General features: G+C 35.7%; 58 protein-coding genes, 1 other RNA gene, 1 pseudogene and 1 other annotated feature (2 of these 61 only partly in view). Of the genes and pseudogenes, 11 read left to right on the plus strand and 49 right to left on the minus strand.

Annotated features, from left to right (window positions below):
• Positions 1-229, plus strand: partial view of a flavodoxin gene (locus KHA93_RS07080; RefSeq protein ID WP_213112808.1) — the 3' portion only. 212 nt of this gene lie to the left of the window's left edge; 229 of the gene's 441 nt are visible here — the last part of the coding sequence; the start codon falls outside the window, past its left edge; its stop codon occupies positions 227-229.
• Positions 230-243: 14 nt separating this feature from the next.
• Positions 244-1245 (plus strand): ribonucleotide-diphosphate reductase subunit beta, encoded by a 1002-nt coding sequence (locus KHA93_RS07085; RefSeq protein ID WP_233711421.1) that lies wholly within the window; start codon positions 244-246, stop codon positions 1243-1245.
• 48 nt (positions 1246-1293) lie between these two features.
• Here KHA93_RS07085 and KHA93_RS07090 read toward each other — a convergent pair whose 3' ends face one another.
• On the minus strand, positions 1294-1494 hold the full coding sequence (locus KHA93_RS07090; protein WP_144919921.1) for a cold-shock protein: 201 nt from the start codon (positions 1492-1494) through the stop codon (positions 1294-1296).
• 546 nt (positions 1495-2040) lie between these two features.
• Positions 2041-2865 (minus strand): non-homologous end joining protein Ku, encoded by an 825-nt coding sequence (gene ku / locus KHA93_RS07095; protein WP_213112809.1) that lies wholly within the window; start codon positions 2863-2865, stop codon positions 2041-2043.
• Positions 2866-2969: 104 nt separating this feature from the next.
• Between ku and KHA93_RS07100 the strand changes: the two genes are divergently transcribed.
• A complete protein-coding gene (locus KHA93_RS07100; protein ID WP_213110101.1) occupies positions 2970-4811 on the plus strand; it encodes a DNA ligase D in 1842 nt (613 codons plus the stop codon).
• Here the strand turns inward: KHA93_RS07100 and KHA93_RS07105 are convergent, their stop codons facing one another.
• Both KHA93_RS07105 and KHA93_RS07110 read right to left on the minus strand, forming a co-directional pair.
• Entirely contained in the window at positions 4812-5525 is a 714-nt protein-coding gene (locus tag KHA93_RS07105; protein ID WP_213110102.1) for a hypothetical protein, read from the minus strand. It lies immediately after the preceding gene.
• A 64-nt stretch (positions 5526-5589) separates the two neighbouring features.
• The gene (locus tag KHA93_RS07110) at positions 5590-5952 is read right to left on the minus strand and encodes a DUF4870 domain-containing protein (RefSeq protein WP_233711076.1); all 363 of its coding nucleotides are present in this window, start codon (positions 5950-5952) and stop codon (positions 5590-5592) included.
• Positions 5953-6277: 325 nt separating this feature from the next.
• On the opposite strand from KHA93_RS07110, the gene KHA93_RS07115 reads away from it, so the two are divergent.
• Together KHA93_RS07115 and KHA93_RS07120 are read left to right on the plus strand one after the other, a co-directional pair.
• Positions 6278-6841 (plus strand): GNAT family N-acetyltransferase, encoded by a 564-nt coding sequence (locus KHA93_RS07115; protein ID WP_213110103.1) that lies wholly within the window; start codon positions 6278-6280, stop codon positions 6839-6841.
• 75 nt (positions 6842-6916) lie between these two features.
• Positions 6917-8284 (plus strand): MATE family efflux transporter, encoded by a 1368-nt coding sequence (locus KHA93_RS07120; protein ID WP_213110104.1) that lies wholly within the window; start codon positions 6917-6919, stop codon positions 8282-8284.
• Positions 8285-8323: 39 nt separating this feature from the next.
• On the opposite strand, the gene KHA93_RS07125 is transcribed toward KHA93_RS07120, so the two are convergent.
• The gene (locus KHA93_RS07125; RefSeq protein ID WP_213110105.1) at positions 8324-9034 is read right to left on the minus strand and encodes a CAP domain-containing protein; all 711 of its coding nucleotides are present in this window, start codon (positions 9032-9034) and stop codon (positions 8324-8326) included.
• A gap of 485 nt (positions 9035-9519) precedes the next feature.
• Between KHA93_RS07125 and KHA93_RS07130 the strand changes: the two genes are divergently transcribed.
• On the plus strand, positions 9520-9762 hold the full coding sequence (locus KHA93_RS07130; RefSeq protein ID WP_213110106.1) for a DNA alkylation repair protein: 243 nt from the start codon (positions 9520-9522) through the stop codon (positions 9760-9762).
• A gap of 230 nt (positions 9763-9992) precedes the next feature.
• Here KHA93_RS07130 and KHA93_RS07135 read toward each other — a convergent pair whose 3' ends face one another.
• The 11 genes and pseudogenes from KHA93_RS07135 to KHA93_RS07185 all read right to left on the minus strand — a co-directional run bounded on the left by KHA93_RS07135 (position 9993) and on the right by KHA93_RS07185 (position 17824).
• A complete protein-coding gene (locus KHA93_RS07135) occupies positions 9993-11450 on the minus strand; it encodes a lmo1851 family serine protease (protein ID WP_213110107.1) in 1458 nt (485 codons plus the stop codon).
• Between the two features lie 186 nt (positions 11451-11636).
• Positions 11637-12458 carry a D-alanyl-D-alanine carboxypeptidase family protein gene (locus tag KHA93_RS07140; protein ID WP_213110108.1) on the minus strand — a complete coding sequence of 274 codons (822 nt, stop codon included), beginning with the start codon at positions 12456-12458 and terminating at the stop codon, positions 11637-11639.
• Between the two features lie 29 nt (positions 12459-12487).
• Complete coding sequence (deoD, locus tag KHA93_RS07145; protein WP_213110109.1) at positions 12488-13195, minus strand: purine-nucleoside phosphorylase; 708 nt, start codon at positions 13193-13195, stop codon at positions 12488-12490.
• Positions 13196-13569: 374 nt separating this feature from the next.
• Positions 13570-13737 (minus strand): YozD family protein, encoded by a 168-nt coding sequence (locus KHA93_RS07150; protein WP_213110110.1) that lies wholly within the window; start codon positions 13735-13737, stop codon positions 13570-13572.
• A gap of 34 nt (positions 13738-13771) precedes the next feature.
• Entirely contained in the window at positions 13772-13996 is a 225-nt protein-coding gene (locus KHA93_RS07155; protein ID WP_213110111.1) for a YozE family protein, read from the minus strand.
• A 168-nt stretch (positions 13997-14164) separates the two neighbouring features.
• Positions 14165-14245: pseudogene (locus KHA93_RS23170) on the minus strand (YjcZ family sporulation protein); the annotation flags it as partial.
• A gap of 234 nt (positions 14246-14479) precedes the next feature.
• Positions 14480-14869 (minus strand): peptide-methionine (R)-S-oxide reductase MsrB, encoded by a 390-nt coding sequence (gene msrB, locus KHA93_RS07165; RefSeq protein ID WP_213112811.1) that lies wholly within the window; start codon positions 14867-14869, stop codon positions 14480-14482.
• A 32-nt stretch (positions 14870-14901) separates the two neighbouring features.
• Complete coding sequence (msrA, locus tag KHA93_RS07170; protein ID WP_213110113.1) at positions 14902-15444, minus strand: peptide-methionine (S)-S-oxide reductase MsrA; 543 nt, start codon at positions 15442-15444, stop codon at positions 14902-14904.
• Between the two features lie 21 nt (positions 15445-15465).
• Positions 15466-16050 (minus strand): YpmS family protein, encoded by a 585-nt coding sequence (locus KHA93_RS07175; protein ID WP_213110114.1) that lies wholly within the window; start codon positions 16048-16050, stop codon positions 15466-15468.
• 26 nt (positions 16051-16076) lie between these two features.
• Positions 16077-16871 (minus strand): SGNH/GDSL hydrolase family protein, encoded by a 795-nt coding sequence (locus tag KHA93_RS07180; RefSeq protein WP_213110115.1) that lies wholly within the window; start codon positions 16869-16871, stop codon positions 16077-16079.
• A gap of 110 nt (positions 16872-16981) precedes the next feature.
• Positions 16982-17824 carry a DegV family protein gene (locus tag KHA93_RS07185; RefSeq protein ID WP_213110116.1) on the minus strand — a complete coding sequence of 281 codons (843 nt, stop codon included), beginning with the start codon at positions 17822-17824 and terminating at the stop codon, positions 16982-16984.
• A 163-nt stretch (positions 17825-17987) separates the two neighbouring features.
• On the opposite strand from KHA93_RS07185, the gene trhA reads away from it, so the two are divergent.
• Positions 17988-18638: a PAQR family membrane homeostasis protein TrhA gene (trhA, locus tag KHA93_RS07190; RefSeq protein WP_213110117.1), complete on the plus strand. Its 651-nt coding sequence runs from the start codon at positions 17988-17990 to the stop codon at positions 18636-18638.
• Positions 18639-19147: 509 nt separating this feature from the next.
• On the opposite strand, the gene KHA93_RS07195 is transcribed toward trhA, so the two are convergent.
• The 9 genes from KHA93_RS07195 to mntR all read right to left on the minus strand — a co-directional run bounded on the left by KHA93_RS07195 (position 19148) and on the right by mntR (position 28343).
• Positions 19148-19633 (minus strand): dihydrofolate reductase, encoded by a 486-nt coding sequence (locus tag KHA93_RS07195; protein ID WP_213110118.1) that lies wholly within the window; start codon positions 19631-19633, stop codon positions 19148-19150.
• Complete coding sequence (locus KHA93_RS07200) at positions 19630-20424, minus strand: thymidylate synthase (protein WP_213110119.1); 795 nt, start codon at positions 20422-20424, stop codon at positions 19630-19632. The genes KHA93_RS07195 and KHA93_RS07200 overlap by 4 nt, the downstream gene beginning before the upstream one ends.
• A 21-nt stretch (positions 20425-20445) precedes the next feature.
• A complete protein-coding gene (locus KHA93_RS07205) occupies positions 20446-21132 on the minus strand; it encodes an anthrax toxin lethal factor-related metalloendopeptidase (RefSeq protein WP_213110120.1) in 687 nt (228 codons plus the stop codon).
• Between the two features lie 131 nt (positions 21133-21263).
• Entirely contained in the window at positions 21264-21863 is a 600-nt protein-coding gene (locus tag KHA93_RS07210) for a YpjP family protein (protein ID WP_213110121.1), read from the minus strand.
• A gap of 316 nt (positions 21864-22179) precedes the next feature.
• A complete protein-coding gene (locus KHA93_RS07215) occupies positions 22180-22617 on the minus strand; it encodes a BrxA/BrxB family bacilliredoxin (protein ID WP_213110122.1) in 438 nt (145 codons plus the stop codon).
• 26 nt (positions 22618-22643) lie between these two features.
• The gene (locus KHA93_RS07220) at positions 22644-23768 is read right to left on the minus strand and encodes a conserved virulence factor C family protein (RefSeq protein WP_213110123.1); all 1125 of its coding nucleotides are present in this window, start codon (positions 23766-23768) and stop codon (positions 22644-22646) included.
• 75 nt (positions 23769-23843) lie between these two features.
• Positions 23844-25730, minus strand: coding sequence for an ABC-F family ATP-binding cassette domain-containing protein (locus KHA93_RS07225; protein WP_233711423.1), 1887 nt, complete (start codon positions 25728-25730; stop codon positions 23844-23846).
• A gap of 69 nt (positions 25731-25799) precedes the next feature.
• The gene (locus tag KHA93_RS07230; protein WP_213110125.1) at positions 25800-27482 is read right to left on the minus strand and encodes a formate--tetrahydrofolate ligase; all 1683 of its coding nucleotides are present in this window, start codon (positions 27480-27482) and stop codon (positions 25800-25802) included.
• 420 nt (positions 27483-27902) lie between these two features.
• Positions 27903-28343, minus strand: a complete 441-nt coding sequence (gene mntR, locus KHA93_RS07235) for a transcriptional regulator MntR (RefSeq protein WP_213110126.1) — start codon at positions 28341-28343, stop codon at positions 27903-27905.
• 263 nt (positions 28344-28606) lie between these two features.
• On the opposite strand from mntR, the gene cspD reads away from it, so the two are divergent.
• A complete protein-coding gene (gene cspD, locus KHA93_RS07240; RefSeq protein ID WP_213110127.1) occupies positions 28607-28807 on the plus strand; it encodes a cold-shock protein CspD in 201 nt (66 codons plus the stop codon).
• 40 nt (positions 28808-28847) lie between these two features.
• Here the strand turns inward: cspD and KHA93_RS07245 are convergent, their stop codons facing one another.
• Together KHA93_RS07245 and KHA93_RS07250 are read right to left on the minus strand one after the other, a co-directional pair.
• Positions 28848-29036: a zinc-finger domain-containing protein gene (locus tag KHA93_RS07245; protein WP_213110128.1), complete on the minus strand. Its 189-nt coding sequence runs from the start codon at positions 29034-29036 to the stop codon at positions 28848-28850.
• 14 nt (positions 29037-29050) lie between these two features.
• A complete protein-coding gene (locus KHA93_RS07250; RefSeq protein ID WP_213110129.1) occupies positions 29051-29716 on the minus strand; it encodes a reverse transcriptase-like protein in 666 nt (221 codons plus the stop codon).
• A gap of 106 nt (positions 29717-29822) precedes the next feature.
• On the opposite strand from KHA93_RS07250, the gene KHA93_RS07255 reads away from it, so the two are divergent.
• On the plus strand, positions 29823-30212 hold the full coding sequence (locus KHA93_RS07255; protein WP_213110130.1) for a reverse transcriptase-like protein: 390 nt from the start codon (positions 29823-29825) through the stop codon (positions 30210-30212).
• A 250-nt stretch (positions 30213-30462) separates the two neighbouring features.
• Here the strand turns inward: KHA93_RS07255 and KHA93_RS07260 are convergent, their stop codons facing one another.
• From KHA93_RS07260 to aroC, 10 genes are all read right to left on the minus strand, one after another.
• The gene (locus KHA93_RS07260; protein ID WP_233711077.1) at positions 30463-30747 is read right to left on the minus strand and encodes a DUF6123 family protein; all 285 of its coding nucleotides are present in this window, start codon (positions 30745-30747) and stop codon (positions 30463-30465) included.
• Positions 30748-30761: 14 nt separating this feature from the next.
• Positions 30762-31670 (minus strand): 5'-3' exonuclease, encoded by a 909-nt coding sequence (locus KHA93_RS07265; RefSeq protein WP_213112813.1) that lies wholly within the window; start codon positions 31668-31670, stop codon positions 30762-30764.
• Positions 31671-31708: 38 nt separating this feature from the next.
• A complete protein-coding gene (locus tag KHA93_RS07270; protein WP_213110131.1) occupies positions 31709-32539 on the minus strand; it encodes a sulfurtransferase in 831 nt (276 codons plus the stop codon).
• Between the two features lie 2 nt (positions 32540-32541).
• Complete coding sequence (locus tag KHA93_RS07275) at positions 32542-36144, minus strand: dynamin family protein (protein WP_213110132.1); 3603 nt, start codon at positions 36142-36144, stop codon at positions 32542-32544.
• 128 nt (positions 36145-36272) lie between these two features.
• Entirely contained in the window at positions 36273-36797 is a 525-nt protein-coding gene (locus tag KHA93_RS07280) for an isoprenylcysteine carboxyl methyltransferase family protein (RefSeq protein WP_213110133.1), read from the minus strand.
• Complete coding sequence (locus tag KHA93_RS07285) at positions 36797-37879, minus strand: type III polyketide synthase (RefSeq protein WP_213110134.1); 1083 nt, start codon at positions 37877-37879, stop codon at positions 36797-36799. Before KHA93_RS07285 ends, KHA93_RS07280 begins: the two co-directional genes overlap by 1 nt.
• A gap of 34 nt (positions 37880-37913) precedes the next feature.
• Positions 37914-39179 carry a 3-phosphoshikimate 1-carboxyvinyltransferase gene (gene aroA / locus KHA93_RS07290; protein WP_267917167.1) on the minus strand — a complete coding sequence of 422 codons (1266 nt, stop codon included), beginning with the start codon at positions 39177-39179 and terminating at the stop codon, positions 37914-37916.
• 12 nt (positions 39180-39191) lie between these two features.
• Positions 39192-40298, minus strand: a complete 1107-nt coding sequence (locus KHA93_RS07295; RefSeq protein WP_213110135.1) for a prephenate dehydrogenase — start codon at positions 40296-40298, stop codon at positions 39192-39194.
• A 21-nt stretch (positions 40299-40319) separates the two neighbouring features.
• A complete protein-coding gene (gene hisC, locus KHA93_RS07300) occupies positions 40320-41399 on the minus strand; it encodes a histidinol-phosphate transaminase (RefSeq protein WP_213110136.1) in 1080 nt (359 codons plus the stop codon).
• Between the two features lie 15 nt (positions 41400-41414).
• Positions 41415-42587, minus strand: coding sequence for a chorismate synthase (aroC, locus tag KHA93_RS07305; protein ID WP_213110137.1), 1173 nt, complete (start codon positions 42585-42587; stop codon positions 41415-41417).
• 242 nt (positions 42588-42829) lie between these two features.
• Positions 42830-43057 (minus strand) — a binding site (T-box leader).
• A 695-nt stretch (positions 43058-43752) separates the two neighbouring features.
• On the opposite strand from aroC, the gene KHA93_RS07310 reads away from it, so the two are divergent.
• Both KHA93_RS07310 and KHA93_RS07315 read left to right on the plus strand, forming a co-directional pair.
• Positions 43753-44838: a bifunctional 3-deoxy-7-phosphoheptulonate synthase/chorismate mutase gene (locus KHA93_RS07310; RefSeq protein ID WP_432806307.1), complete on the plus strand. Its 1086-nt coding sequence runs from the start codon at positions 43753-43755 to the stop codon at positions 44836-44838.
• 146 nt (positions 44839-44984) lie between these two features.
• Positions 44985-45524 carry a cysteine hydrolase family protein gene (locus tag KHA93_RS07315; RefSeq protein WP_213110138.1) on the plus strand — a complete coding sequence of 180 codons (540 nt, stop codon included), beginning with the start codon at positions 44985-44987 and terminating at the stop codon, positions 45522-45524.
• Between the two features lie 20 nt (positions 45525-45544).
• On the opposite strand, the gene KHA93_RS23175 is transcribed toward KHA93_RS07315, so the two are convergent.
• The 12 genes from KHA93_RS23175 to KHA93_RS07370 form a co-directional block, all read right to left on the minus strand.
• Positions 45545-45868 (minus strand): DMT family transporter, encoded by a 324-nt coding sequence (locus tag KHA93_RS23175; RefSeq protein WP_349772267.1) that lies wholly within the window; start codon positions 45866-45868, stop codon positions 45545-45547.
• Between the two features lie 40 nt (positions 45869-45908).
• Positions 45909-46475 (minus strand): DMT family transporter, encoded by a 567-nt coding sequence (locus tag KHA93_RS23180; protein ID WP_349772268.1) that lies wholly within the window; start codon positions 46473-46475, stop codon positions 45909-45911.
• 3 nt (positions 46476-46478) lie between these two features.
• Positions 46479-47990, minus strand: coding sequence for a carboxypeptidase M32 (locus tag KHA93_RS07325; RefSeq protein ID WP_213110139.1), 1512 nt, complete (start codon positions 47988-47990; stop codon positions 46479-46481).
• A gap of 110 nt (positions 47991-48100) precedes the next feature.
• Positions 48101-48283 carry a hypothetical protein gene (locus KHA93_RS07330; protein WP_213110140.1) on the minus strand — a complete coding sequence of 61 codons (183 nt, stop codon included), beginning with the start codon at positions 48281-48283 and terminating at the stop codon, positions 48101-48103.
• A 70-nt stretch (positions 48284-48353) separates the two neighbouring features.
• The gene (locus KHA93_RS07335; protein WP_213110141.1) at positions 48354-49490 is read right to left on the minus strand and encodes a THUMP domain-containing class I SAM-dependent RNA methyltransferase; all 1137 of its coding nucleotides are present in this window, start codon (positions 49488-49490) and stop codon (positions 48354-48356) included.
• Between the two features lie 11 nt (positions 49491-49501).
• Positions 49502-51229, minus strand: a complete 1728-nt coding sequence (locus tag KHA93_RS07340) for a putative bifunctional diguanylate cyclase/phosphodiesterase (protein ID WP_213110142.1) — start codon at positions 51227-51229, stop codon at positions 49502-49504.
• 173 nt (positions 51230-51402) lie between these two features.
• An RNA gene (rnpB, locus tag KHA93_RS07345) (RNase P RNA component class B) lies at positions 51403-51794 on the minus strand.
• Positions 51795-51895: 101 nt separating this feature from the next.
• Entirely contained in the window at positions 51896-52195 is a 300-nt protein-coding gene (gene gpsB, locus KHA93_RS07350; protein ID WP_213110143.1) for a cell division regulator GpsB, read from the minus strand.
• A gap of 1012 nt (positions 52196-53207) precedes the next feature.
• Positions 53208-54125, minus strand: coding sequence for a nuclease-related domain-containing protein (locus KHA93_RS07355; RefSeq protein ID WP_213110144.1), 918 nt, complete (start codon positions 54123-54125; stop codon positions 53208-53210).
• A gap of 108 nt (positions 54126-54233) precedes the next feature.
• Positions 54234-54605 carry a CotD family spore coat protein gene (locus KHA93_RS07360; RefSeq protein WP_213110145.1) on the minus strand — a complete coding sequence of 124 codons (372 nt, stop codon included), beginning with the start codon at positions 54603-54605 and terminating at the stop codon, positions 54234-54236.
• Positions 54606-54839: 234 nt separating this feature from the next.
• Positions 54840-56069 (minus strand): ribonuclease H-like domain-containing protein, encoded by a 1230-nt coding sequence (locus tag KHA93_RS07365; protein WP_213110146.1) that lies wholly within the window; start codon positions 56067-56069, stop codon positions 54840-54842.
• Between the two features lie 15 nt (positions 56070-56084).
• Positions 56085-57671, minus strand: partial view of a DEAD/DEAH box helicase gene (locus KHA93_RS07370; RefSeq protein ID WP_285891551.1) — the 3' portion only. It continues 696 nt past the right edge of the window; 1587 of the gene's 2283 nt are visible here — the last part of the coding sequence; the start codon falls outside the window, past its right edge — the gene reads right to left on this strand; its stop codon occupies positions 56085-56087.

Raw genomic sequence — 57671 nt, forward strand, 5'->3', positions numbered from 1 at the left:
ATATGAGATTGGCTATAAGCCTCCCCACGTTTATGTTTTTGGAACGGGAGATACACAATTTGGCGGTGATTATTTATTTTGCAATGCAGTTGAAAAACTAGCAAAATTTTACAATTCATCGTACGAACCATTAAAAATTGAACAAAGTCCAAGAGGATCTCAAGAATCAAAAGTGATAGCTTGGACGAAAGGAGTTATTAAACATTGTCAACTGTACTTGATAAAGTAGTTATTTTAGAACCAATGAATCCAAACAAATCAACAGCACTTTTTGGTGGAAAAGCGAGTGGGATACTTAATTGGAATGATCTTGCTTACCCTCATTTTTACAATCATCGTGAACAAATTCGGGCACTTTTCTGGCGTGCGAGTGAAGTCGATATGTCTGCGGATATAAAACAGTTTCCGAACCTATCCAATGAGGAAAGAAACGCATTTTTAAAAATTATTGGTCTGCTTGCAACTTTAGACGGACCACAAACAGATATAGCAGCTAGAATATCCCACTACTCAACTGATCCATCTGTAAAATCGATCATGGCTACTATAGCAGATCAGGAAAGTGAACATAATCATAGCTATGCGTATGTACTCTCTTCTGTAACAAATTTGATTGAACAAAATGAATCATTTGAAACTGGACGTAAAGACGAGATTCTATTAAAACGAAACGAACGCATCATGGAAGTTTACAATGAATTCGCGGCAAATCCAAGCATTTTAAATGTATTAAAAGCGACGGTTTATACTTCCCTTCTCGAAGGACTATTCTTTTATTCTGGATTTGCTTTCTTTTATAACCTTGCACGAAATCAAAAAATGGTTGGTACTTCGACGATGATCTCTTATATTAATCGAGATGAACTACAGCACGGTCGATTTATTAGTGACTTGTTCCGAGCCACGCTTGCTGAAAACCCAGAGTACAACACAAAAGAGTTTACGGATTGGGTATATGATCAGTTTAGACATTCAGTTGAACAAGAAACAATTTGGAGCAGGTATGTACTCGGTGAAATTGACGGCATCGATTTAGTAGAGATGGAAGGATATATTAAATATCGTGCCAATAAAATGCTTAGACTTCTGGGGTTAAGTGATATATACGAAGACTATACAGATAATCCAATGAAATGGATTCGTGCTTATGTAGATAATTTCGATGATACTAAAACAGATTTCTTCGAACAAAAATCACGTCAATATACAAAAACGAGTGACTTGAATGGATTCGATGAGTTGTAATAAAAACTAAAAAACTGCCCCTAGAGGCAGTTTTTGTTTGTGAACTTATTATAGTTTAACAACGTTTTCTGCTTGTGGTCCACGTTGTCCTTCAACGATTTCAAATTCAACTTGTTGACCTTCGTCAAGAGTTTTGTAACCTTCTCCTTGAATAGCGCTGAAGTGAACGAATACGTCGTTTCCGCCTTCAACTTCGATGAAGCCGAATCCTTTTTCACTGTTAAACCATTTTACTGTACCTGTTGCCATGCGTAAAAACCTCCAAAAATTTTTTAATATGTTACTCATATTTACGGTGTAAATAAAAATTCACATATTATAAGCAATACCCACAATAAGGAGTAGATATTCATTATAACATGTGAATTTAACTCCATACATATTCATTACTATTAAATAACTAGGTAATACAGGATAAAACGAAATGATCTTACATAATTCAAAACAACGAAAGCCCTTCCTCTCTCCCGTCCTTACGGTTCCAAGACCGTGCCAGTGAGATTTGTATTAATCAAACAATGGTTAGATCTATTCAACCATTGGAGAAAAAGGATTCCATATCTATTACTAGATATTATAACTAATAAGTTAACCTAATCATACATGAGATATATATAAAAAGCAAGAAAATGGGCAAAATCTTTTTTCGTCTTTTTTCGTCAAAAAGTCCGATGCCTCAAGGCTTTAATCGACCTCTTAAACTAATGCTGCTACCAAAAGCATAAATTAACTTTATCTATTTTACCCATTTAATTTAGCTTTAAACATATATAAATTTTTTAATTTTTATATAAATTATGCTTCTTTCTTTGTAGCTCTTTTTCGTTTTGCAGGCTGTTTAGAAACTGGCTTTGTTCTATCAATAGAAGCTTGTAGAGCCGCCATTAAATCAGTCATTGGTGCAGCAGTTTCTTTCTCTTTTACCGTTACAAGTTCCTTTCCATTGCGTTTTGCTTCTATTAATTGTAACACTTTATTTCTATATTCATCCTCGTAATTTTCGGGTTGAAAAGTAGTCGTTAATTGATCAATTAATAAGATAGCCGTATCTATTTCTTTCTTTGTAACTTGATCCTCCACTGGTACATTAGGTACATCCGAAGCTTTTCGAACTTCATCCGGATAATGAATCGTTTCCATTACTAGTGTATCTTTATATACTCGGATAACGGCCAATTGCTCTTTTGAGCGAATCATTATTTTAGCGATTCCTACTTTTTCTGATAATGTCAATGCTTTTCGTAGTAGTCCGTATGCTTTGACTCCTCCCCCATCCGGAGACATATAATAGCTGCGGTTGAAATAAATTGGATCAATTTCATTCAATTTAATAAAATCAATCATTTCCACTGCCTTTTCCCCTGTTGCATTGCTAAGCTCCTGCAATTCGTCTTCTTCGACAATGACAAATTGTCCTTTTGATATTTCATATCCTTTTACAATTTCCTTTATGTCTAATTCTCGTTCACATGAAGGGCAGATTTTTTCATATTTTATCGGAGTGTGGCATTTTTCATGAAGTGAACGAAACTTAACATCTTTATCTTCTATTGCAGCATGAAGCTTTATAGGAATATTTACAAGGCCGAAACTAATACTACCTTTCCACATCGTATGCATATTCTCACCTCTATCATGATTTTCCATAGTTTATACTAATGAAAAAAATACATTCGCATAGAATACATGATGTGGATATTTACTTATATGAGGTGTAACTTGATATGAAACCAATGCTTCCTACTTTAAGTTTTCTTCCTCCAAAACATGGAGATTGGCTTTATGAAATTAAATACGATGGTTTTCGTGGCATGCTGGAATGGACAAAAGATAATAGCTTTTTATGGAGTCGAAACGGGAACGATTTATTGCCTCAATTTCCTGAATTGAAAAGATTTTTGAATGATAAACAAGATGAAGTTTCTGATATACTACCTCTAATTTTAGATGGAGAAATAACATTACTGGAAAATGAGCATAAGGCTAATTTTGGACAACTCCAGATTAGAGGAAGAATGAAAACTAAACAAAAAATAGAAGAAGCTTCACTAATAAGACCAGCAAAATACTTAGTTTTTGATCTTTTATCTAAAAATGGAGTTACAACAAAAAATATTCCCTATACGAAAAGAAAAGAAATGCTTTTATCTATATGCAAGCAATTTGGTTTTTCATTAAATCCTGCTGTGGGTGTTGAATCAACTATTCAATACATACCGCCTATCCAACATTATCAATCCATTTATGAAACGATGAAAAGTTCGATGAGTGAAGGAATTGTTGCTAAAAAGGCAAATAGTTTATGGGAAGCAGGAAAACGAACAACTTCTTGGATTAAGATTAAAAATTGGAAAACGGTCAGTTGTTTTCTTACAGCATATGATCAAAGCAACGGTTTTTTTTATGTTGGCGTGTACAAAGATCATGACATTTTCTCATTAGGTAATTTTATTAATGGGATAGATGCGGAAACGAAGTCAGCTTTGAGGAACACAATTATTGGAAATTCTCAAAATAAAAAGGGTGATATATTTTATATTCACCCCAGCATTTGTATTGATCTCTATTATATTGAATGGAATGGTGAACAGCAGTTAAGAGAACCTTATTTCAACGTAATCCGTTTTGACCTACATCCAAGTGATTGTACGTATGAACAATTTTTAATCACTGATGCAGCTTTTCCGAAAGAAATAACCATTACTCATCCTGAAAAAATTCTGTGGCAGCAAGATTCCGTTACTAAATTAGATTTCCTACGTTATTTACGAAAATGCTCCCCCATGATGTTGCCATTTTTAAAAAATCGTCCGTTAACGTTAATTCGTTCCCCACATGGTGAATTTGGCGAGTCTTTTTATCAAAAAAATCGACCTGAATCCGCTCCAGAATATGTGGATTCCTATTTTCATGAATCTAACGAGATGATTGTTTGTAATGATTTGAATACACTAATGTGGCTAGGAAACCAGCTTGCCATCGAATTTCATATTCCTTTCCGAACATTCAATAGTCAATATGTAAGTGAAATTGTCTTTGATTTAGATCCTCCGTCTCGTGAGGAATTTCATTTAGCAATCAAAGCATCATTAATATTAAAAAAGGTTCTTGATTCTTTTTCATTGACATCATTTGTAAAGTTATCAGGAAATAAAGGGATGCAAGTATATATACCTCTTCCAAATGACACATTCACTTGGGAAGAGACACGCATGTTCACAGAATTTGTTGCACAGTTTATGATCACTTATGATCCAACTTCTTTTACGATTGAGAGATTAAAGAAGAACCGAAACGGCAAGCTCTATTTCGATTATATTCAACATGCAGAAGGAAAAACAATTGTTGCCCCTTATTCTGTTCGAAACCATTCGAAAGGTCTCATAGCTGCACCGATATTTTGGCATGAAATCAATGATCATCTTAATCCAGCTAATTTTACGATTAAAAATGTCACTGAAAGAATGAACAAATTGGGCGATCCTTTTTCAGCTTTTTTTTCTTCTAAGGAAAACCAGCCATTTTCGGAAACCTTGCAAATGATAAAAGAAGGAAGACTTTTGTGATCATAGTAAAAAAATTGCTAAACATATAGTTCGCTCGTACTCTTTTATGTTCGAATCCAAAATAACCATAGGGGTACTAGAAGAAAATAGTTTTTGTAGTCTCAATGGCATAATCCCTTGAGAAACAGACATGATTTTTCTTCCATTTTTTTTGACAACACAATGATATGCAATTTTATTAATTTGATAACGATCTCTCCCATTATTAGCCCAAAATTCTTTTTTATCTATTTTCGCAGCGTTAAAAACTAGGCTTTGATCGTTGGAAAATACTTTTATAGCTTGCTTATCTATATGAATAGTCCATAAAACATTTTTTTCATGGTCCATTACCCTAAATATTTTACCAGGCTGTTTGTTTATTTTCTTTTCTTTACCTTTTACTTCCATAGCGGAATACCTGCAAAGCCCATTTCCAGTATATAATTTCCAATTATACGTAGAAACAGGAGTTGGCATAATCATAAATAGTGTGGAGCTCTGCTGATTTAATATTTTAGGACTAGGTAAAGAATTGCTTTTAAAAGAAAAATATAAATATTTCAGGAAAAAATTCATCATTAATATCAACACAAAAATCCCCGCACCAATCGCAGGGAAAAATTGTGTAACTTTGATGCTAGGTAATATTACGATAATAAACACAATCGTAGACAATATGGTTTGATGACTATATAAACGGGACATGCCTGTATAATAATCTTTAATATTCATGTGGCTCCCCCTGATCTGCCGTGTGACATCATTATATGACACGGCGGACAGGGATATGCTTGTCTCACACGTTCTTTAAAAACTGAATCGTGAAAGGAATTTTATAAGCTTGCCCATCGAAAGCTTTGATGGCACCAATGATTGTAAAAATGGTCATCAGTAGCCCAATAATAGGCAAAAGAAGAAATCCAATTAGCACTATGCACAGTATTCCTGCACCGATTAAATATAAGGTATAAGATATTAAAAAGTTCAAATATTCCCTTCCGTGGAAATCGACAAGAGATGATTCATCCTTCTTCAACAGCCAAATAATTAAGGGGCCAATGAACGTTGAAAAAAAACTAGTTATATATATGGCTGCGGCAAATATTCTTTCGTTTTGATCTCCCATTCTTCTCTCTCCTTCTTCTTCATTCGTTTTCATAAAATATACGCTTTAAGAGAAAAAAAGTTTCATATTGTTTTTACTATTTTTTATATTAACAGAATGCTGTCAAATTACATAGAAAAAAGTCACTAAAAAGATGAAATTTACTATTTTCAAATAGTGTTTTTTTATTGTATGATGTCATTAGAAAAACAAAAATAAAATACAGCTCATAATTGAGGGAAGGCAAATGGTGCGCCACCTGTCCGAAGTACGGAAGGTTCTAGTGGGTTCGATTCCCACCCCGAAATTTTTTATGCAATTTTAAAAAATTTCGAGGGTAGGAACGATAATACGGGACTGCCCAAATGGAGGGGTTAAAATGCTCAAAAAGCGTGAATTGAATGGGCATGAATGTCATGTTTTATTCGAACTAATGACGCACCCGGATGTCTTCCCTTTCGTACGGCAAAAAGCTTATTCATTCGAAGAATTTATGTTTATGACGAAACAAACGATCGAAGCAGAAGAACGCGGTGAATTGATTTCAAGAACAATTCTTGACGAATGGGAAAATCCAATCGGGACCATAAGTTTATTCGATATTAAAGACCAAGCAGGATTTCTGGGAACGTGGATTGGAAAGCCATACCACGGTAAAGGCTTTAATAGTTTGGCAAAGGAAGCTTTTTTTCAAGAAGTATTTTTTGAAAAAGACATAGCGACGATATTTATGAGAATACGTCAAATAAATATCCGTTCACGAAAAGCTGCAGAAAAGCTACCTTATACAGTAAGAGCTAATGATACACGTCCATTAATTTTTCAACAACTAAATAAAGATGAGTATATTTATGATTTATATGAGATTCCAAAAGACTTATTTACGATGAATTATATGAGGCAGGTTTCTGAACAAGCAGAACTACAACCCCTTGAAGCATAACAGTCGGTTAGGATAACCGACTGTTTTTTTATATGCTATAATGATTTATATTACATTGATCATTGAGGTTTATACATGAAACAAACATTTACAATAAAAGAAAAAATACAGCAACTGTGGATTATTTTTATTCCAATTTTAATCACTCAACTAGCGATGTTTTCAATGAGTTTTTTCGATATTATGATGACTGGAAAATATTCTGCTAACCATTTAGCCGGAGTTGCGGTAGGGTCATCATTCTGGGTACCTATTAACACGGGGCTTAGCGGCATTCTATTATCAGTTACACCAATTGTTGCTCATTTAGTTGGTTCCAATAAAAAAGATAAAGTGCCTTTTTCTGTTATGCAAGGGGTATATGCCGGAATTACCTTAGCTATTTTCATTATTATCATTGGATTCTTTATTTTGAATCCATTGTTAAATGGAATGAATTTAGAAAATGATGTTCGAAAAGTCGCAAAATATTACTTAATTTCACTAAGCTTTGGTATTATTCCTCTCTTTGTGTACAACGTTTTACGCTCTTATATTGACGCATTAGGCAAAACGAGAGTTACGATGATCGTTACATTGTTATCTCTGCCAATCAATGTGACACTAAACTATATTTTGATTTTTGGAAAACTTGGATTCCCTGCACTGGGTGGAGTAGGAGCGGGTATAGCGTCAGCTGCTACTTATTGGATCATTACATTTATTGCAATATGGATCATTCATAAAAAGAAACCGTTTATTGATTATAAAATATTTCATTCATTCCCTAAGATTTCATTTAGTAAATGGAAAGAAATATTTTCCCTAGGAGTACCAATTGGGTTATCCATTTTTATTGAAACGAGTATTTTTTCTGCAGTTACTTTGTTCATGAGTGGTTTCGGAACGAAAGTAATTGCGGCTCACCAAGCTGCATTGAATTTTTCCTCGTTCATTTATATGATCCCTCTTAGTATTTCAATGGCACTAACAATATTAGTTGGTTTTGAATCCGGAGCGAAAAGATTTAAAGATGCAAGACTTTATAGCTTTCTCGGTATTGCTGGCGGAATTACGATTTCTTTGTTAACAGGTACACTCCTATTTATTTTTAGAAGTAATGTTGCGTATTTCTATAGTAATAATGTTGATGTTGTCGTTTTAACATCGCAGTTTTTGCTCTATGGAGTGTTTTTTCAGTTATCTGATGCGATCCTTGCTCCAATTCAAGGGGCACTTCGCGGATATAAAGACGTTAATGTAACGTTTATTATGGCATTAATATCTTTTTGGGTCATTGGACTCCCGCTAGGTTATATGTTGGCAACAAAAACGGAATTAGGTCCTTTTGGATATTGGCTCGGCTTAATAGCTGGCCTGGCGATTGGTGCTATTACACTTTCTTCTCGATTAATGTATGTGCAGAGAAAGCATTTGAGAATACAAAAAAGCGAACTTGCGTAACCTAGTAGTTAAGTTACGAGTTCGCTTTTTCCTTTATTATTATTTTCCAATGAATTGTTGTGTCCAGTAGTTACCGTTAGCAACATATCCCACACCAATATGAGTGTAGCTGCTATTTAAGATGTTTGCACGGTGACCTTCACTGTTCATCCAAGCTCTTACTACTTCTTGAGGAGTTTGTTGTCCCATTGCAATGTTTTCACCAGCAGAACGATATGTGATGCCAAATTTCTTCATCATATCAAATGGTGATCCGTATGTTGGGCTCGTATGGTCGAAATAGTGATTTACAGACATATCTCTTGATTTCTCTCTTGCAACTTTACTTAATTCAATATCCACTTTAAGTGGGGAAAGACCATATTTAGCTCTTTCTTGGTTTGTCAAATCAACGACTTGCTGCTCAAAAGCATTTAATTGAGAGTTTGCTTGTGCTGCAGGTTTTGATTGTTGTGCAGGTTTTTGAGCTGGTTTTTGCTGAACTGGCTTTTGTGCAGGTTGAGCTGGAGCCGGTTTTTTTACAGGTTGTTGCTTACTTGGTGGTGCTGGTTGATAGTTAAAAAATTGGTTCAAATCTATATTATATTGGCTCAATAATTTGTTCAAATCTTGGTAATCTGATAGATTAGCTTGATAGTAAACTACTTTTGTATTTACAGGTTGAAAGCCTGCTGCATCGGCTTTTCCAGTTGTAAAAGGTGCTGCGATAAGTGCTGCTGCTGCAACAGTGGAAATGACTAGTTTTTTCATTTCTTTTTCCTCCCTTAATCTCTCATTTCGTTTGCAAGTTAATATTAACATACGTTTCTGTGTAATATTTTAGGGAGGAATTGCCAAAGAGCATTTTCAAATATATATAAAAATTATTTTCATTCATTTTTTCTATCAATCTAATATTCTAGCACCTTTTCTTATTTATCTTCTTCATGGCTTACATTAGGACTTTTACCAATCATTATCTTTATTTACCATTAACTTCAAGAAAGTTCATATTGACAACTTTTTAAAAACCTTCATTTATTACTAATGTTACAATTATGTTTCAGTTATTTCTTATCGTCTTACATAAAAAGCATTATAAAACTGGATGTAGATTATTTCAATCAAGAGGTTTACTTTCTCACGAGTCTCTAGCATTGCGCTCCTATCAACATGAAATCAAGAAACAAAAAAATAATAATAAATTGAACGATGTTGGTTAATCCTAATAATAAAAATTACAGTAGGAGGACTTTATGAGTACTAGATATTGCTGTCCTAATTGTAAAACCAATCGTTCTCGCTTCAATATTATTGAACAAAATGCGTACCCTGTAAAATTGGATCCTTCGACGGGAGAAACGATAGAAAGATATGAAAATGCTACAGAAGCTGGACCATTTCATACCGCTTATAACGGTCCAGAAAGAAGAATCCAATGCGGCTCCTGCGGTTTAATTGAGGATGAAAGAACATTTATTAAATTTGCTGAACGATAAGAAAAAAACACTGATGGAAATATATTCATAAATGATACCCCTCCAGATGCTGACTTTGGTGGCGATTCAGAAAACCTCTTCGACGCTTGGACACGCCTGGTAGAACTCCCATAACCCATTTTTCTGACTTACCTTCCACTCAATCAGCATGTGCAGCAAAATTTATTATGAACTTTTACCACATCCAAAAAAAGAAGGACTCCATTTTGACGGAGTCCTTCTACTATTTTTTATTGGTTTTTTGTTAACTCTTCAATCGCTTTTTTTACTTGTGGATCGTTCTTTTGAATATGTTCACTAAGTTTATTCATTAATTTCACAGTGGTTTCTCCAGTTAAAATTCCATTAACTTTCAGCTTTTCAGCTTTTTGAAATTTTTTCACGGCTTTTTCTGTATCTGAATCATAGAAACCATCAATTTTACCAGGTTTGTATCCTAATACTTTTAGCATTTCTTCAGCAGATTTCACGTCATTTGACGCTGATGATACTTTATACTTTTTATCAGGATCAATATATGATACATTCGCATATTCAGGCAAGGAAACTTTAACATCAGGCTCGATTCCTTTTTTGTGAATCCAGTTACCATTTGGTGTTAACCATTTTGCCATTGTGTATTTTACATTCGATCCATCTTTAAAGTTATTAGCCGTTTGAACGGTTCCTTTACCGAAAGATTTATCCCCAACTAATTGTATGCCAGCGGATTCACTGACAGCACCTGCGAGAATTTCTGACGCACTGGCACTCCCCTTATCAATCAATACTACAGTTGGGATGTCTACTTTCTTACCTGCTTGTGCCGCTGTTTTTTCAATTGTACCATCACGATATTCAACTTGTACTATGTTCTTACCTTCTGGAACGAAAAGGTTTGCGATTTGGATAGCTTGATCTAAAAGTCCTCCAGGGTTTCTTCTCAAATCAATAATGAGCGATTTCATTCCTTTGTCTTCCATTTCTTTCATCGCTGTAGCTAAATCGTCATACGTATGCTTAGAGAATGTTGTAATTTGTATTTTAGCTACACCATTATCCAACATTTCCGCATAAACCGTATTGATAGGAATTTCGTCTCTTGTGATCGTCATCTTAATGGTTTCTGAATTTTCTGGTCGTTGGATACTTAGGGTTACCTTTGTTCCCTTTTCTCCCCTAATAAGAAGCACTGCTTCATTTGCAGACATACCTTGAATATTTTTATCATCAACAGTGATAATCTTATCGTTTGGTTTTATACCTGCTTTTTCCGCTGGGGATCCTTTTATTGGAGAAACTACTACAATATCCCCATTCATTTCTTGAATTTCCGCACCAATTCCTTGAAAAGATGCAGAAATACTTTCTTGGAACTTATCATTTTCCTCTTTCGTCATATAATCGGAATAAGGGTCATCGAGAGCTTTTACCATTCCGGCAATTGCTCCATCAATTAATTTTTTATGATCTACTTTTTCAAAATACTTTTCGTCCAGCATATCATACGCTTCATATAATTTACTAAACTCTTTCCTTTCTGGTATTGCAACGCTGACAGCTTTTTCGTCACCAAATGAAAGTGCTACTAATGTTATCCCAGCAGTTGAAAAAATTAAAAGAAAAATAAGCATAATAAATTTAAATTTCTTAATACGGATAAAACTATTTTCCTCAGAATGATCTTCTATCTTTTTTTCTTCTTCCATTTAAATCACCACTTTCATTTCAGCAGCTCAGAATAGTAGAAACTTATCTTTTAATAAATTGTATAGTAATTTTTATATTTTATCAGCTTTTTTTACAATAATAAAGCTAACATGAGTAAAATGCCTAAAAAAGCCAAGCATTCTCTATGCCAGTGCATACTAAGAGAAGCTTGGCCTTCTAATGTTTTATATTTTTCGGACTTCCTTAAAAAATTCTTCAAGTGTCCAATTGTTTTTATACATTATTTCTGCATTTTTCTCACCGACATACCTAAAATGCCAAGGTTCGAACTGATACCCAGTTATTTCTACCTTTTCTTTTGGATATCGAAGGATATAACCAAAACGGTAAGCATTTTCTTTTAGCCATTTTCCTTCGTCTGTTTCACCAAAATCTTCGGATAATAAATATTGTACATTTTCGCTAGAGATATCCATAGCTAGTCCAGTTTGATGCTCACTTTTTCCTGGAATAGCGACTGCTTGCATGGCTTTATCTTTACCTACTCTGTCAATTTCATTATTTAATATTGATACTTGCCTAACATACGAGCGGTAACCAGAGACGGCAAAGAGATGGATGTTAGCTTTCTCTGCAGCAGAAAACATTTTCTCTAGTGCATCAGCAGCTTCTTTGCGTAAGTAGCTTTTTTCAATATCTTGATCACCAAAAGAAAATGGAACGTTAGGTCGAACTAAATCCGCTGGTATGTAAGTCCCAGGCAGAGCAAAGTCTTTGTTGACTAACGCTAAAACATTATCTGAGTTGACGATTTCTTTTACGCCTTTGACCTCTTTAATTGTATTAAAATAAGCAGCTTCAAGGGCATATAAAGAATCGTCACTCGTTTGGTTGCTTCCATAATGTTCTTTCGTTTGTTCTTTCCGTTCTGCAAGTTGTGGATTTTTTTCAGCTTTTTCTTCAGGCTTTTCATTAATAAACGGAATTTTGACTGAACAGCCTGAAAGGAGAACAGCAGCAGTTAGTGTTATGATTAATTTTTTCATCGTTACCCACATTTCTTTCTAGAATCATTTTATGATTCTTTAATTGCTGCTTCCAATGCTACTTCAATCATTTCATTAAAGGTCGTTTGTCTTTCTTCAGCAGACGTAACTTCTCCTGTTAATATATGATCGCTGACAGTAAGTACAGATAAAGCCTTTCTACCAAATTTAGCAGCTAGAGTATAGAGAGCGGATGTTTCCATTTCTAATGCAAGTATACCGTATTGTGCCCATTTTTCATGGTCGGCATTGTCGTTATAGAACATATCTGCTGTAAATACGTTACCTACTTTTACTTGAAGACCTTTTTCTACCGCTCCATCATAAGCATTTTTAAGTAATTGGAATGAAGCAGTAGGAGCATAATCGATACCGTCAAAAATGATTCGATTCATTTGTGAGTCAGTAGATGATGTCATAGCAAGAATAACATCACGAACTTTGACGTCCTTTTGAATAGCGCCACATGTACCTACTCTGATTAAATTTTGAACATTATAGCTTTGCATTAACTCGTTAATGTAAATGGATATAGAAGGAACTCCCATACCTGTACCTTGTACTGATATTCTTTTACCCTTATATTCACCAGTGTAACCAAACATATTTCTGACTTCATTATAGCAGACTGCATTTTCAAGAAATGTTTCAGCTATGTATTTTGCACGTAATGGGTCTCCAGGTAATAATACTGTTTCAGCAATTTCACCTTGACCTGCAGCGATATGAATACTCAAGAAAATCACTCCTAATTTTTATTGTATCGGGTAAGCAGCTATCGACTAACAAACTCTCTACCCTTTTCCTTGCAATAAATCAACATTGCTTCCAATTGTAGCACTATATTCCAACAACTTCATGTTAACTTTATCGAAAGTAAAAGGTCAAAAGAGGGGCGTCGACTAAAACTTTCCACATCCTGTGAAACATCGATAGACCATGATTCTGAGGGCCAGAATGACGATGACAGGGCGTTAAAGCTTTTCTCTATACCATTCTAATTCTTTCAATCCCTCGTTGCAAATTTTGTTGAAAGAAAATCGTTATATGTAGAAATTTTGACAATAAAAAATACGCCAATATGAATTGGCGTAAAAACCAAGTATTATCTTCATTCATCCCATTCTTCGATAATGCATTTGGAAACTAAATAGTCAAAGGTGATATCAGCTAATTCTTCCGATTCAAACTCAGTTGGGGCGTAGCCTCTTTTTATTAGCTCATGATAGAAAAATTCAGCTATTTCCTCTGTGTCAATGAACACTTCCGTTTCACGCATTCCCTTCTCTCCCTTTCTGAATTTTCTACCTAGGTTATTTTTTTTCAGCTTCTAAATATAGGTCCCAAACATGATCAAAAAGAGCTAACGAGGGCAAATACTCGCCATTCAGCTCCAAATAAGCACTCAATTCATGGTAATCATCCGAATGTTTTGGGAAGCTGTGGTCTTGATAAGCATCGTTCGCAAATTTGCTAATATCATCTTTTAAATGTGGCTGTCTGAATTTCATAAGAAAATGATAAAAAGATTTATTCATTAAAGATTAATCCGCCTTTCAATTTCCATCCTTTTCTAACAAATATAGCGGATTGAATTTCATACGTAAATGAATTTTATTATCTCGTTTTTACAATGTATGCAATCAGGCGACATTCATTCGGATATATTTAATAATTTTGCCCCCTAATTGGAAGGGGGCATTTAATCAATTAGGAAAACACCAGCAGGCGCCAATGATGATTAATAAAATAAACAATACAACGATTAGCGCAAAACCACCTGCGAAACCGCCATACCCAAAACCACATCCACCATATCCACCATACGCCGGATAGGTAGGGCAGCAGCCATCGTAACCGTAGCCTCCGTAATACATATCATTCACTCCTCAATTCTTTAATATCTTCGTTCCTATATTATGTATGAGTGTTATGGGCTGTTTGTGCGTTTGCCCATAGACATAATAAAAGCATCCAAGTTAATGGATGCTATATTCGTTACATTTTTTAATATGAATACTTTATATAAATAATCCCTCATACTTCTCATATCCCTCTTTTTTCAAATCCTCTCTAGGGATAAAGCGAAGGGCTGCGGAGTTAATACAATACCGAAGCTGTAAAGGTCCTGGTCCATCTGGAAAAACATGGCCTAAATGCGAATTCCCTTCTTTGCTTCTTACTTCCGTTCGAATCATACCATGGCTTAGATCCTCTTTCTCCACCACTTCATTTTCGGCAATTGGTTTTGTAAAGCTTGGCCAACCACATCCTGCATCGTATTGATCTCTTGAACTAAATAGAGGTTTTCCTGATACAATGTCAACATAAATCCCTTCCGCTTCGTTATTCCAATACTCATTATCGAAAGGTGGTTCTGTTCCATTATTTTGTGTTACGTGAAATTGCATGGGTGTTAGTTTTTTTCTAAGTTCATCCTTATTCACTTCAAATCCCCCCAATGCTTATTGATAAAATGTTTTCTTCCAGACCCTAACTGATAAGCTTCATAACGTTCCGGATTTTTCCGATAAAAATGTTGATGGTACTCTTCCGCTGGATAAAAAGCCTTAGCAGGCTCAATTGGAACAACTATTGGATGAGAAAATATACCACTTTTTCCCAACTCATATTTTGACTGTTCTGCAAGTTGTTTTTGCTCATCGGAATGATAAAATATGGCTGTTCGATAGGAATCGCCACGATCAAAAAATTGTCCTCCTTGGTCTGTCGGGTCAATTTGCATCCAAAATATGTCCAGCAAACGCTTATATGGAAATAGATCTGGACTAAATGTAATTTGTACTGCTTCCGTATGTCCTGTTGTGCCTGAACATACTTCCTCATAAGTAGGATGCTCTGTCCATCCAGCCGTATAACCCGACACCACTTTTTCAATACCTGGCAGTTCATCAAATGGCTTCACCATACACCAAAAACAACCTCCAGCGAAAGTTGCTAATTCACTTCTTGTAGATTTTTCCATAACAAACATCCTCCCTTCATTTTAATGAACAGGTACAAACATTTTCATAGAAATTTTATTATCCACTAAGTTAAATTCTTCAGCCCTAACTTGGATACCACTTTTTAATTTCATCTGTTGAAGTGAAACATATATTTGTTTGTCGTTTGGTTGTATAATGACCCAATTAGGCAGCTTATAAGCATCACGAATAAACTTAAGGATATACGAAACAGGCAGTTTTACATCCCCTAAAGATAAAGACTTTTGTTTTAGTATAAGATCACCGTTATCTAATGCAACAGGTTCAAAGGTCATTTTCAAATACATACTTTGTGAAAAAACTTGTACTTCTCCATAAAGTTCTACTTCATCGGTCAACAATACACTGTAATGAATAGGACCGTCTAACCCTTCCTTCTCAATATAATGATTGATAAGTTTATTGAGGTCCTGCTTTTCCGTTCGTATTAAAAATTCTGACATGTTCGAAGTGGACACCTTTTTTTCAGGGACAGGCTCTTGATCTACCGCAAGAAAAATCAGTATCCCTATTCCTAGTAGAAAAAGTATATTTAATGATAATAATGTCATGAAAAGTAGCTTCCAAATGTTTTTATTCTTCATTCTATACCTTCCCCTGTAACCCTTTGTTATTTCAATTGCTTTTCTAATTTCCCTTTATTACCAAGATAATCGTATATGCGCTCTGCTATTAGTTTATAACCTTCGTTATTAGGATGAAAATAATCGGTATAAAGTAAGCTTTCCTCTTGGTTATGAAATATATCATCAATTGGAACAAAGGTTGTTTGATAATATTCAGAAATCACACTAGAACTAGATTGATTCCAGCTTTTTACGATTTCGTCCATTTCTTTTAAATCAGAAAACCATCTTATGAATGGATTGTATATTCCTACAAGAAATATCTCTGTATCCGTGTTATATGAAATTACTTTATCAATTATATCTGTTAATCTTTCATCATACCCTTTTTCTGCATCTAAAAACATTTTAACATGAAGACCCATTATATTTTCTTTAAATACTTGCATTACATCATTTCCACCAATTGTAATAATGACAATGTCAGCATCTTTTATAGAGTTTTTTATTTCATCCTGACTCAGACGTTTCATTAATTGATCAGTTCGATTACCCTTCACACCAAAATTACTAAATTGAGCATCTTTTATACTACGATTGCTCTCTAGTTTACTTTTTAAATAAGGAATATATCCTCCTTTACCTTCTATATCACCTATACCTTGTGTGAGCGAATCACCAATGGATACAATTTTTATAGATAAAGGCATAAAGTCAGCAGGAGGCAATTGTTTTTCTTCGCGATTTATATTATGAATCCCTTGTGTCGTGTAAGGGGCAGAACAACCTGTTAAAAATAATATACAGCCAATCGCAATACTGAAGTATTTTCTTATCATTATGCTCACCCTCAACTGTAAAGTCACATTATTATAACATGGTTAGGAAGTAAGGAGACAGTAGAAACACAAAAAAGCGATCTTGGCTAGATCACTTTTTCGAGCTTTCTTTATTCTGTATAATACATAAATCCAATTGCCCCAGGGCCTGTGTGAGTACTGATAACTGGCGTTGTATCATCAATTTCGATATCTAGAAAACCGGTAAGTTCTTCAACTTTTTCTTTACATAAATGAGCGAGTTCAAGGCCATCAGCATGACAGATACATACGCTTTTAAGAGCCTTTCCATGAATATCTTCCATAAAATGCTTCATAACGTATTTTACTGCCTGAGCTTTACTCCTCACTTTAGCAACGGGTGAATACTCTCCTTCTTCCAAAAGAGCAATAGGCTTGATATTGAGCAGCGACCCTATCATCGCCTTGCCCTTTCCAATTCTTCCACCCTTCATCAAGTTTTCGAGGGTGTCGACTACGACATATAATTTTGTCCCTAAACGCACTTTCTCAATAGAAGCAAGTATATCTTCTAACGATTTACCTTCTTCTGACATTTTTGCCGCTTCCCTTACTTGGAAGCCAAGAGCTTTTGAAATGAATGATGAATCGATGATCGTTACTTTGGAAGCAGTCATTTTTGATGCAGCTCTGGCTGACTCTATTGTTCCACTCATTTTACCAGTTAAATGGATTGATAGAATCTCACTTCCATCTTCTCCTAGTTCATCATATAATTTCAGAAATTCGCCTACAGCAGGTTGAGAGCTTTTCGGTAGTTCCTCTGAAACCTTCATTTTTTCCATAAATGTTTCAGGTGTAATATCTATTCTATCTAGATAAGTTTCTCCTTGAATTGTAATGGATAATGGTATTACATGTATATTTAATTTTCGCGCTTCCTTTGTTGATAAGTCACAAGTTGAATCGGTTACAATTTTAATTTTGCTCATATGGCCACATCCTTTAGAAGTTCAAAGTCCATTATACAGGTTCTGGATAGGGTTGAATAGGTTATAATGTAGAATAATATGTAGAATAATATAATTTGCTATTATTACTTCTTAGTCCTATGATTAAAAGAGTTTGAAGAATCTTTAAGGATGGTGAATGATAATGGAGACAACATATTATACGGATGGGCAAACGTATAATTGGAAAGAAGAATTGGCTAATGCCATTACACATGGAATTGGTTTTTTATTAAGTATTCCGGCACTTGTTATTCTGATTGTATCAGCCGCAAAAAATGGTGGAGCGCTTCAAGTTGTTAGCTTTACTATTTTTGGCGTGACGATGCTCCTTCTTTATTTGTTTTCAACAATGCTTCATAGCTTCAAACCATCTAAAGTTAAGAATGTATTTGCTATATTAGATCACTCAGCAATTTATCTTTTGATTGCAGGTACTTATACTCCTCTTGTTCTTGTCACTTTAAACGGTGCACTTGGATGGACATTATTTGGTATTGTGTGGGGTCTTGCAGTAGCTGGCATAACGTTTAAATGTTTCCTTATCAATAAATTCCGAGTTATTTCCACCATCTTTTATTTAGCTATGGGCTGGCTTGTCATAATTGCCATAAAACCTCTTTATGCGAACTTAACCGGTACTGGTTTTGCACTATTACTGACTGGCGGGCTCCTTTATTCAGTTGGAGCGGTTTTTTACATTTGGCGTAACCTTCCGTATTCTCATGCCATTTGGCATTTGTTCGTCATTGGTGGGAGTGCGTGTATGTATTTTTGTATACTTTTTTATGTATAATTGAAAGCGCAAGCCCCTTGCACTTAGACGTTCCTCATTCTGTCATCTACTGAGTTAAATGAAACAAAGAACTCAGAAAAGTGAAAGGCGCCTGCAGCTGCACTTGAATGGCAAATTGATATTTACTAAAGTAGGTTGAAGTTTCCTAAAACTCTAGAACTGAGACAGCAAAAGTTAAAGGTTCAAACATATTTATTTATAAAAACTTGAACTTTCTTTAAATTGGACAAAAGAGGCTGTCCGATAAGTCCCTAATATAAAGCAGGTGGAGAAAATTCATTCGTTTTCTCCACCTGCTTTTGGATTTTTATGATCATTTTCTGAAAGTATAATGTGGGCCAATGTCACAATTCCATTTAACTAGATAAGACAATTTTTTGTTGTGTTTTTTAAAAAATAAGCCATGCTGGAGAGCAAATCAACAGATTCAATTTAACCCAACTCCAAAAAATAAAAAAAAGAGGGGGGCTACCAAAGGTCAGTTACCTGACATTTTGGACAGCCCCTTCTTATTTCCTCTCGTATATCCTAAATTCATAATCGTATGGATTTTTGTCGTCTTTTGGTCCTTTTTGAGTTGATTTAACAACCCAATTATCCCAGTCTAATTTCGGAAAATATGTATTGCCTTCAAAGGAGTGGAATATTTTTGTGACATATAAACGATCAACTTCTTCAAGAAAAAGCTGAAATATCTCCGAACCACCTGTGACAAATACGTTAGAATCGTTGTTTTCTATCCATTGAAGAAGATCTCGTTTGGAATGAAATACAAGACAATTTTCTACTTGGTAGTTTATATCACGAGTAAGAATAACATTTGTTCGGCCTGGAAGAGGTCTTCCTATTGATTCATATGTTTTTCTACCCATAATAATGGGATGACCAATCGTTGTTTCTTTAAAATATTTCAAATCCGCCGGTAGTCGCCAAGGTAAATCATTATCTTTTCCGATTAGTCCATTCTTATCCTCTGCCCATAAAAAAGAAATCATACACTAACTACTCCTTTAATGGCTGGATGTGGGTCGTAACCTTCAAGTGTAAAATCTTCAAACTTAAAAGCAAATAAATCAGTAACTTCAGGGTTTATTTTCATCGTTGGTAAAGGACGTGGTTCCCTTTGCAACTGAAGCTCAATTTGTTCAATATGATTTGAATAAATATGAGCGTCACCAAGCGTATGAATAAATTCTCCAGGTTCAAGATTAGTAACCTGCGCTATCATCATCGTCAATAAGGCATATGAAGCAATATTAAAAGGCACGCCTAAAAAGATATCAGCGGATCGTTGATAAAGTTGACAAGAGAGCTTCCCGTTTGCTACATAAAATTGGAAAAGACAATGGCAAGGAGGCAGAGCCATATTTTCTATTTCTCCTACATTCCATGCATTAACAATCATCCTGCGGGAATCTGGATTATGTTTAATTTGGTTGAGAACATCTTTGATTTGATCAAATGTTCTTCCATCTGCAGATGTCCAAGATCTCCACTGTTTACCGTATACAGGCCCTAATTCGCCATTCTCATCAGCCCACTCATTCCAAATTCGAACACCATTTTCTTGTAGATACTTTATGTTAGTGTCACCCGCTAAAAACCATAGTAGTTCATGAATGATCGATTTCGTATGCAGTTTTTTGGTTGTAAGTAATGGAAAACCTTTCTGCAAGTCAAATCTCATTTGATAACCAAATGTACTGATTGTTCCAGTACCTGTTCGATCTTCTTTTTTTGTACCATTTTCTAAAACGCTTTTACACAAATTTAAATATTGTTCCATCTAAACACATCCCTTTAAATATCATTGTAATCTTTTAAAAAACTGAAATGTTTCAGGTGCTTGTTTCTTCATTATAGTTCTTGTATCATCAGAAAAAAAATAATAGGCGAAGCCTTCAGCAAAATATTCTTCTTCATAATTAATAAAATAAGGATTTTTAGGGAACAATTGATTTGCTTCATTTGACCAAACTCGTTTAAATTCACTCTTTTTATCGTTAAAAACAAAGTGATAAAGCGTGTGAGCCAATTCGTGGTATTCAAGATTTACAGAGCCATGTCCCATCCCTTTATTACTACAGCCAATTTTCACTAAAACGAGCTTAGAACCTCCAATTCCTGGTACATCATCCCATGTAGCATTGTTCGGATAACCTCTTGGAGTTTTCCCTTTTAAATAAGCAGCACTTGCATTATCTGTTAACTTACCATTAAATAAAATAACCTTAATCTTTTCTTTGGCAGCCTCAGCTAATATTGAAGAAGGAAGTTGATCAAGTCTTTGTATGATTTCGGAAGCATCTGCCTTATTATATGAAACTTCTGGAAGCACTACAATGTCCTTTAAATAGTTGCCAGACTGTAAATCCAACTTATCATATATACTCGTATCACTCAAAGGAATGCCCTCATAAGTAGCTTTAGTTGTTGCAGAAAGCGCAATAAATATCAATAACAAAATTGGTGGTATGATCAACCATTTTCGCATAAGCCCCTACTCCCTAGAATCTATGAAAATATATTTCATTATAGCATTTTTCATAGATTAGGAGTATGACCTTCATGCTTCCAAAAATGGAAAATAATAAAGAAAGCAAGGCCGCTGAAGCGAACTTGCTTTCAAACTGTTCTCCAATTAGGAGGTGTATTTTTGTTCCAATCTATTGTACCAATCGTATAGTGAGTCTGAAATTGATCATGGTAAGTGTGATAATGAAAATTAAATTTATAACCTTCTAGAGGCGGTTTATCCCTTCTTACATGAAAACGAATCACATCTTGTTTTGTTCCGACATTGTATATGTTAAAAATCTTCTCACTGACTCCGCCACCAGGTGTTTCTGTTATAGCAAGATTGTCAAGTTCTTCATCAGAAAATTGAGCAGCCGTCATTTCAATTGCCGCTTCGATATGAGGTAAAATGATTTCTTGAAACTCATCTATGATTACATCTGAAATTTTTGGTCCAAATTTAATCAGTGCCTGGCGTTCAGCTTCATCTGTCATCATTTCAATAAATTGTTCTTTATGAGACTTAACCGCAACGTTGATTTGTGTTTGGATATTAGGTTTTTGTACAGAATCATTTGGTGGATTTCCGCGATGCTGCGCTTTAGGAAGTTCATCATTTTCAGACCATAAAGCATGCGAAGGAGTAACAGCTCCGAATGTTAGTATCGAAACTAATATGATTAATGATTTTCTTATCCATAATTTCATCGCAGCTACTCCTTTCATTGAAAAATATATATGTACTTATCTTATACTATTTTTAATGGAACATCGATAGAAAAGAATCATTTTTGATAAAAAAATGGCAAATATATGAATTTCAGTTATAATAAAATTACTGTAATGATAAGGAGGGCTTTCTACATGAGTATTCTTATAAATATTGGCGCATTTATTATGATAGGTTATTTCGTTTATTGTGCAATAGCTGACTAAAGCTGCGGGAAAGTATGACCGCAGCTTTAGTTTTTTATGCACTAAATTTGTAATTGAATCGATGTGATATTTTTTGAGCTTTGTTCTTTTAGCTAAAATTTTTGCTGAAAGCATCTATTAAATGTTTAACTATTGTATCAACATCGTTATCTTCAATATCTTCTCTAGGGATAAAATGTACTAAGTCTTTTCCTTTAAACAACGCCATAGAAGGTGAAGAAGGTTCCTGTCCATTTATAAAACTTCTCATTTTTTCTGTCGCCTCTCTATCTTGTCCAGCAAAAACAGTAACGAGATGATCAGGCTTGTTTTCACTTAACGATACAGAATGAATGGCAGCAGGCCTAGCTAGTCCAGCAGCACATCCACATACCGAGTTAATGACAACAAGTGTTGTACCTGTAACATTTTCCATAAAATCCTCTACAGCTTCTTCTGTTCTTAGTTCTTGAAAATTGGCGTTCGTCAATTCTTCTCTCATTGGTTTTACAATTTGTTTCATGTATTCTTCATATGCCATTGACATATTTATCACTCCTTCTATTGACTTTCTTATTTGCTTCTAGCTTCAGTCATTTGCTTCCAAACAGACCCTTTCGCTTCTTCTCCACCTTCAATGCGCTCAATGGCCATCTTAATTTGCAGTTGAACTTCAAATTCCTGATCATTTTCAGCTTCTTTTAACGCTGGCAAGGATCTTTCATCCCCTACCTCATATAAAAACATAGCCGCTCTCCAGCGTACAATTCTACTTTTATCTTTTAACGCTTCACACATTTCATCCATTGCATCAGGAAAGCCAAGGTCTGATAAACAATCACCTGCAGTCCTTCTAACAGTAACGGTCTTATCTCGTAATCCTTTATAAAGCAATGGCAAAACGCGTTTATCTTCAATCATTCCTAAATAAACGACCGCTAAGCGGCGAATCGATAGTTTTTCATCAGATAAAGCTTTTTCTAATACGGGTAAATCTTCCAATGTAGGATTTTGCATTTGTTCCAGTAATTGATATCGCTTTTTCCAATCAGGATCGTCGAGCATATTGGGTGTTAGCTTTATTAACTTTTTAATATGTTTTAATTCTGCTGTTGGATTAAGGGCTCTTTCCAATATAGCCCGCAATCTTTCTTCCGGATATGATGCACCTAATTCATCGACCACTTCTTTTCCTACTTGATCAAGATCTCCATAACGTACCCCTACATCCTTCCACTTGCGGAGTAGGATATAATTATCTTCCGGAAGTTGTGCTTTGCTCATCGCCTCTTGGAATCGGTTTGGAAGCCCGAATCTTTTTTCTTCATTACTACTAGTGAGTTTTACTTGAAGAGGAATATCTTTAAATAGTTGAATCTGAACATTTACTTCTCCAAAATGCTCATCTGGCTTTTGATTTCCTTTATTTGAAGCAATACTTTCTTCTCCAAATGCTTCCCTCACTAGAGGTAGAATTACTTCCCAACTATATTTACCATTTCGTTCCACAGCTAAAAAATCCGCAACGTGATAGACGCCATTTACACCTTCAATATTAAGGATATTCTTTATGACAGGCGGTGCTCCTTCAGCATTTTCTTTTTTATAATTATTATTTTTTCCGGCAACCAATGCTTCATCTAGAACAATTTTCATCGTATTTGGACTTGGAGTAGGTTCAATCGTAATTATTTTCATACTTTTTATGTTCCCCCTCTAAGTTTTTTATTTGCCTATTGTATCATAAGACTCGTTTTCGTTTGAAAATTCGAGTTATACTAGCTCAGATAAATAGGACCATCTAGAAATTAAATGCTCTAATTGATTATTCAATTGTTCGATTTCATTCATTATTAGTTGTGCTCTTTCAAAATCACTTCCGATACCCTCAAGATCTTCAGTTAATTGGGTAATCTTCGTTTCGGTTTCTGATATCTCATCCTCAATCGTTTCCCATTCTTTTTTCTCATTAAATGTCATTCTTTTCTTTTTTTCTTGCTCGTTTTTTAGTTTTGGTGCTTGTAATGTTTTTTGTTCAGTCTCTCTATTTTTCTTTTCTTCCTCGGCCTCAGCATCCAAATATTCGCTATATGTTCCGTAATATTGATCTATTTCACCATTCCCTTGAAATACAAGTAATTGATTCGCTGTTTTATCAAGAAAATAACGATCATGTGAGACGGAAATGACGACACCCGGAAATTCATCAATATATTGTTCAAAAATCGTGAGTGTAGCTGTATCCAAATCATTCGTCGGTTCATCCAGCAAAAGAACATTCGGTTTACTCATTAATAATTTTAACAAATATAATCTTCGCTTTTCTCCCCCAGAAAGCTTTTTAATGGTCGTTCCATGAGTACTCATTGGAAACAAAAATCTTTCTAACATTTGCGCAGCAGAAATCGTTTCACCTTTACTTGTTTCTACCACTTCTCCTGCTTCACGAATATAGGCAATCATTCGCTTATTTCCATCCATTTCCTCATTTTCCTGAGTATAGTAAGCGATTTTTACCGTTTGCCCTGTTAGTAACTCTCCCTTATCCAATGTGAGTTTACCGGATAACAAATTTAAGAATGTAGACTTTCCGCTACCATTCTTACCGACAATTCCTAATCGATCCCCTGGTTTGATCAGTAAGTTAAAATCCTTTAACATTATTTGATCCTGGAAAGATTTTGATGCATCAATAAATTCAAACACTTGCTTGCCTAAGCGACTACCTTGAAGGGATATATCAACATCAGCTTTAGAAGGAACTTTCCCTAGCTCACCTTCCAATTTTTCGAATCTTTGGATTCTCGCTTTTTGCTTTGTTGATCTTGCCTTTGCTCCGCGTTTAATCCAAGCAAGTTCATTCCGATATAAATTTTTTCTTTTATCTTCTGCTTGTAATTCTTGCTCTTCTCTCAGTGCTTTCGCTTCAATAAAAGCACCATAATTTCCATCGTAAGAAAATAAACGACCATGATCCAGTTCCAAAATTCGGGTTGTTGTCTGGTCTAGGAAATATCTATCATGGGTTACAAGCATTACCGCTTTCGGATATTTACTTAAAAATCCCTCTAACCATTTTATCGTTTCATAATCTAAATGATTCGTAGGTTCGTCCAGTATTAGTAAGTCAGGGGTTTCAATCAAAGCTTGAGCTAAAGCTACTCGTTTTTTTTGTCCACCTGATAACAACCCTATCTTTTTGCTTACGTCTGTTATACCAAGCTTAGACAAGATAACTTTTGCATTTGTACTCGCTTCCCAACCATTCTTCGCGTCCATTTCCTTTTGCAATTCAAATAAAGTATGTTGAAAATGTTCATTTTCCGGATTCTTTTCTAATTGAGCAATTGCTTGTTCGTATGATTTTACTAATTGAATAATGGCTATATCACTATTAAACACTTGGTCAAGGATTGTTAATGTTTCGTCCATTTCTGGCGACTGAGATAAATAATAAATCGTATAATCTTTAGGATGACTAAATGCACCAGTATCCGGCTCATCGATTTGAGCAACTAGCTTTAAGAGACTAGACTTTCCTGTTCCATTAACCCCAATGATACCAATTCTATCTCTTTCATTTACATGAAAGGAAATATCCTCAAATAAACGCTTATCTCCATAGGCTTTCGTAATATTTTCTGCTGAAAAAATCTTCAATCCAACCATTCCAATCTATATCATCATAAGCTGACCGAGTTTAATCCTGCCAGCTTCCTTAACATCTCTCTAAAATAATCCGATAGCTACACCGTTTTCGTCTACATCCATACGGTAGGCTGCGGGTTGTTTCGGAAGACCTGGCATCGTCATCATTTCACCAGTCAAAGCAACGATAAAGCCGGCACCAAGTTTCGGTTTTAATTCACGGACATGTATTGTGAAATCAGTTGGCTTTCCAAGTTGGTTTGGATCATCCGAGAGAGAATATTGTGTTTTTGCCATACAAACAGGCAAATTCCCCCACCCTAGTTCTTCAAACTCCTGTAATTGCTTTAATGCTTTTACTGAAAACTCAACGTCACTACCACCATATACCTTTTGTACGATAGTCTTAATCTTTTCTTCGAGTGACGCATGTAAATCGTAAAGATATGTAAATGTATTTTGATTATATTCAATTTCACGAAGAACTTTTTCAGCCAAATTAACGGCTCCAGCTCCACCTTTTTCCCATACTTCCGTCAAAGAGACTGGTATATCATTTTCGCTACACCACTTCTCCAATACGGAAATTTCCGCCTCTGTATCTGTAGAAAAACGGTTGATTGCGACAACATACGGAAGTCCAAAGTGGGTAACGGTCTCAATATGTTTCATTAGATTTTCTAAGCCTTTTTCAAGAGCAAAGATATTTTCATGTGTTAATTCATGTTTGGATAGTCCACCATGCATTTTCAATGCTCTAATTGTTGCAACTATCACAACAGCTTCAGGTTTAAATCCTGCACTTCTCGATTTTATATGAAGAAACTTTTCCGCTCCAAGATCTGCGCCAAATCCAGCTTCTGTTACTACATAGTCTGCCAGTTTTGCAGCTGTTCTTGTAGCCATTACACTATTGCACCCATGGGCTATATTTGCAAATGGACCTCCGTGGACAATTGCCGGTGTATGTTCAATCGTTTGAACAAGATTCGGCTTTAGAGCATCTTTTAAAAGCAGTGTGATGGCCCCTTCTACACCCAAATCCTTGACGGTTACTGGTTGCTTATCAAAAGTATAGGCGATAACAATCCTTGATATTCGATGCTTTAAGTCTGATAAATCGGTTGCTAGGCAGAGCACTGCCATTATTTCAGAAGCCACAGTAATTTCAAATCCATCTTGACGCGGTATTCCCTGCACGGGTCCTCCTAAGCCAACTACTACTTCTCTTAATGCGCGATCATTCAAGTCAACCGCCCTTTTCCAAAGGATTCTTCTTTGGTCAATATTTAACGTATTACCTTGGTGGATATGATTATCAATGAGTGCAGATAGGGCATTATTAGCCGTCGTGATGGCATGAAGATCTCCTGTAAAGTGTAAATTAATATCTTCCATTGGAAGCACTTGGGCATAGCCGCCTCCTGTAGCTCCTCCTTTAATCCCCATCGTAGGACCGAGTGACGGTTCACGAAGTGCGATAATTGTTTTCTTCCCGATCTTAGATAAAGCATCACCGAGTCCAACAGTTACAGTAGATTTGCCCTCACCAGCTGCTGTAGGATTAATAGAAGTAACTAGAATAATTTTACCGTCTTTGTTTTTTTGCAGATCACGAATCTTTTCAAACGAAATTTTTGCTTTGTATTTACCGAAATATTCAATGTCATCCATAGTAAGCCCAATACGATCGGCGATGCTTTGAATTGGCAGCAATTCAGTCTCCTGTGCAATCTCTATGTCCGATTTCCATTCGCTCATCATCAACAACCCCTCCGGCAATTTATTCACTTTAATTGTATCATGGCATGTATGAAATGCCACTTGCGGGAATAAAAAAAGAACCTCATATTGGTTCTTTCAGTATGTAGAATTACATACGGATTAGTTAAAAAAATATTCGTCTTTCAAGGGGAAAAGCACAGAGAAACATGGTTGCTATAGTAGGCAATGAATGCTTCATACGACATGAGTAATCAATAAACAATTGCTAGACCATAGAGATACACTTACTCATAGCAGGACATCAAGCCTCACGGTAAACGAAACTCAATTGGCCTTTTACTATTGAATCAAAAAGCAATTGAGAAAGACAGGAGCTACCTCTAAAGATACCCACAACTTTCTCAGTCTATTTCTGATAACCCACAATTAAAATGACCGTTTAACAAAAGTCTGAATAAATCAAATTGGTTCTTTATCAATGGCTTCCTCATTTTTCATTTGCAATAGCTTTAATTCAGCTAGATGATCCTCATTTTCTTGAAAAAATTGAACGAGATCGCCAATCCTATCTATAGAATTCCAGCTTAAATGATGTTCGATTCCTTCTACATCTTCATAAATATTTTCTTCCTTAACTCCAATTAATCTTAAAAAGTCCTCAAGTAAATCATGTCGTTCTACTAAACGTTTACCGATTTTTTCCCCTTTTTTCGTTAAAATGAGTCCCCTATATTTTTCATAAACGAGATAACTATCCCGATCTAATTTTTGAACCATTTTTGTCACAGAGGAGGGGTGAACAGCTAAAGCATCTGCTATATCTGAAACACGCGCATATCCTTTATTCTCAATTAATAAATATATTTGTTCTATATAATCTTCCATACTCGGAGTTGGCATTATTATCCCCCTTAGTACATCATTAGCACATAAAAGTTTACTATAATCCTAACTGTTAAACAAGTTTTGGAAACTTCACACTTACAGAAAATAATGAATTGATTGAATTTAAAAATTTTATTAATTTATTCTGCAAGTTTTCTTGACGCTATTGTGGTAGTAGTGTATAGTTTACTTATCATTGAACAAATCAAATGTCAATTGTTTAGTGAGAATATTTTTTTAGGAGCACTTAGTGCTTAAGTCTAGGAGGAAAAAGATACATGCAAAACGGTAAAGTTAAATGGTTTAACAATGAAAAAGGCTACGGTTTCATTGAAGTAGAAGGCGGAGAAGATATTTTCGTTCACTTCACAGCTATTCAAGGTGATGGTTTTAAAACTTTAGAAGAAGGTCAAGAAGTTTCTTTTGAAGTTGTTGAAGGAAACCGCGGACCACAAGCTGCAAACGTAACTAAACTATAATAACATACAATGATAAGGCTGGCCGAAGTTGGCAAGCCTTTTATTTTTGATCATTTATTAGTGTTTTTCCTTTTTCTTGTAGTTTTTGACCTATAGTACATTCTCCGATACAAAACTTATGTGCATATGATTTACTAAACTCTTTCTTAAAATGCAGATGTAAAAAGCAGCCATCACAATAAGATGTAATTAATTCATCTATTTCCTTGAAAACCTTTGTCCGTTTCATTAGACCAACCTTTCTTATAACCTACCATCTACTTTCATATGACCTTCAATTAGGTTATTTGTGAGTGCTTGTGTCGCAAGTTTGTCTGCTTCTTTATTATCACGCCTTGAAATGATTTCATAATTAGGCTTTAAACCCAATTCTTTAATTTTTGCTTCTATTCTGTCAAGCCAAGTATTCAGTACTCTTTCATAGCAAGGCCATTCGCCTTGCAGCTGTTTTATAACACCTTGAGAATCTCCCTTAATGACTATAGGAAGATTTTTCATACCAAGATCTTCTAAATAAATAAGAGCATTGTACAAAGCTGCATATTCAGCTTCATTATTATTCTCCAATTGCTCAAGCTTTGCATTCGCACGAAATCTAAAGCTTTCTTTCCCTTTTTTATAATATATTACGATCCCAATTCCTGCAGTCCTTGTTTGGATATCGTATCCTCCATCAAAATACATAATAGGATCAGCAGGTTCGAACTCTAATTTTGACCTTAGCTTAGAATATTCCTTTTGACTCCATTCTCTTTCCATTTCATCGATTATGATTATTTTAATAATGCGGCCAGTTCGCTGTAAATCTTCAAGAAGATTATCAATAGATGACTCATCGAGCCATTCAGTTTCCATTGAGACTTTTATTGTTTTGACTCCTTTGTATTCAAATTTCACTTTATATTTCATGATCCCAACACCTTTACAAGGTAATATGATTCACATTTTATCTCATTTTAAGTAAAATATTTCCCATAGATATGATTTCTACACTACTTAAAGGGGAAAAATCAAAATGATTGAAGTTTACATAGATGGCGCTAGTGCTGGAGATCCAGGTCCTAGCGGCGCAGGAATATATATTAAGAATAACGGAAAAGCTGAATCCTTTTCCATTGCCCTCGGTATGATGAATAACCATGAGGCTGAATTTCATGCTTTAATAAAAAGCTTAGAAATATGTATAGAAGATGGGTTTTCAATTGTTTCTGTTAGATCTGATTCAACCACTGTAGTAGATGCTGTTGAAAAAGAATATGCACGTAATGAGAAGCATCGCATCCTTTTAACAAAAGCTTTATCATTAGCATCTCAATTAGACCTATTTTTTATAAAATGGATTCCTTCAAAAGAAAATAAACATGCTGATCAGTTAGCGAGACAAGCTATTCGATTAAATATATAAAGCTTTTAGATACCTGGCGATGATTCTGATTAATTGACCAATGTTGTCGGGTTACTGGTAGTCTTTTCGACTTTACTGACCATGACTTCGGAGTTACTGGCCACTGTTCTCGGATTTCGAGACCCCTTCTCGATTTACTTGCCATAGCTTCTGGATTACTGGCCGCTAACCGATTTTACTTGTATTTGTCCAGGATTACTGGCAAATGTACATCCCATTACAACTTCATTCCATGGAAAAAAGCACATAGTCAATTATGTGCTTTTAATCCCATCTTTTCCATCAATTTATATGCTTCTGTTTTCGTTTTTATTTTATGTTCCTTAAATCTTTCCAATAGGGACAAATAAAAACTACCATCGAACCGTTTTTGAGTTTTTAATGTTAATTCAATTGCAAGTGAAACGACATAATCATCTGTTCCGGTTGATTGTTTTCCAAAGTAAATAAAAGAAATAGCATCGTCTTTAAACTTGAAGCCTTTTGCTTCGAGATTCATGAGGTAATTTTCCAAATCAATAAGCTCCGTGATCAATGATCTTTTCTCCTTTATAACCTACTTGCAAATATATCATCTTCTTCAAACCATTTCGTTTTTAATAAATGATTGCGAACTGTTTTTAATTCAAACTCTTCACAAATATCCATTGATGATGGTGAAACACTCCATGCTGTCTTGTTAAAATCAAACGAGAGTGGCACATTACATTCGATTGCCGCAAGTTGGCGAGATAAATGTAACATCTCTAGATCGCTATTAAGCTTTTTTTGTAGTGAAGGTGAGAGCGATTGGATGTTCGCAATTAGTCCTTCAATATCTTTATGATCTTGTATAAGTTTAAAAGCTGTTTTTTCTCCAATTCCTTTTACACCAGGATAACCATCACTCGTATCCCCCATTAACGCTTTTACGTCAATTAACTGCTTCGGAAGCAACTGAAACTCTTCCATAAAGCTAGGCTTTGTATGATGCTGATAATTACCAATTCCCTTTTGCATGATTAAGACAGATACTCGATCATCAATAATTTGCAAAAGGTCACGATCACCCGTTAAAACGGTTATATTTGCATGCTCTTTATATTGATTACTAATAGTACCTATACAATCATCCGCTTCATATCCAGCTAGTCCAATACTCATTATTCCAAACGAATTTGTAACTTTTTGTGCCAAATCAAATTGCGGAATCATTTCGACAGGTGGTGCTGGTCGATTGGCCTTATAACCATCAAACATTTCATTCCGAAACGTCTTACTCCCCATATCCCAGCATACGGCAACATGAGTTGGATCGAACTTCTCTACAGCAGTCAATAAATGTTTAATATACCCTTGAACTGCATTTGTGGGGACTCCTTTACTGTCAAACATATAATTATTTCGTACGGCTGTTGAGTAAAAAGATCGAAACAATAGAGCCATTCCATCTATTAATAACAAATGTGAATTTGAAATTGTAAACACCTCTTATTCCACTTAATAAATTCATTATATCAAATTTTTGGATTTTCGCCTGTTTCTACAGGATTTTCATCATAGGAAACCCAGTCAGAGTAACTGCCTGCATATAACTTTACATTTTTAAATCCAGATGCTTTTAAAGCTAATATGTTTGGAGTAGCTGTCACGCCAGATCCGCAATAAACAATGATCTCTTCTGTCTTGTCCAAGTTTGAAAATCGTTCCTTTTGTGCTTCCAAGTCCTTCCAAAGGCCATTTTCAAATCCATCCGTCCATTCAATGTTGATTGCTCCAGGAATATGGCCGGCTCTCGCATCAAGTGGTTCTATAAGCCCTAAATATCGTTCTCTCGCTCTGGAATCAACTAGAAGTCCTTCACCTTTTTTTACGTGTTCATATGAAGCAAGCATCTCATCTTTAATGAAAGGTACAAACTCGGAATAGTCATAAGTAGGGATTGTATCTGTTACTTCATAATCTGCTTCCTTCCATGCCTTGTAGCCTCCATCTAAAACATACACATCTTTATGCCCTAAATAAGATAGCAGCCACCAAAAACGGCCTGCAAATGCACCTTCCCCATCATCATAAGCTACAACCGTAGTTTCTTGTGTAATCCCTGCTTCCCCTAATTTTTTAATAAATATACTTACTGAGGGTAAAGGGTGCCGTCCTCCGTGTTTTGAAACATGCGACGATAAATCCTTTTCCAAATCGAAAAACACAGCACCGGGAATATGATTTTCATAATAAGCGGATTTCCCATGAGTTGGATCAGTAAGAGCAAATCTACAATCGACTATCCTGACATTTTCAACTTTTAGCTGGTCATGCAACGAAGAAACAGATTTGATAAACCTCATGCTCATCCCTCCAAAATCGATCGAATTCTTTTCCATTCCACTAATTTTGCATGATCGGAAAGAGCTTCCAACCACCCTGCAAACTGATCTTGTACATCTGAAGTAACATGTGCAATGAATTTTCTGAACTCATTCTCAATCAAGTTATGATAAAAATTCTCCAACTCCACGAGTTCATTCTGTAAATACTTATCTGTAAGAGGAGAAAGAAGATTTTCTAACGCTTCTTCCATTTTCTTCTTCTCATTTTGTTCAAAAAATGCTTTCGGATTTCTAAAAAACTTGAAGCTTCCTTCCAATGGAATTTTGTCAATATGTTTAAATGCTGATTGAAAATCTGGTGTTTCCACTGTTCCAACTTCCCACGCAGAAACAGTCATTTCACGCTTGATTAATTGCATTTCTTTTTCCATATTTTCGATCCTATTTAACAGTAGTCTTTGTACAAATCGTTCCAGTCTTAATGAGGTCGCTCTTAATTCTTGGGCAAAATCGTATCCGGTTGCTTCTAATAATTCATCTAAAGATTTTGTAAGGAGCTTTCGACTATTATTTTGAAGAACAGCAGGATTAAAAGCTTCTTTGAAAAAGTCTGGGAAACGGTAAAAAACTCTTTGTTTGACGTAAAACAATAGTTCTTTCGCTTCTTGCGACAATTGTTTCTTTAGTAAACTCGGTTCAGCTTCTTGTATAAAAGCAGTTATTTTCACTTTAGCAAGCTGCAATTCTTCTATTCTTTTAATTTTTATTGCTTCATCCTCACTTGCCGTATGAATGAGTTGGTCAAGCATAAATAAAATACGGCTATAATCTGTTTCAGCAGACTGAAGAGCTAGCTTTGATAAATCATTGTTTAAAAAGTGATTAAATTCTTTCGTAAACGAATCAATATTAGATTCACTTCTTGAATCCATATTTAATGCAAGTTTACTTGAAATGCCGAATATTTTAGGAAAACGAATTCCGTTTGAGACGAGTTCGTGATTAACATATTCTAATACTTCTTTTATTTCTTCATCAGAGCTCGCTAGGTCAATGGCATTTACGATAAAAAACATTTTATCAAGTTCAAATGCATCTTTTACCCTACCTAATTGTATTAGGAATTCACGATCCGCTTTAGAAAAGGCATGGTTGTAATACGTAACGAACAGAATTGCATCCGCGTTTTTAATATAATCAAATGCAACACCTGTATGTCTTGCATTGATGGAATCAGCTCCCGGTGTATCGACAAGGGTAATCCCTTGTTTTGTAAACTCGCAATCATAATACAGGTCAATCGACTCGACAAAGCACGACTGTGTTTCATTTCCTACAAAGCGATGGAATCCGTCTAAATCAGTCGTTAATACAGTACCTAATTGGTTTTGATGCTCTTTAAATCCATGTTGGAACGCTTTTAAAAAGGATAAATGAATTTTTTCTTTTCCACTATAATCCGAATCTTTTAGGACGTTCGGAATTTTAGTGTAGGCATCTGTAAGGGATGTACATTCATATCCAAATAATGATAATGAATAGGCAATATCCGCTAGCATTTGTTCCTCATTTTTAAAATGAACATCTGCCGTGGCATGTGCATGCTCGTTTGTCACTGGGCAAATCCGATTGATGGCCGCAGTAGTTGGATTTGGAGAAACAGGTAAAACACTATTTCCTAATAACGCATTAGCGAATGACGATTTTCCGGCACTGAAAGCACCGAACAGTGCAATCGTATATTCACGATTTTGTAATCGAGCCATTTTTTCCTTTAATTGAGAAATAACCCTTTTAAAACTTGCCTCGTTTTCCAAACAGACAATCGCCTTATCAATTTTTGCTATAACTTTTTGAATATCTGTTTCTTCATTATTTTTAACATAAGAGTCAGTTATTTCATCCCTAACGTCTAATACTTCATTTTCAAAGACAGTTTCACCGGTAAAAATTCGAATATCTTCCTGTTCTGTTTTCCAATTAACAAGAAGTGTTTGTAATAATGAATGTTCATTTCCAGTTGGGATGGAACACTGTTTCATTTTTTCTTCATATACAAGTTCTAATTGACGAAGTGATTGTATTGTCGACGTCAAACTACTTATTTTGTTTAATTGTTTGTCGATTTCAGATAATTCTTTATCCATTTTCTTTTTATAAATAGAAAAAACGGATTTTTGGAAGTCGCTGGTAGCTTCTCTCGCCTTTTTCTTAATTAGACTCGCCACATCTTCACAGTATTGCAGTATATATTCACCTGTTAATCCTGCACCTTTTTTAATCGCATCGATAAATAAGGAATCTTCAAAATGGACGGCTAGATTTTGAGCTTCTACTTGTAAATCTTCTTGTAATATATCTGATTCAGAAAGTTTTTTTGCTGCCCATTGTCTTAAATGCCAATCAATTTGTGATTCCACTTGTTTTCGTACACTTTCTGAAAACTGCTCTAAAGACGTTTTTCTTTCTAATTCTGTCTTTTTCTTGCTGAAAAAAAGTCCCGTTTTAAAGTTAGGCTGATGCGTCTTTAATAATTGCGACGCGAGCTCACGCGTTTCATAAGGCATTAAATACGCACTCTGAAGCAAGCCTTCTCGTTCAGAAATAAAAGCATTTTCCCATTTATCTACTGATGAAAAAAGCGTTTCTTTTTGAGTTAAAAGAGCTTTTTCTTCATCAAATATATGGGATAGTTCTTCATCATTCACATCCGTTAATAATTGCTCCAATGGTTCCGCAGCAGCTTTTCTTTCATCGGACAACCAATTTGTATGCTCCGCCACCAATTGAGTAGTTGCTTTCGTAATCGTTGTTTCCAGCCATTCTTCATGATGATTAAAAGCTTCATTTATTAACATTTTAACTGTTACAAATTCATTTTCAGGATGATTTGCTTTTTTTAATGATGTGAAAAATATACCCGAAGGCTCTACATTCCATGCCGCAAACGAGTCAATGACAGTTTGCTTATATTGTTGGAAAGAGAGCTCTGCATCATCATGCTTATCAATTTGGTTAATGATTAAATATAATTTAACTCCGTGATCAAGTAAATTTCGTGTATACGTGAAATTCAACTCGGATTGAACATGGTTATAATCCATTACGTAAAAAACGACATCCGCAAGATGCAAAGATGATTCCGTCGAAAGTCGATGTGCATCGTCAGTTGAGTCGACCCCTGGTGTATCCATAACAGTCACACCATATGGAAGGTTTGAATCTTTTCTTCCAATTTCGATTTCCGTTACATCGCCACTTTTGCAAAATTCCTTTACAGTTGCAAAATCGTAAGGAGCATTAAATAATAAAGGCTTTTCCGAACGATAAAATACTTTTGCATAATCTTCATCTGCCCGATGGATTTTCACAAGATTAGCGCTTGTTGGTATTGGACTAGAAGGGAGAATATTTTCTCCGACTAGGGAATTAATCATCGTTGATTTACCAGCAGAAAAATGACCACTAAATGCGACAATAAATTCACTGTCCACGATTTTTTTAATTAGCTTTTGAGCTTTTTCAGCTCTTTTCTGATCTCCATGCTCCTGAAATCGTTCCGTTAATATAAGTATTCTATTTAACTGTGCATCTTCCACAGATGATTGCAAAACTTTAGACATGTGTAATAACAAACCCCTCGTTATAATCATTACATCCTATTTTACATGACAATTCAGGATTTTCATATAGAATTAAGAAACACTAAAAAAGTCCAGTTCCTAAATATTGTAATGGAACTAGACAAATCTTAATCAAATTGCTTTGTGTAATCTGTATTTTCACGTAATGCCTTTTCTTCAATTGGTATTCTAATTCTAAGGATGATCTGATTTAATATAAAAAACAAAACCGCTGTTATGTATAAGTTAAATATCATTGGAATCACAAATAATTCAATCGTTACGATAATATAGTTCGGATGCTTTACATATTGGAATGGACCTTTTTTTACTACATGAATGCCAGGGAGTACAATTATTTTTGTATTCCAGTACTTGCCAAGCGATTTAATAACCCATATACGCGCGATTTGAGCAACTACAAAAATAAAAAGAAATACTGGCCAAAACTTATTTAATACAGGTTTACGGAATAAATATTCCAAGATTAAACATATAAAAAATCCAATATGCATGAGGACCATTAAATGGTAGTGATTTTGACCATATTCTTTAGCCCCAGACTTCAGCATCCAATGTTCATTTCTTTTTGCTATTCTTAATTCTACAAGCCTTTGACCAATTACAATCAACAATAATATAAGGAAAAACATTACTCCCACCTGACAAGCAACAATTCAGAACTAAAACCAGGTCCTAAAGCAGCAATGATTCCATAGTCCCCGTTTTTCATCTCTTGCTTTAAAAATCGTTCAAGCACAAATAACACAGTCACAGAAGACATATTTCCATATTCCCTTAAAACCTCGAGTGACGTCGCCGTTCTCTCTGGAGGCAATCCGAGTGCTTCTTCATATGCTTTTAACACTTTTTTTCCGCCTGGATGAGCAATAAAATGCTTTATCTGAGAAATCGTTAATTGATGATGTATAATCAGTTGCTCGACTTCAGGTTTTAGCCAATCCTTAATAATGGATGGAATGTCTTTAGAAAATACGACATATAAGCCTTCATCTTTTATATTCCACCCCATTACATCTAATGAATCCTTCATTAATGTTGATTGTGTATTAATAATAGAAGGAACTTTACGTCCTATGATCTCATTTAAGTTTACTTCATCCCCACAAATAAGTGCTGCTGCGGATCCATCTGCAAATAAAGAAGTTCCGATTATGTTGCTCTTACTCAAATCGTCTTTTTGAAAAGTAAGACTGCATAACTCGACTGCTACAACTAAAACTTTTGCATCTGGAAAAGCCTTACAATATTCATAGGCTCGTGAAAGACCCGCGGCACCACCCGCACAGCCAAGTCCCCAAATTGGAATTCTTTTCGTATTTTTGGAAAATGGCAATCGGTTCATAATTCGCGCTTCCAAACTTGGTGTTGCAATTCCAGTTGTATTAATCATTATAATTGCTTCGATTTCTTCATAAGAAACTTGTCTTTGTAAAGTTGGTGATTCTAGGCAATTTTTTATTGCTTTAATACTTAAGTCTACAGCTAAATCAATAAATTCATCGTTTTTACTAGAGAAAGAGTGGTTGTGTCGGTACCATTCTATATTTTTTACAAAATGGCGTTTTTCAATTTCTCCATTATGAAAGACTTTCAACAGCCGATCTATGTCTTTTACTGATTCGGAGAAAAGTTGTTTAGCGAATTCCATCGTCTCATCTTGAGAAATAGCATGTTCTGGGACTCCTGTTCCAACAGAAATAATTCGCGGCACACCGACATCTCCCTTCCTCTATTAAAAATGAAAATTATTGTTTTAGTTCTTCTATTTGCTCGAAAAATCCAGGATACGAAATAGTAATAGCCTCGCTATTTTGTATATGTGTTTCACCAGAAGCTAAGCAACTAGCAATTGCGAGCATCATACCGATCCTATGGTCTCCATGACTGCTCACTTCGGCGCCATGTAAACTAGACTTTCCATAAATTTTCATTCCATCTTCCGTGGCTTCAATATTAGCTCCAAGCTTTTTTAATTCCTCAACAACGGTATCAATTCTGTTCGTTTCTTTTACTTTAAGTTCCGCAGCATCTTTAATAACGGTTACTCCTTCAGCTTGTGTAGCTGCAAGGGCAAGGATTGGAATCTCATCAATCAGCCTTGGAATAATATCACCGCTAATTTCGACGCCTTTTAAATTGGAATAACGAACTGTAATATCTGCATACGGCTCCATCACTTCATCATGTACATTATGAATCGTGATATCGGCTCCCATATTCGTTAGTATATCCAAAATTCCCGTTCTAGTAGGATTAATTCCAACATTTTTAATCGTTATTTCACTTTCGGGAATAATCGAGCCCGCTATAAGAAAGAAGGCAGCTGAAGAAATATCACCAGGAACATTAATAGATGCTCCTTTAAGTGTTTGTTTTCCTTGAATCGTTTTTTTCAAACCATCCGTTTGTACGGAACCGCCAAATTCTTGAAGCATACGTTCTGTATGGTCGCGAGAAGCTTCAGGTTCTGTGACAGATGTATTTCCATCAGTAAATAAACCTGCCAATAGAATGGCGGATTTTACTTGTGCGCTAGCAACAGGTGAAGTGTAATCCATCCCTTCCAGTCCACCGCCACGGACTGATAAAGGTGTAAATTTTCCTTCTTCACGTCCATCGATTTTTGCACCCATATTCTTTAATGGAATCGTTACTCGACCCATTGGTCTTTTTGCAATCGATTCATCACCAATTACAGTAGTATGGAATGGAAGACTCGATAAAATTCCTAACATTAGACGAATGGTCGTCCCCGAATTCCCAACATCCAATACTTGATTAGGTTCTTTTAATCCTTCTAAGCCCTTGCCATCAATTTCAACATGATCCCCTTCAAGATGAATCTTTACTCCGAGCTTCCTAAAACAATCAATCGTACTAAGACAATCGTCACCTGTTAAAAGTCCGTCAATCACGGTCTTTCCATGAGCGATTGAGCCTAGCATTACCGCTCGATGGGAAATCGATTTATCTCCCGGGACCTTCATAGTCCCTTTTAACCTTATGCTCAATGTGTTCACTCCTTACATACTTATATATGTTTCATACCCTCTGTTTTCTAAACTAGTTTTAGCCCTTTCAAGATCTTTTTCCGTTTGAAAACTAATTCTAAGAACGCCGTAAACATCTTCACGAGCCTCAATAATTCTAATATTCGTAATGCTAATATTTTCTTGAGCTAATAGCGTCGTAACATCTGAGATAACACCTGGTTTATCAAGTACATCAACGTATAAATCATAGAATGCGGTAATCGCGCCTTTCGCTCGAACTGGTAACGAATCACGGTATTTTTTTGCCCCATCAAAATAGTTGTACAGTTCTTCACTGTCTCCATTTTCAACCAAGTGCCTTACGTCATTCATTTCAGTCATCCACTGATCTATAAGTCCGAGTAGTATAGGTTGATTATGCTTGACGATGTCACGCCACATTTCAGGACTAGAAGAAGCAATTCGAGTAATATCACGGAATCCGCCTGCTGCAAGATATTTCACGTGTTCATTTTTGGACGAATGATTTTCCACTTGTCGCACCAAGCTTGCTGCAACTATATGTGGGAAATGACTGACGACTCCTGTAACTAAATCATGTTCTTTCGGATCCATAATAATAAAATGTGCATTTGTTCCTTTTAACCAAGTTTTAAGAATGTCAATTTTTCCATTAGTGGCATTTTTGGATGGGGTTAATACGTAGAACGCATTTTCAAATAAATGTGCTCGTGCACTCCCTGGTCCTACTTTATGAGATCCCGCCATAGGGTGCCCACCAATAAAGGGGATGCCATTATTAAAGTACTTTTCCGCTTTTTCCATAATCCGACTCTTAGTGCTGCCTACGTCTGTAATTATGACGTCTTCTTTTAATGAAAGATGAGCAAGTTGTTCAAGAAATAGCTCTGCTTTTTCTACAGGGCAGGCTAAAATAATTAGGTCAGCTCTAACAGCTTCTTCCTCGAAATGTTCCGTACAGTCATCAATAATATTTAATTTTTTTGCAAGGTGGCAATTATCTAGTTTTACATCATAGCCAACGATATGGACAGGATGTTCTTTTTTTATTGCTAGGGCGACTGATCCCCCAATCAGTCCGACCCCAACCAATAATATACGTTTTAAATCTTCCATTTTTACACAGCCTATTCTTTCCTAAAGTTTAACTGTTACAATTTCTGCAAGGATCTTCATTAATTCTTCGTTTTCATCTTCTTTCCCTACCGTAATGCGTACACCATTTGGAAACGCGCGAACAATCCAGCCTTTTTCCAACAAGCTTTGAAATATTTCGTCACTTGATAGTCCTGGAATGTTGATAAAAACAAAATTTCCTTGGGATGGGTAATAAGAAATTTGATGTTTATCGAAAAATTGGTAATATTTTTCTAATTCTTTTGCGTTTGCAGCGATTGTTTTTTCAACGAATTCTATGTCTTCTAATGCAGTAATGGCAGCAGTTTGTGCGAGAGCCGAAGTATTAAATGGCAGTCTTGCTACTTCCAATTGTTTAATTAGAGTAGGTGCACCTATTCCATAACCAATCCGGAATCCTGCAAGTCCGAATGCTTTTGAAAAAGTGCGCATGATTAAAAGATTTTCATATTTATTTAAAAGTGGAATTGTTTTTGGATAGTCCTCAATCGTCGCATATTCGAAATATGCTTCGTCCAAAACGACAAGTACATGACTTGGAACTTTGCTAAGAAATTCTTCTAACTCTGATTGATTAACATAAGTACCTGTTGGATTGTTTGGGTTGCAAATCCAGACGATATTCGTTTTGTCATCTATTTGTCTCGCCATTTCTTCTAAATCATGACGGCCATCTTTTAATGGAACTTCTCGTAATTCAGCATTTTCAATAATCGCATGATGGCGATATTGTGGGAATGTTTCTTTTGCCATCACAGTGTTTGTATCGGGTGATAACATAGCTCTAATTAACATTTGAATTAGTTCATCAAGACCACTGGAAAAGATAAGCTGGTCACCATTAACCCCAAGGTGGGTTGCAACTTTTTCCCTTAATTCTGTTGTTCCTCCATCAGGGTAAATTGCAAAACTTGGAATTTTTGTCGAAATGGCCTCCAGAACATTTGGTGAACATCCGTATGGATTTTCGTTGGAAGCAAGCTTTACAATTTTATCCAATTGGTACTCTCTTTTTACTTCTTCTGTCGTTTTCCCAGGGATGTACGGTTTTAATGATAAAAGCTGTTGTTTCACTTGCATGGCCTTCCCACCCTTTTAAAAGTTATTTGAATATTGTTTATATCTTTCGATATTTTCTTTAATAGCAGAGATGCGATCTTGCCCAAACTCCTCTAATAGTGCTACTGCAAGCTCCCAGGCAACGACGGACTCTGCAACAACACTAGCTGCAGGAACTGCACAACTATCGGAGCGCTCAATGCTAGCTTTGAAAGGCTCCTTCGTATCAATGTCTACACTTTCTAATGGTTTATACAATGTAGGAATTGGCTTCATCACACCTCTTATGACTATCGGCATTCCAGTCGTCATTCCACCCTCAAAACCACCAGCATTATTCGTTCTTCTCGTATATCCATTTTCCTCATCCCATTGAATTTCATCATGCACCTGACTTCCTGGACGATGTGCAGCTTCAAAACCGATTCCGATTTCAACACCTTTAAATGCGTTGATGCTCATAACCGCTGCCGCAAGTTTTGCTTCAAGCTTACGATCATATTGGACATAACTACCGACTCCAATTGGCATCCCTTCCACGATGACTTCTACAATTCCTCCGATGGAATCACCATTCGTTTTCGCATCATCAATCGCTCTCATCATTTTTTCGCTTGCTTCTGGATCAAGGCATCGAACTGGTGACTCTTCTGTAATTTTTTGCAATTCCTCGATTGAGCTATATTGAATATTTTGGGCTTTCACGCCACCGATTTCCATAACATGTCCGCCGACTTTTACCCCAAGTTCGGACAGAATCGTTTTAGCTACTGCACCAGCTGCAACACGGACCGTCGTTTCTCTCGCAGATGAACGTTCAAGAACATTCCTCATGTCTCGATGTCCATATTTGATCGCACCGTTTAAATCTGCGTGACCTGGTCTTGGTCTCGTAATTTTTCTTTTTACTTCTTCCTGTTCTTCTGCACTGATTGGAGCAGCACCCATTATTTTTTGCCAATGTTTAAAATCATTATTTTGTACAACTAACGCAATCGGAGCACCAATCGAAACACCATGGCGAACTCCACTTAAAATTTGAACTTCATCCTTTTCGATCTGCATCCTCCTGCCGCGGCCATATCCTTTCTGTCTTCTTTGCAATTCATAATTGATCATCTCCGCTGTCAATTCTAATCCAGCTGGCACACCTTCTAATATAGTAGTTAGCTGTGGGCCATGTGACTCCCCTGCTGTTAAGTATCTCATTTTTATTTCCTCCCATTTTTTTGATATTGGCTTTATTAAAATCATTGTTGTGCTTGCCACTAAGTTGATTGAAGCGGAATGCGCGAGACTCCTGCGAGAAAAACGGTTAACGAGAGACCTCACAAGGAGCCTTAAGCGCCGAGGAGGCTCACGATCCGCCCGCGGAAAGCGAGCGCGTGGAGCGCAAATCAACATAGAAGTTTTAACAGAGCCTTGATAAATACAAAAACGCCCCTGCAAAATGCAGGGACGTTATTAATCGCGGTACCACCCTAATTGCGGATTAAAATCCGCCTCTCTTGATTGATAACGGTTATAACCGTCTTTTTTTACTAATTTGGAAACCCAAATATTCAAAAAAGAAGCTCGAGGGAGTAATTCATCTTCACGATTGTACTGATTCGCACCATCCATCAGTTCTCTGACACTACAGATTCATGAACACTACTGTGCCCTGTCTTTGCTTTTTGTTTCGTATTATTTAAATTCAATTTTTATCACATGAATGGGTTCTTGTAAAGTCATATTTTGTTTTTTTCGAAAAGAAAAATGGAAAAGTCTTGCTTAACTAGATACAGGCCTATACGAAATGGCGGTTTTAAGTATTGTTCTTTTTTGATTCATTACTTGTGATAAAAGGAAACATGCAGTGCGAAGAAAAACGCTTGAATCAGTACAGAAAAACAAATGGTTTTATGACAAATAAATCGCTCTTTGACTTTTTGGCAGCTCGTTTTTAACTTCAAGGGGCTTTCGCTTACATCCTGCAAGGCTAATCGAAGTTGACTTATCGCAGAAAAAAAACAAGAAGTAAACAAGTTGACTGCTGTTTGTGTTCGGCAGTAAAAATCATTATTAATAAAAAAATGTAAAAAACTTATTGCATAATAAAACTTACCTATAACATTTTTCCCATCCAAATCATAGAGTGTAATATATCAATTGTATGCTAATATTAAATTAAATGTGACAGGATGACGAAAAGTTTTGCTAAATAAATAAAAAGCACAAAAACTTTTCAATAGCCTATTGACAATTATAATATATGCGTCTATCGTATTGAGTTATCAACCAAAATATTTTCATACACGCTTTACAGCGTTGAAGTCTTAAAGTGAAGATGTTACTATCTCTTTGGACAGAAAAACATAAGGAGGGCTTATCGTTGTCAGAACTAGAAGTGTTACGTTCGAAAATTGAAAAAACAACCTTGCAAATTTTAGAATTGTTAAATGAGCGAGGCAAAATTGCACAAGAAATCGGTAAATTAAAAGAAATGCAGGGCGTAAAACGATACGATCCAGTACAGGAGCGTAAATTGTTTGATCTCATTGCTGAGCATAACGAAGGCCCATTTGAAACTTCAACCGTTCAGCATATTTTCAAACAAATATTTAAAGCAAGTCTTGAGCTTCAAGAAGATGATAATAGTAAAGCGTTACTTGTTTCTAGAAAGAAAAAACCTGAAGATACGGTTGTGTCGGTATTAGGCACTGAAATCGGTAATGGTACTCAACATTTCATTATGGGACCATGTGCTGTAGAAAGCTATGATCAAGTAAAACTTGTCGCACAAGCAATGAAGAAACAAGGCTTAAAATTAATGCGTGGTGGTGCATATAAGCCAAGAACATCCCCATACGACTTCCAAGGTCTTGGATTAGAAGGATTAAAAATTTTAAGACAGGTTGCGGATGAAGAAGGATTGGCTATCATTAGTGAAATTTTAAATCCAAATGACATGGAAACGGCTTTAGATTACGTAGATGTCATTCAAATTGGTGCCCGCAACATGCAAAACTTTGAACTTTTGAAAGTTGCAGGTTCTGTTAGAAAGCCAATCTTATTAAAGCGTGGCTTATCCGCTACAATTGATGAATTTAAATATGCAGCTGAATACATTCTTGCACAAGGAAACGATCAAATTATCCTTTGTGAACGCGGAATTAGAACATATGAAAAAGCTACAAGAAACACGCTAGATATCTCTGCTGTTCCAATTTTGAAGAAAGAAACTCACCTTCCGGTTGTAGTTGACGTAACTCATTCTACTGGACGTAAAGACTTGCTTCTCCCAACGGCTAAAGCAGCATTGGCGATTGGAGCAGATGCCGTAATGGCGGAAGTTCATCCAGATCCAGCAGTTGCTCTTTCTGATTCAGCGCAACAAATGAATATCCCTGAATTCAACAAATTCATGGAAGAAGCAAGAGCATTCGCAAATCTTGTACAGAAAACTCCTATTAGTTAATTAAAATAAGCAGACCATTTTTCAATAATTTTGTGGAAAATGGTCTGCTTTTTATTATTATGTAGGAGCTTCTTATTAAATCATGGAGGAAGGTTTTTGGAAAAGAATGTCGAATATATTAATATTCTTTATTTAGGAGAGGGAAAATGAAAAATACTGCTTTGTTAATTATAGATGTTCAAAATGCCATGTTTGACGAATCTAATCCAATACACGAAGGTGAACAACTGCTTAATAATCTTAAGGAGTTAATAATACATGCCCGTACTTCTAACGTTCCTGTCCTTTTTGTTCAACATAATGATGAAGAATTTGTAACAGGAACTCATCCATGGGAAATTCATTCTTCCATTGCGCCACAAATAGGAGAAGTTGTAGTCCAAAAAAATACTCCAGATTCTTTTCATAAAACCGAACTCCATGAAATACTGAAGGCAAGACATATCCAAAATCTTATCATTGCTGGAAATCAGACCGAGTATTGTATAGATACAACCACACGCCGTGCAAGGAGTCTAGGCTATAAAGTCACTCTTGTAAGTGATGCACACCGTACATGGAATACCGATGACTTAAGCGCCAAACAGATCATCGATCATCATAATAAAGTGTTAGCTAATGCATTTGCCTCTCTCAAGGAAACAAAGGAGATTCAATTTTCTGAGACTAGTAAAAATCATGCCTAACTGTTTAGCATTCTCCTGTTTTAATTAGCTTTATTTCTAATTCTATTATTTCGTTTTGACCATTCTGAAATAATGATAATGGATGAAACGATAAAAACCGCTCCAATCATTTGTCCTGTGAATAATTTTTCTTGGTAGATTGTCATTCCGATAATTAGAGCTGAAAGAGGTTCAACCGTTGCTAAAATGGACGCGATACTGCTCTCAATCTTCTTAAGGCCATATGTGTAAAGCAAATAAGCAATAACAGTGGGAACTAGTCCAAGTCCTGCCATAAAAAACCAAGCTTCCGGTGGCAGAGACTTTGCCTTTTTCCAAAAAGGAAAAAATGGCAATAGCGTCAATGAAGATACAAAAAACGTATAAAACGTAATGATGAAAGTATCATTTTCTTAATGCTATTTTCCCAAAAATAGTATAAAGCGCATAGCCCAAACCTGAAAAAAGTCCAATGATAAAACCTATAGTCGTCCAGTTCCCATCAAAGCCCTTTCCTGCAAGTGCAATAATTGCACATCCAACAATCGTTGTAAAAACAGCAATCACTTTTTTTGTCGTTAATCTTTCCTTTAAAAATATTATAGAAAGTATAACTACAAACGCTGGTGCAGTATAGAGGAGCATGACAGCTAGAGAAATTGACATCATATTCATTGCTTTAAAATAAGCCCAGTTAAAAAAGACAATGCTGCATAGCCCCGTACCGATAAAATACCATATATGTCTGAATTGGATGGCTAGCTGCCGATTATTTCCCATAAAAATTACAATAGGAACTAGCCATAAACATGCAAAGACTACACGAATCGTAACGATTTCCATTTCTGTAAAGCCGTAAAAGGATAATTTTTTGACAAAAATGGCAATTGATCCCCATAAAAAGGCTGCGATAATAACCATTAATTGTGACAACAAGATCACCCTATTTAAAAGAGATGGCAAAAATGCCACCTCTTAAGATAGTTGATAAACTTTAGAGAATTTTTCTTCTAAGTATTTCGCTAAATATTTTGCACTTAGCCCTTCACCTGTAGCTTTTTTAATAATCTCTAATGGTTCCTTCGTTTTTCCATATTGATGTACATGTTCTGTGAGCCAGTTTTTAATAGGCAGAAGGTTTCCTTCTCTTAGTAACTCGTCATAATTTGGCAAATCCTTCAACATCGCATTTTTCAACTGTGCTGCATACATATAGCCTAATGCATAAGATGGAAAATACCCGAAGCTGCCTCCAGACCAATGAACGTCTTGCAATACTCCTTCTGCATCATTTGATGGTATGATGCCTAAATATTCTTCGTATTTATCGTTCCATACTTTTGGAAGCTCCTCCACTTTAATTTCATCGTTAAATAATCCTTTTTCAATTTCATAACGGATGATAATATGCAGAGCATAAGTTAAATCATCGGATTCGATACGAATCAATGATGGCTTTGCCTCATTGATTGCACGGTAAAACTCGTCTATGGAAACTTGATTGAATTGACCATTCGCATATTCTTTTAATAATTCATAATTGCATTCCCAAAATGCACGATCACGAGCTAAAATGTTTTCGTAAAATAATGACTGTGATTCATGGATTCCCATTGACGTACCTTTACAAAGAGGTGTGCCAATTAATTCTTTAGAAATATTTTGTTCATACAATGCATGTCCGCCTTCATGAATCGTTCCAAATATCGCCATCCGGAAATCTTGTTCATCATATCGTGTAGTGACACGGACGTCCCCAGGATTTAATCCGGTTGCAAACGGGTGGACGGTTTCATCTATTCTACCGGAGTTAAAATCATATCCCATTTGTTCCAATATTTTCACACTAAACTCTTTTTGCTTTTCTTTAGGAAACTTATGAAAAAGAAAGTCAGTTTTCGGTTTATTATCAGAATTCGTAATTTTCTTTACTAATGGAACAATGACATCTCGTAATTCTCCAAACACTTTGTCAATGATATCTACTGTTACACCAGGTTCATACATATCTAGTAAAGTATTATATTTATTTCCGCTGTAACCCCAATATTCAATAAATTTTTTATTAAAAGCAACTAGTTTTTCAAGGTATGGTTTAAACATTTCAAAATCAGATGCTTCCCTTGCTTGTTCCCATACATGTTCAGCATTTGATTGAAGTACGACATATTCTTCGTATTCGTTAGCAGGTATTTTTTTGTTTTTTTCATATTGTTTCTTACAATCTTTAAGAGTTAATTTTCCAATTCCGGTTAGTTCATCATACTTACTTGATAAGCTTGCTATGTATGCGGCCATTTCTTCCGAAGTAGACATTTGAAAATGCTCTGACGCAAGCATACCGATGACTTGGGATCGTTGTTCGACTCCATTTTTTGGTGCACCGGTTCTTAAATCCCAATACATTAACCCAAGAGCCTCTTCATATGCCTGCATTTTTTTCACGTATTGCAGGAATTCTTTTTCGATTTCTAACATTTCCGGCATATTATTTGCCTCCTTTTTCTCTTATACTTCTTTATATTAACATAATGACTTCAACAGAAAAAAGAAGGATAAATGAAAAACGCAAGTGCTAATTAAAAGCACTTGTGTTTTTATGAAGATCTTTCAATTCTTCTGTTCAATAATACATATTCGAGCGCCTTATTTAAACTTTCTTCCGCTTCTTTTAAGTTTACTAAAGCAACCTCTGGTAATCGTTCTTCTCTTCCCAGTAATTCGTAGGTAGAATAAATGGCTTTGGAAATGATCTCCATTTCATTCATTGTTTGAGCCATTTGACATACCTCCTTGCAAAAATGATATACATTTAAGTATATTCAGCAAGGTGTGCTTTTATTCTATTTACTATGATCGTGGTGGCCTCGGTCCCCAAAATTGATAAAAGTCAGTCCGAATAAAACCGTTAAAAAGCTTTCTTTTTTTCGTTGCTTGTTTTCCGTACAGCTTCTCAAATTCTGGATGAGAAGTCAAAATATATACAGACCAAGTATCAAGTTTTTGAAAGATCTTTCCAATTTCCCGATACATGTGTTCGACTTCCTGTTTATCTCCAATTCTTTCTCCATATGGTGGATTTCCGATAATGACTCCGTAATCTTTTTTCGATGTATAGTCACTCGCCTGCATTTGTTTAAATGTAACTATATCCCCTAACCCAGCCTCGAATGCATTATTCTTGGAGATTTCAACCATACGGTGATCAATATCGGAACCAGATATTTCTATAGGTTGGTCGTAGTTTGCCAAGTCTTCTGCTTCTTCTCTAACTTTTTCCCATACATCATCTCTTATCCAAGGCCATGTTTCACTTAAAAAATCCCGATTAAATCCTGGAGCAATATTTTGACCAATTAGAGCAGCTTCTATTGGAATTGTTCCAGAACCACAAAACGGATCATGAAGGATTCGGTCAGGATGCCAATTCGTAAGTTGAATAAGTGCAGCAGCCAACGTTTCTTTTATTGGCGCTTCCCCCTGGTCAATTCTATACCCACGTTTATGTAATCCAGCCCCACTCGTATCTATGCTGAGCGTTGCTCTATCTTTTAGTAAAGATATTTCAATTTTAAATAATGGACCTGTCTCTGGTAACCAAGTGGTTTGATTATATGCTTTCTTCAATCTTTCAACAATTGCTTTTTTAACAATCGCTTGGCAGTCAGGCACACTATAAAGGGTGGATTTAACCGATTTTCCCTGTACCGGAAATTCTGCATCCATAGGAAGATAGTCTTCCCAGCTTAACGCTTTTGTCTTTTCAAAAAGCTCATCAAATGTTGATGCCTTAAACTCCCCTACAACAATTTTTACTCTATCGGCAGTCCTTAGCCACATATTTGCTCTTGCAATCGCCAGTTCATCACCTTTGAACATTACTTTTCCATTTTCTACGGTACAATCATAGCCTAGCTTTTTCACTTCATTAGCTGCAATGGCTTCAATTCCCATTGCAGTTGTTGCGATTAAATTATACGTTCTCATTTCCTTCACCCTTATAAAATTTGACTAGGATCCCATTCCTTTAATAAATCCATTAGTTCCTGTAAATGAAGCGGTGGAGATATGTAGTGACCTTGCATGAGATCACAGCCAAGATTTTTTAATAGTTTGAATTGCTTTTCATTCATTACACCATCAACCCCAACTAGCAGATGAAGATGCTTTCCTAAATGAATGATCGCTTCCACGATTGAGGCATCATCTTCATATTTCCCTAAATTCATAATAAAACTTTTATCAATTTTTAATTTATCAATTGGAAAGCGATTCAAATAACTTAATGACGAATACCCTGCTCCGAACCCATCAATAGTAAGTTTAACACCTAATCTTTTCAGGTCCATTAATTTGCTTTTTGAAAAAGTAGCTTGAGGCATAATTACCCCTTCAGTTAAATCAAGCTCAATCGAGCGAGCAGGAATATTTGAGTTTTCAATCGCATATTTAACGTCTTTTACGAAACTTTCTTGATGGAAATGAAGAGGAGAAATATTAACAGTTGTCCTAATTCCTGAGAAGCCTGCAAGATGAATCATCTTGATATCTTCACTCGCTTGACTGATAATCCAGTTGGATATTGGAACGATTAAGCCAGTTTCCTCGGCAAGTGTGCCTAATTCATCTGGTGCAATCTCACCAAACTCATTATTTTTCCAATGACAGTGCGCTTCTATCCCTTCTATTTTTCCGCTGTTGGCATTAATAATTGGTTGATAAAGAATGTATAATTCACTATTATTCCACGCATTCCTTAATTGTGCTGCCATACCTAACTGCCTTTTATCTGAATGTAAAATTCCTTCGTGATAGATTTCGTACTGATTTCTCCCATTCAGTTTTGACATGTACATCGCTTTGTCTGCTTTTTTCAAAAGAATTTCCGAACTATTTCCATCATTAGGATAAAAACTGATTCCTATACTCGTTGTAATATAAACTTCGTGTCCATCTATATGAAACGACTTTGTTAAACTTTCAATAATCCTTTTGGCAATATGAACAGCTTCTCTTTGGTGCTTAATATTTGATAAAATAATGACAAATTCATCGCCTCCTAGTCTAGCGATTACGTCTTTATTTTTTATGAGTTCTTGAAGTCTGCCCGCCACTTCTATTAATAGCTTGTCCCCTGCTTCATGTCCTAAGGAATCATTTATTTGTTTAAAACGGTCTAAATCCAAAAATAACAAAGCTAATTTTTGATTAAATTGTTGAGAAACATCGAGTAGATTCGAAAATCTTTCGCTAAACGAATGACGATTTGGAACACCGGTTAAAGCGTCAAAATGGGCAAGTTTTCTTAGTTCGTCTTCGGCTTTTTTACGATCTGTTATATCTGAGAATACTCCAATATATCCTAGAACTACCCCTTCAGAATCTTTCACTTTTGTAATAGTGAGCCATTCTAAGAATAGCTCTCCGTTTTTTCGCTTATTCCAAATTTCTCCGCTCCAGCTGCCTTCAAGAGAAATCGTTTCCCATAACTTATGATAAAAATGTTTATCATGAAGTCCAGATTGTAAAATTCTTGGATTTTGTAAATACACTTCTTTTCGATTATACCCAGTAACGATTTCAAATGCGGAATTAATGTATATAATTTGACGTTTTTCATTAACGACCATAACGCCTTCACTTATTTGTTCCAGAATCATTGCTGAAATATTTAATTCGTATAGAATAGGATCATTAAATAATTGTTGGGCATTGATGAATTCCATTTATTCTGACCAACTTCCTGTAACATTATCATTAAAGTGTATGTATGGATATAAATAAAGAGGCTTTCCTCGTTTTCGTTAGACCACCATTATAGTAATGGAATTTTCCACATACTAGGGTCCAAGTACTTTGGGAAAGCCTTATTTTATCAGATGTAAACCTATAATAACATTCATATAAGCCATGTTCTGTACCATCGTACTACAAGCGGCTATAGGTAAGCCTCGTACTCAGGCGGTAACCATCTATCTGCAGGAAAATCATTTCCTGCCTCTTTCCTTGTTGATTTCCTCAGAAAGAGTGCCTCTACCAAAATTTGAGTTTCTCGCTCGTGGGGTTTACCGCGTTCCACCTTCGTTGTTTCCAACAAAGCTACGTCACTGTGGCACTTTAAGGGTACTCATGCCATATCATTAAAGACTTAGGCATTTTTCCCGCCGTCAATCTAGACTAAATCCAGACTGCCCTGGCTTATTGTTTGGCCAGGCACGATCACTACGGGCATCTCAGCACCGTGCGAGCATGGACTTTCCTCTGCTTTAAAAGCAGCGATTACCCGAATGTTATTCATAATCGTTTTAAATATAAAGGTCAGTATTACCTCACCGACTTTTTATTTTATAACTTCTTTTACGACTGTGCAAGCGGTAATTTATGGTAGAAGATTAATCATCTAGCTTGCTTCCAAATACATGTCTTTCTAAATTGGAGAGACGCTTTAAAATATCAAAATTAGTCGTCCCTGCAGGTGGAACAGGCTGTCTACGAGACTGTTCATCCACTTGCTTTTTCAATCGCATATTTTCCTGTTGCAGTTCATCTACTAATTGATGCATAGTTTCATAATCTTTAATGATTAAGTCTAAAAATTTATCAACATCATCTTGTTTATAACCGCGAACACCTGATTTAAATTCTTTTTCTAAAATTTCTTTTGCAGTCAATTTTAATCTTTCTGCTAACAACTGAAACACCACCTTAAATTCACACTACATTATCATCATTCTTTCAAAATAAAATGATTTTGTCAATTTTGCAAGTGATTTTTGGATAGTTTCGAAGAAGTTTCAATAAATACTAATAAGAATGGTCTTCTGCTACTGTTTTTATCAGCAGTGATTGATTATAATCTCTGGAATGAGAGCCCTTGTGGTGATATCTGCGGTGCTTAAGATTTCAATCGTTGGATTGAGGAGCTTTTTCGACGAATCAGCACTGATTCTCATCTCGATTAAACTCAATCGAGACGGTAAATCATTTATTGACTTGGTTTTGTCCCGATCCACGCTCAATCGAGACAGTAAAACATTTAATGACTTGGTTCTGTCCCCATTCACTCTCAATTGAGACAGTAAATCATTTTTTTGACTTGGTTTTGTACCGATTCACGATCAATCGAGACAGTAAACCAATTATTGGCTTGGTTCTGTCCCCATTCACGATCAATAGAGACATTAAATCAATTATTGACCTGGTTATTTCCCGATTCACGCTCAATCGAGACGGTAAACCAATTATCGGCTTGGTTCTGTCCCCATTCACGCTCAATCGAGACAGTAAACCAATTATCGGCTTGGTTCTGTCCCCATTCATGATCAATCGAGACAGTAAACCAATTATCGGCTTGGTTCTGTCCCCATTCACGATCAATCGAGACAGTAAACCAATTATCGGCTTGGTTCTGTCCCCATTCACGATCAATCGAGACAGTAAACCAATTATCGGCTTGGTTCTGTCCCCATTCACGCTCAATAGAGACATTAAATCAATTATTGACCTGGTTATTTCCCGATTCACGCTCAATTGAGACTGTAAACCTTTTATTGACTTAGTTCTGTCCCCATTCACGCTCAATAGAGACAGTAAATCAATTATTGACCTGGTTATTTCCCGATCATCTTAAATTGAAACTAAAATATAATAAAAACGAAAATTCCTTCCCAATCACTTGACTATAAATTTTGTGTAAACGTTAATTTATTTTCTTATATAGTATGTCGATTTTGCATTTCCTTTTAAAATAAAGTTTTTTATTAATATTCTTTGAATTGATTTCTTAGAAACAATTCCATTGCACCATTCGTAAATATCATTTGTTGTAATTTTTCTATCAGGAAATAATAATACATATTCGTCTACGCTTCGAATAATTGCAATTGTTTTATCTTCTATTTTGTCACAACTTTTACATTTTACGGCCCTTTTTATGGCTATAATATCAAATGAATAACAGAAAACACACATAATTCCTTTCTGCAGTTCCTCATAACTATATTTCGGTAATTTTGTAAAAGTTGATTCATCTTTGTGGAGGGAAATTAGTTTTTTCGCTAACCTCTTATGGTACTCAGTTACTTTTGTTGGGATATTATTAAGCTTTTCAAAAAAACGATTCAGTTGGGTTGGATATACTATTGGGAGATTTCGCGGGGCGTTATATAAGTGAAAATCGGGGTTAATGTAGATAATAAAGGATTCGACCGGCATGCTATACCCGAGCTCTTGGAGCAACCGTCGAATAAGAAATTCACTTCTTTCTAACTGCGTCAAAGGGTTCTGTATTTCAGTTCCATTGGTGTAATACCATTTATCACCTTCAATATAATAGTCTCCTTCGTAATTTTTAATCTCAAACAAAAAAATCGTTTTTTGAGTTATAAGAAACGAATCAATCTGGAATTCTGTATTGTTACTTTTTAACTGTAAATCATTGAGAATAAGCCATTCTTTCGAACTCTTATCTATTCTTTCATCAAATAATAGCTCTCCTTCAAAACCTTTTTCAAGTCTAGTTAAGTGCTTCGACTCTTCAATCGATACAACCATCCTACGTTTTACAATCCTATACACCACCAACTCAATACTTTCAACTCTCGGTTTAATAATCTTTTTCACATCCTCTTATTTTAGTTATCTTAATTGTAAGAAATTACAAATCATTGGACAAGGATGTATGCACAAAAAAACGAGGATGCTCTCGCATATCCTCGTCTAAAAGAATTTTTAATACGGGAATCCTGGGCCAAAACCTGGTCCGACCCCTGGGCCGAATCCTGGGCCGACTCCCGGTCCAAAACCACCTGGGCCAAAACCTGGGGCACCAAACCCCGGACCGAATCCTGGACCAGGAACTCCACCATAACCAGGTCCTGGGCCCGGCATAATAACATTTTCCTGAGTGACTTCATTGACAACTGATGCTGTGTGTGGGAAATAATGCTCGTGAATAATGTTTTCATGATTTACTGTTGTCGTATGAGAAGGATGGATTTCTGGTACAATGACATTTGTACACGTATGGTTTACACAGCATTGAGTCGGATGAATAATTGGCGGGCACACCTGTGTGTGGCAAGGATTGCAAGGATTAAACATGCCGAATGCTCCTTTCTTTTTCATATATCGCTTTACACTTACAGCCTATGAGAAAGGACTGACACATGTACTAATCATAATACCTATATTTTGCAAAACTTTCTTATTGTTTTTTGAAATATAAAGCCATCTTCCGACTAATTTTTTGCAAATAATGTAAGAATTTATGAAAAATCCTGAATTCGGTCGAATACTGCGCTTGCCCGGGAAATGATGACTGAATTATTTCTCAATTTATTTCCGACTCAAAAGCCGATTCATTCTTTTATTAGCATTTTCAAAAAAACGATCTACTTTCGATGAATGTAATTCCATCGCAGCTCTTGTATAGTTAGTGGCTTGAACAAAATCCTTGTACTGGTGCTCCATCAATTTGGCTAATTCTATATATGCCTCTTTTTTGACGAAATCGTCTCCATAAGCAATTACTTCTAACCATAAAGATTTTGCATCATCATAATTTTTTGCTCTTTTTAAATAATATGCTAATTGATGTTTAGCTGAAAAATCGCCTTCCCCAGCAGCAGATTCAAATGTAGAGGCGGCTAATTCACGTTCCCCAATATATTGATACCATTCTGCAATAAGCATTTTTTCATTCGGTGTTTGACTCGGATCGACTCCTAGAATTTGATATGTTAAATGAGTATATAATGTGATCAAAGATAAAATATCCATTTCATTATGTTCTAGAACTTTTAATATGGCTTCAGGATTCTTTCTTTCAACATAATCAAAATAAATCATAGGAGCAAGAAAGCCCGGGATATCGTCAGTTCTTTTTACATCTAAAATCTCTTCTTCTACTCTTGCAAGTTTTACAGATTCTAGGTTATTCTTCCAAAGCCTTCTAGATGCATGGTATAAATCAAAATGACCGAAGGCAGGCAGTTTAGGAACATGTTGACGAACAAGTGTATGCTGTGTCTTTACTTGTGGCCAATCAAATGACTTCCCGTTATATGTCACGAGGGTTGTATAATCAACTCTTTCTAAAAAACTTTTATATAAAGATACTTCAAATCCAGGTTCAGGTAAAAAGTGCTGACGCAATACAAATTCATTACTTTCATAGCGGGCATGTCCAAGTAAAAAGATTGTGTTCCCTGCTCCTCCATATAATCCTGTCGTTTCCGTATCAAAGAAAAATAAATCCGAAGGAGACATTCCTTTTGCTGATAATGGATGATTTCCTGAAAATTCCTCCCACATAGAAAATGCTGAAAGAAACTCTTTTAACATATACTTTCCATGTTTGTAATCTAATGGATAGCGGATCTCTTTTATATAACAAAATTGATTATCGTAAAAGTAAGGAGAAGCTCCTGCTTTTTCCCACTCGTCCAAAAAAGGTAACGTAGCTGAACGATGAGGTTTTGTATCAATTATTTCTTTAGCACCGTCACTTGTATCCTCTATACTCATATGTGCTTTAAAACGATTCAGTTTGTTTTTCAGAGACATTTTACGACCATCTCCTTACTCTTCACGTGATGCACTAAGCATAATCTCTAACAGCTTAATTGTAATCTCTTTCGTTCGGATTGTGGAAATATCCGTGCCTATACATGAAGGACATCCATCATTACAACGACATTGAGCAACAAGATTTCTAGCTTCTTCTAAAATTTTTGGCATCAATTCAAAAACTTTATCGCTAATGCCAATGCCTCCAGGGTATTGATCATAAATAAAAATCGTCGGTTTAGCGTTTACGGCTGCTTTTACTTGCGGAACCGTATGAATATCAGCTGGATCGCACATCGCAAATAATGGAATAATGGCTTTTAAAGCATGTGAACAGCCAATTAATCCATATTCTAAATCTTCCATTCCAATTTCTTTTAATTCTTTATTTAAAGAGATCCAAGCTGCATTTGTGTGCAATTCCATTTCTGGTAAATGGATTGGACCAGAGCCAATATTTTCATGAGTTTCAAACTTGATCTTTTTAAAAATAGTTGCCATTGCATTCACGGTGACATCCCCAAAGGCAATCTCTGCATCCGCAGTCTCTTTTCTTTTATCCTCTTCTAATACTTTTAGTTGAACAGCTAGATTCGCATCTGTAAAATAATCAACTTCAACTTCCGCAACGAAAGCTTTTTTTTCTTCCCAATCAAGATATTCAACTTGGTATTGAATTCCTTGATGTAAATAAATAGCCTCATCATGCAAAAGCGTCATCGCACTAAATGTATCCATTTCACCAATGACTTTTACATTTGAACGATCGGTTTGGTCAACAATGATAACATTTTCTTGTGAAGCAGAGCGCAAACTTATATTATGAGCGGGAAAAGAATCATTCATCCAGTACCACTTATCCCCATTTTTATGGAGTACTCTTTCTTCTGTTAAAAATTCCAAAATTTCTTCTATTTCTAAATCTCCAAACTGCTCGCCCTCTTCAAAAGGCAATTCATAAGCTGCACATTTTAAATGGTCTACAAGAATAATAAGATTGTCAGGATTTATTCGTGCGGTTTCCGGATTTTGGTGAAAGAAATAATTCGGATTTTCAATAATATACTGATCAAGTGGCGAAGAACTTGCAACCATGATTACTAATGATTCTGCTCGTCTCCTTCCCGCTCTACCTGCCTGTTGCCAAGCACTTGCAATTGTTCCTGGATACCCTGTCATCATACATACTTGAAGTTGGCCAATATCAACACCAAGTTCAAGAGCGTTTGTACTTACAACTCCGTAAATATCCCCATTCCTCAAACCTTTTTCAATTTCTCTTCGTTGGGTAGGCAGATAGCCTCCTCGGTAACCTCTAATAGATTTGGGACCTAGCTGATTATTAACCAAATTTTGCAAATAAGTAAGTATAATTTCTACTCTCACACGACTTCTTGCAAAAATAATTGTTTGAATTTTATTTTTTAAAAATTCCCTAGCAAGCTTTCTCACTTCCAATGTAGCACTTCTACGAATGTTCATTTGTTGATTGACGATAGGTGGATTGTAAAAAATAAAATGTTTTGTTCCACGAGGTGCACCATTATTATCAATCAACTTCATTTTTTCACCCGTAAGCTTTTCGCCAAGTTCCTTTGG

Source organism: Lederbergia citrisecunda (genome assembly GCF_018343695.1).
Taxonomy (GTDB): Bacteria; Bacillota; Bacilli; order Bacillales; family Bacillaceae_C; genus Lederbergia; species Lederbergia citrisecunda.

Coding starts and splice junctions, on each gene's coding strand:
- KHA93_RS07085 (WP_233711421.1), top strand. CDS start 244: ATGAATCCAAACAAATCAACAGCACTTTTTGGTGGAAAAGCGAGTGGG.
- KHA93_RS07090 (WP_144919921.1), bottom strand. CDS start 1,494: ATGGCAACAGGTACAGTAAAATGGTTTAACAGTGAAAAAGGATTCGGC.
- ku (WP_213112809.1), bottom strand. CDS start 2,865: ATGCATACGATGTGGAAAGGTAGTATTAGTTTCGGCCTTGTAAATATT.
- KHA93_RS07100 (WP_213110101.1), top strand. CDS start 2,970: ATGAAACCAATGCTTCCTACTTTAAGTTTTCTTCCTCCAAAACATGGA.
- KHA93_RS07105 (WP_213110102.1), bottom strand. CDS start 5,525: ATGAATATTAAAGATTATTATACAGGCATGTCCCGTTTATATAGTCAT.
- KHA93_RS07110 (WP_233711076.1), bottom strand. CDS start 5,952: ATGAAAACGAATGAAGAAGAAGGAGAGAGAAGAATGGGAGATCAAAAC.
- KHA93_RS07115 (WP_213110103.1), top strand. CDS start 6,278: ATGCTCAAAAAGCGTGAATTGAATGGGCATGAATGTCATGTTTTATTC.
- KHA93_RS07120 (WP_213110104.1), top strand. CDS start 6,917: ATGAAACAAACATTTACAATAAAAGAAAAAATACAGCAACTGTGGATT.
- KHA93_RS07125 (WP_213110105.1), bottom strand. CDS start 9,034: ATGAAAAAACTAGTCATTTCCACTGTTGCAGCAGCAGCACTTATCGCA.
- KHA93_RS07130 (WP_213110106.1), top strand. CDS start 9,520: ATGAGTACTAGATATTGCTGTCCTAATTGTAAAACCAATCGTTCTCGC.
- KHA93_RS07135 (WP_213110107.1), bottom strand. CDS start 11,450: ATGGAAGAAGAAAAAAAGATAGAAGATCATTCTGAGGAAAATAGTTTT.
- KHA93_RS07140 (WP_213110108.1), bottom strand. CDS start 12,458: ATGAAAAAATTAATCATAACACTAACTGCTGCTGTTCTCCTTTCAGGC.
- KHA93_RS07150 (WP_213110110.1), bottom strand. CDS start 13,737: ATGCGTGAAACGGAAGTGTTCATTGACACAGAGGAAATAGCTGAATTT.
- KHA93_RS07155 (WP_213110111.1), bottom strand. CDS start 13,996: ATGAATAAATCTTTTTATCATTTTCTTATGAAATTCAGACAGCCACAT.
- msrB (WP_213112811.1), bottom strand. CDS start 14,869: ATGCAATTTCACGTAACACAAAATAATGGAACAGAACCACCTTTCGAT.
- msrA (WP_213110113.1), bottom strand. CDS start 15,444: ATGGAAAAATCTACAAGAAGTGAATTAGCAACTTTCGCTGGAGGTTGT.
- KHA93_RS07175 (WP_213110114.1), bottom strand. CDS start 16,050: ATGAAGAATAAAAACATTTGGAAGCTACTTTTCATGACATTATTATCA.
- KHA93_RS07180 (WP_213110115.1), bottom strand. CDS start 16,871: ATGATAAGAAAATACTTCAGTATTGCGATTGGCTGTATATTATTTTTA.
- KHA93_RS07185 (WP_213110116.1), bottom strand. CDS start 17,824: ATGAGCAAAATTAAAATTGTAACCGATTCAACTTGTGACTTATCAACA.
- trhA (WP_213110117.1), top strand. CDS start 17,988: ATGGAGACAACATATTATACGGATGGGCAAACGTATAATTGGAAAGAA.
- KHA93_RS07195 (WP_213110118.1), bottom strand. CDS start 19,633: ATGATTTCTTTTTTATGGGCAGAGGATAAGAATGGACTAATCGGAAAA.
- KHA93_RS07200 (WP_213110119.1), bottom strand. CDS start 20,424: ATGGAACAATATTTAAATTTGTGTAAAAGCGTTTTAGAAAATGGTACA.
- KHA93_RS07205 (WP_213110120.1), bottom strand. CDS start 21,132: ATGCGAAAATGGTTGATCATACCACCAATTTTGTTATTGATATTTATT.
- KHA93_RS07210 (WP_213110121.1), bottom strand. CDS start 21,863: ATGAAATTATGGATAAGAAAATCATTAATCATATTAGTTTCGATACTA.
- KHA93_RS07215 (WP_213110122.1), bottom strand. CDS start 22,617: ATGTCAATGGCATATGAAGAATACATGAAACAAATTGTAAAACCAATG.
- KHA93_RS07220 (WP_213110123.1), bottom strand. CDS start 23,768: ATGAAAATAATTACGATTGAACCTACTCCAAGTCCAAATACGATGAAA.
- KHA93_RS07230 (WP_213110125.1), bottom strand. CDS start 27,482: ATGATGAGCGAATGGAAATCGGACATAGAGATTGCACAGGAGACTGAA.
- mntR (WP_213110126.1), bottom strand. CDS start 28,343: ATGCCAACTCCGAGTATGGAAGATTATATAGAACAAATATATTTATTA.
- cspD (WP_213110127.1), top strand. CDS start 28,607: ATGCAAAACGGTAAAGTTAAATGGTTTAACAATGAAAAAGGCTACGGT.
- KHA93_RS07245 (WP_213110128.1), bottom strand. CDS start 29,036: ATGAAACGGACAAAGGTTTTCAAGGAAATAGATGAATTAATTACATCT.
- KHA93_RS07250 (WP_213110129.1), bottom strand. CDS start 29,716: ATGAAATATAAAGTGAAATTTGAATACAAAGGAGTCAAAACAATAAAA.
- KHA93_RS07255 (WP_213110130.1), top strand. CDS start 29,823: ATGATTGAAGTTTACATAGATGGCGCTAGTGCTGGAGATCCAGGTCCT.
- KHA93_RS07270 (WP_213110131.1), bottom strand. CDS start 32,539: ATGAGGTTTATCAAATCTGTTTCTTCGTTGCATGACCAGCTAAAAGTT.
- KHA93_RS07275 (WP_213110132.1), bottom strand. CDS start 36,144: ATGTCTAAAGTTTTGCAATCATCTGTGGAAGATGCACAGTTAAATAGA.
- KHA93_RS07280 (WP_213110133.1), bottom strand. CDS start 36,797: ATGTTTTTCCTTATATTATTGTTGATTGTAATTGGTCAAAGGCTTGTA.
- KHA93_RS07295 (WP_213110135.1), bottom strand. CDS start 40,298: ATGGAAGATTTAAAACGTATATTATTGGTTGGGGTCGGACTGATTGGG.
- hisC (WP_213110136.1), bottom strand. CDS start 41,399: ATGCAAGTGAAACAACAGCTTTTATCATTAAAACCGTACATCCCTGGG.
- aroC (WP_213110137.1), bottom strand. CDS start 42,587: ATGAGATACTTAACAGCAGGGGAGTCACATGGCCCACAGCTAACTACT.
- KHA93_RS07315 (WP_213110138.1), top strand. CDS start 44,985: ATGAAAAATACTGCTTTGTTAATTATAGATGTTCAAAATGCCATGTTT.
- KHA93_RS07325 (WP_213110139.1), bottom strand. CDS start 47,990: ATGCCGGAAATGTTAGAAATCGAAAAAGAATTCCTGCAATACGTGAAA.
- KHA93_RS07330 (WP_213110140.1), bottom strand. CDS start 48,283: ATGGCTCAAACAATGAATGAAATGGAGATCATTTCCAAAGCCATTTAT.
- KHA93_RS07335 (WP_213110141.1), bottom strand. CDS start 49,490: ATGAGAACGTATAATTTAATCGCAACAACTGCAATGGGAATTGAAGCC.
- KHA93_RS07340 (WP_213110142.1), bottom strand. CDS start 51,229: ATGGAATTCATCAATGCCCAACAATTATTTAATGATCCTATTCTATAC.
- KHA93_RS07360 (WP_213110145.1), bottom strand. CDS start 54,605: ATGTTTAATCCTTGCAATCCTTGCCACACACAGGTGTGCCCGCCAATT.
- KHA93_RS07365 (WP_213110146.1), bottom strand. CDS start 56,069: ATGTCTCTGAAAAACAAACTGAATCGTTTTAAAGCACATATGAGTATA.